General features: G+C 38.7%; 56 protein-coding genes (1 of these 56 running past the window's edge). 14 read left to right on the top strand and 42 right to left on the bottom strand.

Annotated features, from left to right (window positions below):
- Positions 1–356 carry the end of a prohibitin family protein gene (locus tag FN756_RS06990; RefSeq protein WP_142602729.1) on the top strand. It extends 550 nt beyond the left edge of the window, so only the last 356 of its 906 coding nucleotides appear in the window; its start codon lies off the left edge, out of view; the stop codon is at positions 354–356.
- A 119-nt stretch (positions 357–475) separates the two neighbouring features.
- Positions 476–892, top strand: coding sequence for an META domain-containing protein (locus tag FN756_RS06985; RefSeq protein WP_142602727.1), 417 nt, complete (start codon positions 476–478; stop codon positions 890–892).
- A gap of 93 nt (positions 893–985) precedes the next feature.
- Here FN756_RS06985 and FN756_RS06980 read toward each other — a convergent pair whose 3' ends face one another.
- The gene (locus FN756_RS06980) at positions 986–1,285 is read right to left on the bottom strand and encodes a hypothetical protein (protein ID WP_142602725.1); all 300 of its coding nucleotides are present in this window, start codon (positions 1,283–1,285) and stop codon (positions 986–988) included.
- A gap of 164 nt (positions 1,286–1,449) precedes the next feature.
- Here FN756_RS06980 and FN756_RS06975 point away from each other — a divergent pair, with 164 nt between their 5' ends.
- Both FN756_RS06975 and kdsB read left to right on the top strand, forming a co-directional pair.
- Entirely contained in the window at positions 1,450–2,412 is a 963-nt protein-coding gene (locus tag FN756_RS06975; RefSeq protein WP_142602723.1) for a GDP-mannose 4,6-dehydratase, read from the top strand.
- A 106-nt stretch (positions 2,413–2,518) separates the two neighbouring features.
- Complete coding sequence (gene kdsB / locus FN756_RS06970) at positions 2,519–3,262, top strand: 3-deoxy-manno-octulosonate cytidylyltransferase (protein ID WP_142602721.1); 744 nt, start codon at positions 2,519–2,521, stop codon at positions 3,260–3,262.
- A 107-nt stretch (positions 3,263–3,369) separates the two neighbouring features.
- On the opposite strand, the gene FN756_RS06965 is transcribed toward kdsB, so the two are convergent.
- From FN756_RS06965 to FN756_RS06950, 4 genes are read right to left on the bottom strand one after another with little or no spacing between them, the layout of a single operon-like run.
- Positions 3,370–3,813 carry a DinB family protein gene (locus FN756_RS06965; RefSeq protein ID WP_142602719.1) on the bottom strand — a complete coding sequence of 148 codons (444 nt, stop codon included), beginning with the start codon at positions 3,811–3,813 and terminating at the stop codon, positions 3,370–3,372.
- Positions 3,814–3,818: 5 nt separating this feature from the next.
- Positions 3,819–4,325: a DinB family protein gene (locus tag FN756_RS06960; protein ID WP_142602717.1), complete on the bottom strand. Its 507-nt coding sequence runs from the start codon at positions 4,323–4,325 to the stop codon at positions 3,819–3,821.
- Positions 4,300–4,662, bottom strand: coding sequence for an endonuclease domain-containing protein (locus FN756_RS06955; RefSeq protein WP_142602715.1), 363 nt, complete (start codon positions 4,660–4,662; stop codon positions 4,300–4,302). The genes FN756_RS06960 and FN756_RS06955 overlap by 26 nt, the downstream gene beginning before the upstream one ends.
- Positions 4,663–4,700: 38 nt before the next feature.
- Positions 4,701–5,711, bottom strand: a complete 1,011-nt coding sequence (locus FN756_RS06950) for a dipeptide epimerase (protein WP_142602713.1) — start codon at positions 5,709–5,711, stop codon at positions 4,701–4,703.
- 140 nt (positions 5,712–5,851) lie between these two features.
- Between FN756_RS06950 and FN756_RS06945 the strand changes: the two genes are divergently transcribed.
- The 3 genes from FN756_RS06945 to FN756_RS06935 all read left to right on the top strand — a co-directional run bounded on the left by FN756_RS06945 (position 5,852) and on the right by FN756_RS06935 (position 8,673).
- Entirely contained in the window at positions 5,852–6,982 is a 1,131-nt protein-coding gene (locus FN756_RS06945; RefSeq protein WP_142602711.1) for a hypothetical protein, read from the top strand.
- A 126-nt stretch (positions 6,983–7,108) separates the two neighbouring features.
- Positions 7,109–7,561: a cold-shock protein gene (locus FN756_RS06940; RefSeq protein WP_142602709.1), complete on the top strand. Its 453-nt coding sequence runs from the start codon at positions 7,109–7,111 to the stop codon at positions 7,559–7,561.
- Positions 7,562–7,692: 131 nt separating this feature from the next.
- Entirely contained in the window at positions 7,693–8,673 is a 981-nt protein-coding gene (locus tag FN756_RS06935; protein WP_142602707.1) for a hypothetical protein, read from the top strand.
- A gap of 132 nt (positions 8,674–8,805) precedes the next feature.
- Here FN756_RS06935 and FN756_RS06930 read toward each other — a convergent pair whose 3' ends face one another.
- The 4 genes from FN756_RS06930 to FN756_RS06915 all read right to left on the bottom strand — a co-directional run bounded on the left by FN756_RS06930 (position 8,806) and on the right by FN756_RS06915 (position 13,540).
- Positions 8,806–9,204 (bottom strand): hypothetical protein, encoded by a 399-nt coding sequence (locus tag FN756_RS06930; RefSeq protein WP_142602705.1) that lies wholly within the window; start codon positions 9,202–9,204, stop codon positions 8,806–8,808.
- A 127-nt stretch (positions 9,205–9,331) separates the two neighbouring features.
- Positions 9,332–9,955, bottom strand: a complete 624-nt coding sequence (locus FN756_RS06925; RefSeq protein ID WP_142602703.1) for a rhomboid family intramembrane serine protease — start codon at positions 9,953–9,955, stop codon at positions 9,332–9,334.
- A gap of 200 nt (positions 9,956–10,155) precedes the next feature.
- The gene (gene carB / locus FN756_RS06920; RefSeq protein ID WP_142602701.1) at positions 10,156–12,969 is read right to left on the bottom strand and encodes a carbamoyl-phosphate synthase large subunit; all 2,814 of its coding nucleotides are present in this window, start codon (positions 12,967–12,969) and stop codon (positions 10,156–10,158) included.
- 259 nt (positions 12,970–13,228) lie between these two features.
- On the bottom strand, positions 13,229–13,540 hold the full coding sequence (locus tag FN756_RS06915; protein ID WP_142602699.1) for a hypothetical protein: 312 nt from the start codon (positions 13,538–13,540) through the stop codon (positions 13,229–13,231).
- 306 nt (positions 13,541–13,846) lie between these two features.
- On the opposite strand from FN756_RS06915, the gene FN756_RS06910 reads away from it, so the two are divergent.
- The 4 genes from FN756_RS06910 to FN756_RS06895 all read left to right on the top strand — a co-directional run bounded on the left by FN756_RS06910 (position 13,847) and on the right by FN756_RS06895 (position 17,634).
- Positions 13,847–15,895, top strand: a complete 2,049-nt coding sequence (locus FN756_RS06910; protein ID WP_142602697.1) for a M13 family metallopeptidase — start codon at positions 13,847–13,849, stop codon at positions 15,893–15,895.
- 296 nt (positions 15,896–16,191) lie between these two features.
- Positions 16,192–16,794 (top strand): nicotinamide riboside transporter PnuC, encoded by a 603-nt coding sequence (gene pnuC, locus FN756_RS06905; protein WP_142602695.1) that lies wholly within the window; start codon positions 16,192–16,194, stop codon positions 16,792–16,794.
- A 14-nt stretch (positions 16,795–16,808) separates the two neighbouring features.
- On the top strand, positions 16,809–17,015 hold the full coding sequence (locus FN756_RS06900; protein ID WP_142602693.1) for a GIY-YIG nuclease family protein: 207 nt from the start codon (positions 16,809–16,811) through the stop codon (positions 17,013–17,015).
- Between the two features lie 76 nt (positions 17,016–17,091).
- Complete coding sequence (locus tag FN756_RS06895) at positions 17,092–17,634, top strand: AAA family ATPase (protein ID WP_142602691.1); 543 nt, start codon at positions 17,092–17,094, stop codon at positions 17,632–17,634.
- An 84-nt stretch (positions 17,635–17,718) separates the two neighbouring features.
- Here FN756_RS06895 and FN756_RS06890 read toward each other — a convergent pair whose 3' ends face one another.
- The 5 genes from FN756_RS06890 to FN756_RS06870 all read right to left on the bottom strand — a co-directional run bounded on the left by FN756_RS06890 (position 17,719) and on the right by FN756_RS06870 (position 28,134).
- The gene (locus FN756_RS06890) at positions 17,719–18,237 is read right to left on the bottom strand and encodes a lipid-binding protein (RefSeq protein WP_185955209.1); all 519 of its coding nucleotides are present in this window, start codon (positions 18,235–18,237) and stop codon (positions 17,719–17,721) included.
- 44 nt (positions 18,238–18,281) lie between these two features.
- A complete protein-coding gene (locus FN756_RS06885) occupies positions 18,282–19,784 on the bottom strand; it encodes a SusD/RagB family nutrient-binding outer membrane lipoprotein (protein ID WP_142602686.1) in 1,503 nt (500 codons plus the stop codon).
- Positions 19,785–19,796: 12 nt separating this feature from the next.
- Positions 19,797–23,000: a SusC/RagA family TonB-linked outer membrane protein gene (locus FN756_RS06880; protein WP_142602683.1), complete on the bottom strand. Its 3,204-nt coding sequence runs from the start codon at positions 22,998–23,000 to the stop codon at positions 19,797–19,799.
- Positions 23,001–23,497: 497 nt separating this feature from the next.
- On the bottom strand, positions 23,498–25,033 hold the full coding sequence (locus tag FN756_RS06875; protein ID WP_142602680.1) for a SusD/RagB family nutrient-binding outer membrane lipoprotein: 1,536 nt from the start codon (positions 25,031–25,033) through the stop codon (positions 23,498–23,500).
- Between the two features lie 35 nt (positions 25,034–25,068).
- Positions 25,069–28,134, bottom strand: a complete 3,066-nt coding sequence (locus tag FN756_RS06870) for a SusC/RagA family TonB-linked outer membrane protein (RefSeq protein WP_142602679.1) — start codon at positions 28,132–28,134, stop codon at positions 25,069–25,071.
- Positions 28,135–28,438: 304 nt separating this feature from the next.
- Here FN756_RS06870 and FN756_RS06865 point away from each other — a divergent pair, with 304 nt between their 5' ends.
- From FN756_RS06865 to FN756_RS06855, 3 genes are all read left to right on the top strand, one after another.
- Positions 28,439–28,804 (top strand): PadR family transcriptional regulator, encoded by a 366-nt coding sequence (locus tag FN756_RS06865; protein WP_142602677.1) that lies wholly within the window; start codon positions 28,439–28,441, stop codon positions 28,802–28,804.
- A gap of 17 nt (positions 28,805–28,821) precedes the next feature.
- Positions 28,822–30,642: a PspC domain-containing protein gene (locus FN756_RS06860; RefSeq protein WP_142602675.1), complete on the top strand. Its 1,821-nt coding sequence runs from the start codon at positions 28,822–28,824 to the stop codon at positions 30,640–30,642.
- Between the two features lie 74 nt (positions 30,643–30,716).
- Positions 30,717–31,070 (top strand): hypothetical protein, encoded by a 354-nt coding sequence (locus FN756_RS06855; RefSeq protein ID WP_142602673.1) that lies wholly within the window; start codon positions 30,717–30,719, stop codon positions 31,068–31,070.
- A 3-nt stretch (positions 31,071–31,073) separates the two neighbouring features.
- Here the strand turns inward: FN756_RS06855 and FN756_RS06850 are convergent, their stop codons facing one another.
- The 28 genes from FN756_RS06850 to FN756_RS06715 form a co-directional block, all read right to left on the bottom strand.
- Entirely contained in the window at positions 31,074–33,584 is a 2,511-nt protein-coding gene (locus FN756_RS06850; RefSeq protein ID WP_142602671.1) for a M14 family metallopeptidase, read from the bottom strand.
- Between the two features lie 41 nt (positions 33,585–33,625).
- Positions 33,626–34,126 (bottom strand): acetyl-CoA carboxylase biotin carboxyl carrier protein subunit, encoded by a 501-nt coding sequence (locus FN756_RS06845; protein WP_142602669.1) that lies wholly within the window; start codon positions 34,124–34,126, stop codon positions 33,626–33,628.
- A gap of 54 nt (positions 34,127–34,180) precedes the next feature.
- A complete protein-coding gene (locus FN756_RS06840) occupies positions 34,181–34,864 on the bottom strand; it encodes a DUF4159 domain-containing protein (RefSeq protein ID WP_142602667.1) in 684 nt (227 codons plus the stop codon).
- Positions 34,865–34,885: 21 nt separating this feature from the next.
- Entirely contained in the window at positions 34,886–35,587 is a 702-nt protein-coding gene (locus FN756_RS06835; protein ID WP_142602665.1) for a 16S rRNA (uracil(1498)-N(3))-methyltransferase, read from the bottom strand.
- Between the two features lie 82 nt (positions 35,588–35,669).
- A complete protein-coding gene (locus tag FN756_RS06830; RefSeq protein WP_142602663.1) occupies positions 35,670–37,001 on the bottom strand; it encodes a hemolysin family protein in 1,332 nt (443 codons plus the stop codon).
- 5 nt (positions 37,002–37,006) lie between these two features.
- The gene (locus tag FN756_RS06825; RefSeq protein ID WP_142602661.1) at positions 37,007–37,549 is read right to left on the bottom strand and encodes an inorganic diphosphatase; all 543 of its coding nucleotides are present in this window, start codon (positions 37,547–37,549) and stop codon (positions 37,007–37,009) included.
- A 27-nt stretch (positions 37,550–37,576) separates the two neighbouring features.
- Entirely contained in the window at positions 37,577–38,257 is a 681-nt protein-coding gene (locus FN756_RS06820; protein ID WP_246085441.1) for a DedA family protein, read from the bottom strand.
- Positions 38,258–38,290: 33 nt separating this feature from the next.
- Positions 38,291–39,658, bottom strand: coding sequence for an NADH-quinone oxidoreductase subunit N (locus FN756_RS06815; RefSeq protein ID WP_142602659.1), 1,368 nt, complete (start codon positions 39,656–39,658; stop codon positions 38,291–38,293).
- Between the two features lie 81 nt (positions 39,659–39,739).
- The gene (locus tag FN756_RS06810) at positions 39,740–41,212 is read right to left on the bottom strand and encodes a complex I subunit 4 family protein (protein WP_142602657.1); all 1,473 of its coding nucleotides are present in this window, start codon (positions 41,210–41,212) and stop codon (positions 39,740–39,742) included.
- Between the two features lie 6 nt (positions 41,213–41,218).
- Positions 41,219–43,132, bottom strand: a complete 1,914-nt coding sequence (gene nuoL / locus FN756_RS06805) for an NADH-quinone oxidoreductase subunit L (RefSeq protein WP_142602655.1) — start codon at positions 43,130–43,132, stop codon at positions 41,219–41,221.
- A 64-nt stretch (positions 43,133–43,196) separates the two neighbouring features.
- Positions 43,197–43,526 carry an NADH-quinone oxidoreductase subunit NuoK gene (gene nuoK / locus FN756_RS06800; protein WP_142602653.1) on the bottom strand — a complete coding sequence of 110 codons (330 nt, stop codon included), beginning with the start codon at positions 43,524–43,526 and terminating at the stop codon, positions 43,197–43,199.
- 1 nt (position 43,527) lies between these two features.
- Positions 43,528–44,031: an NADH-quinone oxidoreductase subunit J family protein gene (locus tag FN756_RS06795; protein WP_185955208.1), complete on the bottom strand. Its 504-nt coding sequence runs from the start codon at positions 44,029–44,031 to the stop codon at positions 43,528–43,530.
- Positions 44,032–44,049: 18 nt separating this feature from the next.
- Positions 44,050–44,559 (bottom strand): NuoI/complex I 23 kDa subunit family protein, encoded by a 510-nt coding sequence (locus FN756_RS06790; RefSeq protein ID WP_142602651.1) that lies wholly within the window; start codon positions 44,557–44,559, stop codon positions 44,050–44,052.
- A gap of 22 nt (positions 44,560–44,581) precedes the next feature.
- Positions 44,582–45,643: an NADH-quinone oxidoreductase subunit NuoH gene (gene nuoH, locus FN756_RS06785; RefSeq protein ID WP_142602649.1), complete on the bottom strand. Its 1,062-nt coding sequence runs from the start codon at positions 45,641–45,643 to the stop codon at positions 44,582–44,584.
- Positions 45,644–45,662: 19 nt separating this feature from the next.
- Positions 45,663–46,622, bottom strand: coding sequence for a 2Fe-2S iron-sulfur cluster-binding protein (locus FN756_RS06780; RefSeq protein WP_142602647.1), 960 nt, complete (start codon positions 46,620–46,622; stop codon positions 45,663–45,665).
- 80 nt (positions 46,623–46,702) lie between these two features.
- On the bottom strand, positions 46,703–48,076 hold the full coding sequence (gene nuoF / locus FN756_RS06775) for an NADH-quinone oxidoreductase subunit NuoF (RefSeq protein ID WP_142602645.1): 1,374 nt from the start codon (positions 48,074–48,076) through the stop codon (positions 46,703–46,705).
- Between the two features lie 117 nt (positions 48,077–48,193).
- On the bottom strand, positions 48,194–48,703 hold the full coding sequence (locus FN756_RS06770) for an NADH-quinone oxidoreductase subunit NuoE family protein (protein WP_142602643.1): 510 nt from the start codon (positions 48,701–48,703) through the stop codon (positions 48,194–48,196).
- A gap of 87 nt (positions 48,704–48,790) precedes the next feature.
- Positions 48,791–49,999: an NADH-quinone oxidoreductase subunit D gene (locus FN756_RS06765; RefSeq protein WP_142602641.1), complete on the bottom strand. Its 1,209-nt coding sequence runs from the start codon at positions 49,997–49,999 to the stop codon at positions 48,791–48,793.
- 60 nt (positions 50,000–50,059) lie between these two features.
- Positions 50,060–50,572 carry an NADH-quinone oxidoreductase subunit C gene (locus FN756_RS06760; RefSeq protein ID WP_142602640.1) on the bottom strand — a complete coding sequence of 171 codons (513 nt, stop codon included), beginning with the start codon at positions 50,570–50,572 and terminating at the stop codon, positions 50,060–50,062.
- Position 50,573: 1 nt separating this feature from the next.
- Entirely contained in the window at positions 50,574–51,116 is a 543-nt protein-coding gene (locus tag FN756_RS06755; protein ID WP_142602638.1) for an NADH-quinone oxidoreductase subunit B, read from the bottom strand.
- Between the two features lie 118 nt (positions 51,117–51,234).
- Positions 51,235–51,609 carry an NADH-quinone oxidoreductase subunit A gene (locus FN756_RS06750; RefSeq protein ID WP_142602636.1) on the bottom strand — a complete coding sequence of 125 codons (375 nt, stop codon included), beginning with the start codon at positions 51,607–51,609 and terminating at the stop codon, positions 51,235–51,237.
- 90 nt (positions 51,610–51,699) lie between these two features.
- Entirely contained in the window at positions 51,700–53,325 is a 1,626-nt protein-coding gene (locus FN756_RS06745; protein WP_142602634.1) for a tetratricopeptide repeat protein, read from the bottom strand.
- A gap of 13 nt (positions 53,326–53,338) precedes the next feature.
- Positions 53,339–54,328: a PstS family phosphate ABC transporter substrate-binding protein gene (locus FN756_RS06740; RefSeq protein WP_185955207.1), complete on the bottom strand. Its 990-nt coding sequence runs from the start codon at positions 54,326–54,328 to the stop codon at positions 53,339–53,341.
- Positions 54,315–54,560, bottom strand: a complete 246-nt coding sequence (locus FN756_RS06735; protein ID WP_142602630.1) for a hypothetical protein — start codon at positions 54,558–54,560, stop codon at positions 54,315–54,317. Before FN756_RS06735 ends, FN756_RS06740 begins: the two co-directional genes overlap by 14 nt.
- Positions 54,561–54,574: 14 nt before the next feature.
- Positions 54,575–55,393: an energy transducer TonB gene (locus FN756_RS06730; protein ID WP_142602628.1), complete on the bottom strand. Its 819-nt coding sequence runs from the start codon at positions 55,391–55,393 to the stop codon at positions 54,575–54,577.
- A 17-nt stretch (positions 55,394–55,410) separates the two neighbouring features.
- On the bottom strand, positions 55,411–56,052 hold the full coding sequence (locus FN756_RS06725) for an ExbD/TolR family protein (protein ID WP_142602627.1): 642 nt from the start codon (positions 56,050–56,052) through the stop codon (positions 55,411–55,413).
- A 27-nt stretch (positions 56,053–56,079) separates the two neighbouring features.
- Positions 56,080–56,682, bottom strand: coding sequence for an ExbD/TolR family protein (locus tag FN756_RS06720; RefSeq protein WP_142602625.1), 603 nt, complete (start codon positions 56,680–56,682; stop codon positions 56,080–56,082).
- A 69-nt stretch (positions 56,683–56,751) separates the two neighbouring features.
- A complete protein-coding gene (locus FN756_RS06715; protein WP_142602623.1) occupies positions 56,752–57,594 on the bottom strand; it encodes a MotA/TolQ/ExbB proton channel family protein in 843 nt (280 codons plus the stop codon).
- Between the last annotated feature and the right edge of the window lie 77 nt (positions 57,595–57,671).

Here is a 57,671-nt window from a genome sequence, read left to right as displayed (position 1 = left end):
TTAACTCAATTTCGAAAGATTTTAAAAGTCGAGGTTTAATACTGGAACAACTGCTTATTCGCAACATTCAACTACCGACATCTGTAAAAGCAAGTATTGAATCTAAAATTTCTGCAGAACAAGAAGCACAAAAAATGCAATTTGTATTACAGAAAGAACGTCAGGAAGCAGAGCGGAAACGTGTAGAGGCTCAAGGTATTTCGGACTATCAACACATCATTAGCCAGAGCCTTTCCGACAAACAATTACAGTATGAAATGATTAAGGCTCAAAAAGAAATTGCAACTTCTCCCAATTCAAAAATCATTATTATGGGGAATGCGAAAGGTGCTCCCATTATTTTAGGAGATAAGTAAAAATCTGTTTGCAAGCAGGAGTAGCAGAGTTTTTGAATGCGGCACGCAACAATCTAATAATTAAATATTTAGTTGTTAAAAATACTTGAAAATATTACATTAGATAAAACAATCTTGTTATGAAAAACATATTTCAGCGCTTAATATATGCCCTAATATTTTGCCTGTTATTTTCAGCATGTAGCACCGTTAAAGGACCTCCAACTCTTGCCAACAATCATTGGGAACTTCAGGATGTTAAAGGGGTCGACATCTATCTTGCTTTCAATATTAAACATGGTATTTTCATAGAATTTAATGACTCCACAAAGAAATTTAACGGATACACCGGTTGCAATAATTTTTTTGGTGAATATACCGTTGACGGGAATAAACTTCATTTCTCCGACATGAGTACAACCCGAATGGCTTGTCCGCAAATGAAATCGGAAAATCTATACTTACAGGCTATTAGCCAAGTTGATAACTATAGAATTGATGGAAAAAAGCTCTTACTTTACAAAGGAGAAGAAGTCTTAGCTACCTATAAACGTTAAAAGCATTTTGGTCATAAAAAGAGGCTGATGAATTCAGTCTGTTTTTATGATCAAAATGCTTCAATTAGGAATTGCACAGAACACTATATCAGGCTACGCTTTAATCTTCCGGTATTTCTTTATGATCATTCTGATATGCTGAGCTACACAAGCCATTTCGTTATTTTCACCGGTTTCAATGTATCTGTTAACGGGAGTATTACATTTGGCACACCTTCCTTTTAAGATAACATCATCTAACCTATTTAAGTAAAGCTTATAGTTTACAATAGATGTTCTCCTATCTGTGCAATGTGCACAAAAACAACTATCAATAATTTCATTGATTTGATCGTATTTCTTCCCCATGATCATGGCCAAATCATCGGCGTTGATTTCTAGTTCTTCTTTCATGCTGAAAATATAATGAGTAAAAAGCTATACAATTATAATACCACGGCGTTTATTTAACCATAAAATGATTAAACAAGTATTTCTTTAGTACTTCAGTACTACAAGTGTCTATTTTACTATTTTTATCCGAATATTATTTACAGCATTAAACGCATTACGGGAGCATGAAGCACATTTTAGTAACCGGCGGAGCAGGTTTCATAGGCAGTTCGCTTATTAAAAGTTTGATTAATGACCATGAAGTTTCAATAACCTGTGTTGACAACTTCGACTCCTTCTATCCAAAAGCAATAAAACTACTTAATATTTCAACATTTATCCATCATCCGCAGGTTAAATTTTTAGACTTTGATTTAGCTGATGCCGATGAATTAAAAAAACAACTTACCGAAAAATTTGATGTAATTATTCATTTGGCAGGTAAAGCCGGAGTGCGCCCAAGTATAGAACAGCCCTTGGCTTATCAACGCGCCAATGTTAATGCAACTCAAAACTTGTTGGAATTTGCGATGCGACAAGGCATTAAACAATTTGTTTTTGCCTCTTCCAGTAGCGTGTACGGCGTAAATCCTAATACACCCTGGAAAGAAAACGAACCTCTAATGCCAATAAGCCCTTATGCTTCTACCAAACTTTCATGTGAGCAGTTAGGCCATGTGTATAGCCATTTATACGAAATTAGATTTTTAGCCCTCCGTTTTTTTACTGTGTATGGCCCGGCACAACGGCCTGACCTAGCCATACACAAGTTTTTTAAATCAATAATCAACGAACAGCCCATTCCGGTTTTTGGAGATGGAAGTACCAGTAGAGATTACACCTATATCGATGATATCATTTTAGGAATAAAAGCCTGCATTAACTATGATAAATCAATGTATGAAATCATTAACCTCGGCAACCATAACACAATTACACTATCGAATTTAATTGCATCAATTGAAGCCACTTGCGGAAAAAAGGCGATTATTGATCGACAACCAGAGCAGCCCGGCGATGTTCCTCAAACCTATGCAGATATAAGTAAAGCCCATCGCCTGCTTGATTATTCGCCTAAAACAGACTTAAATACCGGATTGGAGCAATTCTATAAGTGGTATGTAACTAATGAAGCGACTTTAAAATAGTTAAATTTCGTTGTTGGGTTCTAAATTTCATTGGTGAATAATTAGTTTTGCTGAATATTTTCCTCATTCGTTCAATAAAGAATTACACAATATATCATTGAATTTCATGAAAAAAGCCGCTCTCATTCCTGCTCGTTATAAAGCTACTCGCTTTCCCGGCAAACTTATGGCCGATTTAGAAGGCAAAACAGTAATTCTTCGTACATACGAAGCAGCTGTTGCAACCCAATTATTTGACATTGTAGCCGTTGTTACCGATAGCCAACTTATTTTTGATGAAATTGTAACGAATGGCGGCAAAGCGATTATGAGCAAGAAAGAACATGAGTGTGGTTCTGACCGAATCGCTGAAGCAGTTTTGGATATGGATGTTGATATTGTAGTGAATGTACAAGGTGATGAACCATTTACCGAGCGCGAACCCTTAGAGAAGCTGCTGGCTGCATTTAACGGTGAAGATGGTAAAAAAACACAAGTGGCTTCACTCATGCATGAAATAACCGATTGGGATTCTATTCAAAACTCTAACAATGTTAAGGTAGCCGTTGATCTTAATTCCTATGCTCTTCTCTTTTCTCGCTCACCTATTCCCTATCCTCGTAATAAAGAGGCAAAAACTCGTTTTTATAAACACATCGGTATTTATGCCTTTCGCAAAGATGCCCTGCTTCGCATTACCAAACTACCGGTGAGTCCACTTGAAAATGCAGAAAGCATTGAATGTTTGCGTTACCTGGAAAATGGCATCCCTATGAAAATGATCGTTACTGATTTTGCCACCGTAGGCATTGACACACCTGAAGATTTAACTAAAGCAAAAGAAGTAATTAACAAGTCTATTAAACTCTAGTTAATGTTTTTAAAGAGGTATCAACTGCAGTTAGTCTTGTAAAAACGCATGATTTCAGCTCAGCGTGACAATTCGTCCATTGTAACTAGCAGAAAAGGCTTTAGCTTTTAATCCAGTAGTCTACGGTGGTAGTTAATTTGCCCCAAGTGGTAAGTTAAGTGAGTGGACAGATGAAATAGAAAATGAGCATTTTTCCAATGCTGATTCATTACTTCATACGGAAAATCCTTCTCCAGATCAGCATCGGTAAGGTTATTCAAGGTGGCGGCAACTACAACCTGCGTATCGTGAACCATTTTTAGCAACTCTTCTCTGCTAACGTTTTTAATCGAGAACTCTGCATCGCGATCGCGAACATATCCGCTATTCCCTAGAGCAGTTCCAATAAAATGGTTCAAATTACCCACTAAATGCAAACAAAGGTTGCCTGCTGAGTTATGAATGGAGCCGTTTACCTTCCAGATGTTTTCTTCGTTTTGATAGGCCGTAATTTCCTTTTTTAAGAGTTCAAGGTCCCTCTCCAGAAACCCTTTTAAAATATGTGTATACATTTTAATTACATTAAATGGTTAGAAATTTCAGTTATTCGGGCCAAATGATGATCGTCGTGTTCGGCTGTAAAATAGGCAATATCAATAATACGCATTGGTTGTTGAAGCCGTGGATGAAGAGCAAAATTCTCTAACTTATCTTTAGGGACTGACTTCAATAGTTCCACGAACTGCTGTCGGATCTTTCTAAAATCAAGCAAGAGCCTGGAAAGTTTAACTGCATTATGGTTAGCCTCATCCGTTTTCCTATTCCGTAAATCAGTTGGCATTAACTGCTCCTCTCCTTCCAGAATCTGCTCCACTCTGGTAATCCACAGTGGCTCTAAATCGATCAAGTGACCAATGTTTTCTTTAATCGACCAGGCATTATCAAACCGGTTAGAATGAATAATCTTTGGGATTGACGATAACTTCTCCTCCAAACGGGCAGGAGTTCCTGAAAGTCGTTCCAAAATGCTCGGAAGATAATCTGCCGAAAAAGTAAACTCAAATTTCCGATCGAACCATTTCATTTTTACTGTTGTTAAACGCAGCAGCTATTGTATTTAACACTTCTTCTATGTTTTCAAATACGTTCTTGCATTCAATCATGATGCACTTCATTTCTTGATCCTTTAAGAATAGTTCTTTATCCTTATCTTGATCAGAAACCAGGCCTACGGCGAGATGTTCTTCCGGACAATAGAAATCAAACACAAATTCACCTACGCGATGTTTGCGCTTAAAAAGTCGTTTTTTTAGTCGCCTGTTTTTAAGAAATTTCCACAATTCAAGTTCTGCAACAAGCTGATTATTGTGAAGATCAGTGCGTATTTTTTTGAGGTAAGAAAGATCAGGATGAGGCTTCATGGATTATGAATTGCATGTATTCAATTTACTAAAACCATTCAATTAAATGTTAATCCGAGACCTGGCTTTTTACTTAAAATAATTTTGCCATCTACCAATTCCGGATCGGCAAAAGGTTTATTTATGGTCATCCACGGACCATCTAAATCAGCGTAATCACAAAGCGGAGCCAGAGCAGCAGCGGCTAAAATTGCGCATGATGTTTCGCTCATGCAACCTATCATAATTTTAAGGTTAAGGTTACGTGCTTTTTTAATCATTTTGGAGGCTTCATGCATGCCGGTGCATTTCATCAGTTTTATATTTATTCCTGAATACACCCCCTTGGCGCGTTCAACATCATTAAACCGCTGTACAGCTTCATCTCCAAATGTTGGAATCGGGCTATGCTCTGTCAGCCAGGCATTTTCATCCACCATTTGTTTGGGCATTCCTTGTTCCACGAAAATCACTCCTCGATCAGCCAGCCAGTGCGTCATTTCCAAGGCTTGGTTTTTATCTATCCAACCTTGATTTGCATCTACGTACAAAGGCTTATCCGTAACCGAGCGAATTGTTTCAATCATTTCTTTATCGTTGCCTTTGCCCAGTTTCACTTTTAGAAATTTAAAACCGGATGTACCCTTCACTTTTTCTCTGATTACATCAGGAGTATCAATGCCAATGGTAATACTTGTAGCGGGCATAAGAATGGGTTGGGATCCGAAAAATTCATAACAAGGTTTGTTTTGGAGCTTCCCCAATAAATCATGCAAAGCGATATCAATAGCCGCCTTAACCGATGGATTTCCGGGAACAAGTTCATCCACATATTTTAATATTTCTTCAGTATTTTCCGGCTTAAATGATGTTAAGTTAATTTTAGAAAGAAAGCTAATAGCCGTTTGGTGTGACTCCCCCAAGTAAGGCGGCATAGAAGCTTCACCATAACCAATTATCCCCTCGTGTTCAATTTGCGTAAGTATAACAGGGGTTGATGTTCGCGAAAAGTTAGCTATGGTAAACGGATACTTTAGCTGTAAATCAATCGCTTTGAAATTGAGTTTCATAATTGTTAAATTATGTAAATATGACATTAGTTTAATGAAAATAAAACTAGGCTCGCTTATCCGAGAAATGATTTTTAAAGGAATTAATATTAAATTATAAGCTGTACTATTGTTAGTAAAATAACCAAGACCAACATACTATGTCAAAACTTTTACCCTTAGCTCTTATAGTCTGTTTTATAATATCGTGTTCTTCTCCCAAAAGCACTTTTGATAAAGGCAATTATGATAAGGCTTTTCAACAATCAATAAGTCGCTTGCAAAAAGATCCGAAGGATAAAAAAGCTTCGGCCGTTGTTCGCGAAGCTTATCATTTTGCACAGGAAGACCATCTCTTAACCATTAAACAAGCCAAACTCTCGAACGATATCTATCGCTGGGAAACGGTTGTCCGCGAGTATCAATCATTAAACAATATGGTTCAGCTTTTGCGCCATTGCCCTGCAGCATTGAAACTAATCACCAATTTTAACGATTACACCAATGAAGAAAACGAAGCAAGAATCAGTGGCGCCCAAGTTCGTTACGAATTAGGTAATCGTGCCTTGGCAGCAGGAGATCGACAAGCAGCCAAAGATGCCTACTATCACTTTTTAGCTGCCAATGATTTGTCGGGCGGTGATTTTAAGGATGCGCTCAAACTTGCCGAAGATGCACGTTGGGCAGCTACATTGAAAGTGGTAGTTGAAGACATTCCGGTACGCAGTCAGAAATTTAGTTTGAGCGATGCCTATTTCAGAGAGCAAGTTGGTAAATACTTAGGCAATTTATCGAATCAACGAAACGCCTTTGTAGCCTTTTATCCACCGGAAGAATTTAATAAAACGGGCTTAAAACAGCCTGATCAGATTTTACAATTCGCTTTTGACGAGTATATCGTTGGTAATACCTTCGTTAAAGAGAATAATTTTGAAGCAAAAAGCGATACGGTTGTAGTTGGGAAATTAGAAGGCAAAGAAATTAAAGGAATTGTAAAGGCCAAAGTATCTATTTTCCGCAAAGAAGTCTCTACCTCAGGAATGCTGAATATTCGCATGATCGATCCCCATAACAACCAGGTAATTAATCAAGACCAGATACCCGGAACTTTTGTTTGGGCCTATGAATGGGGCTCATATCGTGGCGATGAGCGTGCATTAACCAAGAATCAACGCGAAATCTGCAAGCGACGGGAGCTGCTGCCTCCGCCTCCTCAGGATTTATTTTTAGAGTTTACCAAACCTATTTACGATCAGTTAACAAACAAGTTGAAGCGGTATTATGTGAATTAATCCGAAGAGAACATTGTCCTAATACATTGAACCTTAGCTTTTCAAGTATCTTCAGAATAATATAAGTATCTCATTTTAAAATTATTACCTTTGCAACTCACAACATAACAAAAGTAAAAGTAAACTATGGGTAGATCAACCGAATCATTTGGTAAAAAGGAAAACGAAAAGAACAGATTAAAAAAACAGAAGGAAAAAGAGCAAAAGAAGGAAGAACGCAAAGCCAATGCAGGAAAAGCCAAAAGCTTTGAGGATATGCTTGCGTATGTTGATGAAAATGGAAATATTTCCTCTACCCCACCAGATCCATCAAAAAAGAAAACCGTTAATGCAGAAGACATCCAGATTGGCATTTCCAGACAAGAGGCTGTTGAACAACCTGAAGGTCCAAGAAACGGAACAGTAACTTTCTTTAACGACTCAAAAGGTTACGGTTTTATTAAAGATACAACTACTCAAGAGAGCATTTTTGTTCATATTAATGGCCTTGTTGATGCTATCAAAGAAAATGACAAAGTAACTTTTGAAACCGAAATGGGCCTAAAAGGACCAAATGCAATAAAGGTTAAAAAGGTTTAAATAAATACATATTTCATAAACAGGCGCCGGATTATTTATGAATCTGGCCTCTGTAGTGAATTTCTTCATATACACTACCAACCGAAAACATTCTAATCCATTAGCTGTTTTTTCAGATCAACAACATACACGTGCAGTACTCTCCTTTCGAAACTTTTAACTTCGGCAATAAAACCTGTTTCCTTAGTGGCGAAGCATTACCATCAGCTGACCAAAAAATCGAAGTGTTCCCGTTATGGCTACAAAACCGTTTTAAACTAACCGATCAGCCTTTCAAACTCCTGAACGAGCAATTTAGCACTTATGGTAAGCTTAAATTACCTTGCAGCACTGAGGTAAAAGAAAGCATTATTGATCCGCTGGAAAAAAAGATTGAAACAGCTTTTACAGCGGGTTATGCTGCCGTGAAACAGCTTCCGGAAGAAGATATTTTCCATTGGTTTGGAAAGATTATGTATGGAATTATTTTCAATGAGATACAGGTGGCTCTATTGGAAAAACCTGCGCATGAACCATTGAACATGAATGCCGGCCTAATTGATAAATTCACAAACCATCATTTACTTTTGCAATCGATGCGGCTGCCGATGGTATTTGAAGATTTTACTCCTTGGAGCGTTTTTGTATTTGAAGTGGAGCAAGGAGCCGACCTCTTCGATTACCGTGATGAGATGAATACGTTGATTTTCTCCCTGCAGATGAATGGTTTCGGTATACTCATTTGCATGCAAGATAACGGAGAAAATAAACGCTACCACCGTGAATTAATGGAGAAAATAAAAGGCAAAAAACTTCATCCAGCTCAGTTTCAGGAATTCTGTGCAAAGCTTTATTATTCGGCATACCTGTTCAACCGCGTTCCAAGATACATTACCTTGCCTCCTACCCAACCCAATGAACCTTATACCATTAGTTCCATGCCTTTACATGGCAGTCAAACTAAAGCGCTTTTTGATCCATGGCAAAACAAAGTTTATGCACAAGTATTAGAGGCATTTTGGAAACGCTGGGGCTTTGTAAAATTTGAGATCATTAAAAACCCGGAACAACCCATGAGTTTATTACTCAATGAAAACGGTGAGTTTAATGAGGTGGTAGAATTACCGGTTTAATCCAGTCGACCGTTCGAAAAATCCAAAATCAGCAGTCTATTTATACGCGTTTCAAACGCTTTACAGTATTTTGCACGCATTACAAACGTGCGCGCGTTACATCTGATTATTTCCCACTAAAATATTTGTCCTTCACCCATTGTAAACTATCTGGATAAGGAATATTGTATTCTGCAAATCTGATGGAGCCAAGAGCAATCCATTATTCTCAGGTTTATTTTTCTCATAAATCACAGGAAAAGATCGACCTCTAAAATCAGAAGAATTGATAGATATCACACTATAAACTCCTCCTCCTTTATATAATCGATCTTGTAACCTGAACTCATAATCTAGCGTTAACTCCCCCCTATTAGTAGAACCTATTTTAACTATTACAGCATTACTAATTTCCGTTCTTCTTTTAAATCTTTCTTCATTAATAAGAACCATAATTATAAAAGCACCTACTATAACTGCTATTCCTATCAATTGTAATACAATAGAATTTTTCTCTCTGAATGATTCTATCTTTTTGCTAATGTCTTTCATTCCAATGGGCTCTAATGTATTGTATGGCACCATTCTGAGTAGAAGGCACCCTTGTCCTTGCTCGCGCGCGTTTGCAACGCGTGCGAAAGACTGCATGAAGTCTGTGACTTCGTACAAATCGTAAGACCTAATTTAAGGCTGTCATTATTGTTCCCATGAAATACCCAATTATGGATGGAAACAACAAAATGGTGAGAACAATGCCCGTTACTGCGCCGTAAAAATGGGCATCGTGATTAATATTATCGCGGCCATGACGTGACGCATAAACGCAATAAGCAAGATAGATGGGTCCAAAAATAACAGCCGGTATACCAATCGGGATGAACATGATGTATAATTTGGTAAGCGGATCAAACAGAATATAACTGAACAAAACCGCAGAAATTGCTCCCGATGCGCCCAAACTGTAATAATGAATACTGTTCTTGTACTTAGCAATCGTTGACACATCACTTAATATTAAGCCAGCCGTATACAAAAGTGCGAACTGCCAATGACCAATGGTTGCTTCGAGCCTAAATGCAAAAAAGTAAAAGGTCATCATATTAAACAACAAGTGACCAATATCAGCGTGAACCAAACCACTAGTTAAAATGGTATAATAACGACTTCCACGGTTAATGCTATACGGATGTAAACTCAACTGATACGTTACATCATGGTTAACAAATAATGCGTAAAGACTCGTAAAAACGGTAAAAGCAAAAATGGCCGAAGCTACCGGCGCAACCTGAATATACTCTTGCATGGGATTTAAATTCTAACGGCTAAAATATTAATATAAATTGGCTATTATGAAGCTAATAATGAATGATTACTAGTTTTTGGAGCAAGTGAAGCAAACATAGGGTTATGATAGGCGGAGTTGAGTCCTAAACAAAGAGGTCTTCCGTTATCCGGAAAACCTCTTTTGTTTTATTCAGAAACCATTGTCTTGCGTCTTGTATCTTACTTACTCAAGTACATTGATTTCTCTTTGTACAAATGACGGAAGAAAGGATCTTCTAAATCTTTGATGAAACGAATAGCTTCACCTGTTGATTTCATTTCAGGACCTAATTCTTTATTTACTTCAGGGAATTTATCAAATGAGAAAACAGGCTCTTTGATTGCATAACCATTCAGTTTCTCAACGATAGTGAAATCCTTCAGTTTGTTTTCACCCAACATTACTTTAGTAGCGATATTGATAAATGGAACGTCGTATGCTTTTGCAATAAAAGGTACCGTACGTGACGCGCGAGGATTAGCTTCGATCACATATACCTTCTCATTTTTGATAGCAAACTGGATATTTAATAACCCGAGAACATTCATTGCCTTCGCAATTTTCTTAGTATACTCCCTCATCTGGCTAGTTACCGATTCAGAAAGACTGAAAGGAGGCAAGACTGCACTTGAATCTCCAGAGTGAATACCTGCAGGTTCAATATGTTCCATCAAACCAACGATGTGAACATCATCGCCATCACAAATGGCATCAGATTCAGCTTCTTCGGCACGATCAAGGAAGTGGTCGATCAAAATTTTATTGTCAGGCATATGACGCAGCAGTTTCACTACTGCATGCTCCAACTCTTCGTCATTGATCACAATTTCCATCCCTTGTCCGCCTAAAACGTAACTAGGACGAACCAGTACAGGATAGCCTACTTCATTAGCAACTTTAATGGCTTCATCAGCAGAATGCGCAACACCGTAATTTGGATAAGGAATACCAAGTTCTTTCAATAAATCAGAGAAACGACCACGATCTTCGGCCAAGTCCATGTTTTCGAAAGAAGTACCGATGATACGGATTCCTTTTTCGGTTAACTTTTCAGCCATTTTCAAGGCCGTTTGACCACCTAGCTGAACAATAACACCTACTGGTTTTTCCAGTTCAATGATTTCACGAACGTGCTCCCAGAATACAGGCTCAAAGTAAAGCTTATCAGCCATGTTAAAGTCGGTTGATACGGTTTCAGGATTACAGTTAACCATGATCGCCTCGTAACCCGCCTCTTTTGACGCGATTAAACCGTGAACACAGGAGTAATCAAACTCAATACCCTGACCGATACGGTTTGGACCTGAGCCTAATACAATGATCTTTTTCTTACCAGAAGATTTTGATTCATTTTCGCCTTCGAAAGTTGAATAATAATATGGCGTTTGTGCCGCGAATTCAGCCGCACAAGTATCCACCATTTTGTAGGTACGGTGAACTCCTAATTGCTTACGTTTATCGTAAACCTCATCTTCCTCAACACCTAGCAAATAAGCTAATTGAAGATCAGAGTATCCGTTTTGCTTTGCGCGAATCAGTAAACCTTTAGGCAGGTTGTTAAGCGCATAACGCTTAATTTCCAACTCCATATGAACAAGATCCTGAATTTGCATCAGGAACCACCGATCAATTTTGGTTGCTTTTTGAATAGAAGTAATTGGAACTCCCATTGCTAAAGCATCTTTTACATGGAATAAACGATCCCAACTTGGATGCTCCAGGTTGTACATGATCTCATCCAGATTTTTCTCATGCTTACTATCAGCTCCTAACCCGTTACGGCTAATTTCAAGTGACTGACAGGCTTTTTGCAAAGCTTCGTTAAAGCTGCGCCCAATTGCCATCACCTCACCTACTGATTTCATCTGTAGGCCCAATTCTTTATTTGCACCTTTGAATTTTTGGAAGTTAAAACGAGGGATTTTAACGATCACGTAATCAAGTGCAGGCTCAAAGTAGGCAGAAGTGGTTTTTGTAATCTGATTCTCGATTTCATCCAAGTTGTATCCGATAGCCAGTTTCGCAGCAATTTTAGCGATAGGATAACCGGTTGCTTTAGAGGCAAGCGCTGATGAACGAGATACACGCGGATTAATTTCAATTGCGATAATGGCCTCATCCTCTGGGTTTACCGAAAACTGCACATTACATCCACCGGCAAACGTACCGATAGCACGCATCATTTTAATAGCCTGATTACGCATTTCCTGATAACAACGATCAGAAAGGGTCATTGCAGGAGCTACCGTGATTGAGTCACCTGTATGGATTCCCATCGGGTCAAAGTTCTCGATAGAACAGATAATAATCACATTATCATTGCTGTCGCGCAGCAATTCCAATTCGTATTCTTTCCAACCTAAAACGGCTTTCTCAACCAAAACCTCATGTGTAGGCGATGCTTGTAAACCACGGTTCAAGGCTGCGTCAAAATCTTCTTTTTTATGAACAAAACCGCCACCAGAGCCTCCAAGCGTGTATGAAGGTCGAATAACCAATGGGAAACCGATTCCCTGAGCAGCTTCTTTTCCTTCCAGAAAAGAGTTGGCAATTTTTGAAGGGGCAACGCCTACTCCAATATCCACCATTAACTGACGGAATGCTTCACGATTTTCTGTTTTCTCGATTGCTGCAGTATCAACTCCAATAACCTTTACGCCATACTTAGCCCAAAGGCCGCGTTCCTCACCTTCAATAGCAAGGTTTAAGGCCGTTTGTCCGCCCATAGTTGGCAATACAGCGTCAATTTTACGTTCTTGCAAAATTTGCTCTATACTTTCGCAAGTTAAAGGGAGCAGATATACATGATCACCTATCACTTTGTCGGTCATGATGGTAGCAGGGTTCGAGTTAATAATCGAAACCTCTATACCTTCTTCTTTTAATGATAGTGCTGCTTGAGAACCTGAATAATCGAATTCGCATGCCTGGCCAATAATAATGGGACCAGAACCGATAATGAGGACAGATTTGATACTTTCGTTTCTTGGCATTTCTTGAAGGGAGTCTAAAAATTGTGCAAAACTAGCATTTTCAATTGATAGTTAAGGAGATTATTTTACTTTTTTTCAGAACTCCAATAACTAATTGGATTTCAAAAAAACACAGAAACAAAATACATTTTTTTAAAGGCAATTGTTCTTATAATATGAATGAAGTATTAAAAAACTCAAAACCATATGAATTTTCCATAAAAAAAAGAGGCAATCGCGCAATTGCGACCAACCTCTTTAATCTAGTTTAACAGGTTTTTTATTGTATATTAATGCTACCGACATCAATTATCTTATTCTCTTGCACGGCCACATCAAATTGCACATCTTTTAATGGTTCAACCGCATCAATAATAATTTTATATCCACCAGCTTTTAAATCTTTGAATTCAAAAACTCCTGCAGTTATAGCAACCTTAATGGTATCTGTTCCAGCTACGGCCATTGCTTGTGTTGCTGCTTCCGCCGGAACTACCGTTCCCTTCACTCCGCCGCTACCATCAATTTTATAAGCAACTAGACTTACTGCAACTGCAGCCACTGCCATTAGACTTAAGCTCGACTTTTTCATAATAACACTATTAAATGAGAACTTTTATTTAATTGAGTAAAGTTTATTCATTTCACGAGAGGGATCCTGTACTAATATTTTTACAATCACCATGCCTGATCGGCTACCTTTATCTAAACCAATACAGAGTTAACAAAAAGCTCATTTTATGCAGTTTAATCTCTATTGAGAGCATTGAACCGTAGAAATAAAGCGCAGCAATTGAGTTAAATATTCCCCGAAATTCAGTAAAAACCTCATATAACATTTTGGCAAACAGTTATCTTAGTACACTAGAAAAATCTACACAAAAGAACAGACCTAAACATGAACCTAAAAACGACACATAATTGGCTTGGCCTTGCCCTATTGGCATGCTCCTTATTTACAGCGTGTAAATCAGGAAACACGGCATCAAAAGATCTTGTGAAAGAAAATATCGATACTACCATAAACCCTGCTACTGACTTTTTCTCTTATGCCAATGGCTCCTGGATAAAAAAGAATCCGATTCCGGCTGCCTATAGCCGTTGGGGCATTGGAAACTTGGTAAACGATGAAGTATATAACAGATTAAGAAAAATCAATGAAGATGCCTTGAAAGAGAATGCTACCAAGGGCAGCAACTCTCAAAAAATCGGCGACTTTTGGCACAGTGGAATGGACACTGTTGACATTGAAAAGCAGGGTATCCAACCTATCTACACTGATCTTAATCGAATAAACTCTATCAAGGATATTACGGGTGTGCTTAATGAAATTGCCTATCAGCATACACTTGGAAACGGTCCGTTATTCAGCATGTTTGTGGCACAGGATTTAAAGAACAGTGACGTAATGGCCCTATACCTTAATCAAGGCGGAATCGGTTTACCAGACAGGGATTATTATTTCAATACTGACAATCACACTGCAAAAGTTCGGAGTGACTATCGCAGCAATCATTTAGTGAACATGTTCAAACTTTCGGGGATGAATGAAGGCACTTCAAAGACTGCAGCAGAAGGCACTTACAAACTGGAAGAAGGCTTGGCAAAATCTTCAAGAAAACTTGAGGACCTACGTGATCCGTACAAAAACTATAACAAAATGACGATCGCTGAGTTGAACAAACTCACACCGTCAATCAACTGGAATGACCTTTTTGCCAAGATGAGGGTAAAAAACATCAACACGGTTATTGTTGGCCAACCCGAATTCTTAAAACAAATGGAAACAAGTTTGAAAAGCATTTCAATAAACGACTGGAAAAACTACCTGCGCTGGAATTACATAAACGCCTCGGCTCCATATCTTAATAAAGCCATCGATAACGAAAACTTTCGTTTTTACGGAACCGTATTAACCGGCAAAAAAGAGCAACGTCCGAGATGGAAACGTGTTCTTACCGCTGAAGAAAATGCTATGGGAGAAGTACTGGGTCAATTATTCGTGAAAGAGTATTTTCCTGAGAAAACCAAAAAACGTTATGAAGAGTTAGTAGAAGCCATTCGCGATGCTTACAAAGAACGTATCAAAAAACTCGACTGGATGAGCGCTCCTACAAAGGAAAAGGCATTAGCCAAACTTGCAAAAATCACCAAAAAGGTAGGCTATCCTGATAAATGGAAAGATTTTTCAACCTTACAGATTGATCGCGGCCCTTATGTATTAAACATGAAACGTGCCGGCGAATTTCTATACAACTTTAACATTAACAAACTGGGCAAACCGGTTGACCGTACCGAGTGGGACATGACTCCACAAACCTATAATGCCTACTATAATCCTTCTAACAATGAGATCGTTTTGCCGGCCGGCATATTTGTTATACCCGGCTGGAAGGATGAAGACATTGACGATGCTGTGGTTTATGGGTATGCTGCAGCTTCTACTATTGGTCACGAAATTACGCATGGCTTTGACGATCAGGGAAGTCAATTTGATGAGAACGGTAACTTAAAAACCTGGTGGACTAAAGAAGACTCCATTAAATTCAGACAACGCTGCAAAATGATTGTCCGTCAGTTTAACGAGTTTAAAATACTGGATAGTTTGCATGTTAATGGAGAGGCTTCACAAGGAGAAAACATTGCCGATTTAGGTGGCGTCTTATTAGGATGGGACGCATTTGTAAAAACCAAACAGTATAAGGAAGGTAAAAAAATAGATGGCTTAACTCCTGCTCAACGTTATTATTTGGGCTATGCCTTAGGATGGCTTGGTCATCAACGCGATGAAAGCCTTGCCAATCAAATCATGACGGATGTGCATGCTCCCGGCAACTTGCGCGTAAACGGCCCGTTTGCGAATATTCCCTCATTTTACCAAGCATTTGGCGTTAAAAAAGGTGATCCGATGTGGAGAGAAGACAGTTTAAGAGTGAAAATTTGGTAGCCTGATGATATGCGTATTGCGAATCGAAATTACAATGCAATTCTCATTCGTAATACGCATATTTCAAAACTCCGCTTATCTTTGCTCCCAGGGGTGCCTGTAAAAAGTTGTAAGTGATAAGTAGTAGGCTCAAAACTTATAACTCTAAAATAACGGGCTGAGATCATACCCATAATCCTAAGGGATTGAAACCTGATCCGGATAATGCCGGCGTAGGGAATTATTGTATCATCTCATTTAGTCGTCGGCATTCGCCGAAGCAAAAGCCCATACCGTTTTATTAATTTAATAGCCGAATGGATTATCTTGAATTATTTGGAGCCATCACAGGTGTCCTTTGCGTATGGTTTGCTACTCGCCAAAATGTTTGGTACTGGATAGTAGGAATTATTAGTGTTCTAGTATATACGGTTGTCTTTTTCAAGTCAAAACTCTACGGAGACATGGGGCTGCAAGTTGTGTATTTGGCATTGAGCGTATACGGCTGGTACAATTGGGTTTATGGCGGAAAAGAGCACCATGGAATAGCTGTATCAAGGCTAAGCAAAACGCATTGGATTGGCTACTCACTTCTTACTGTTGTTGGAACCTTAGCCTTAGGTTATTTCCTTCACTCCCAAACAGACGCTTCCCTGCCCTTTTTGGATAGTTTTTGCACGGTAGTAAGTTTAGTAGCCACCTATCTTCAAACACGAAAAAAGATCGAAAACTGGCATCTATGGATATTTATTAATTCGGTTTACATTGGGATGTACTATTTCAAGGTTCATTACATAACCGCTGTTCTTTCAGTTATCATGGTGGCCTTAGCCGTTGTTGGATTATTTGAGTGGAAGAAAGGCCTAAGTGCCATTGCGAGCGATAGCGAAACAATCCCTAGTCCAAAAGTGATAAATTAATGACTCTTACCTTTATGAGATTTCATCAATACTTCGTTTACATGCTTGAGAGAAGAATTTACGAGCACAAAAGCAAGATTTTTAAAGGATTCACTTCTAAATATAATTGTGACGAATTGGTTTATTTTGAAAATTTTGATTTGATTGATGATGCCATTTCTAGAGAGAAACAACTTAAAGCTGGTTCACGGCAGAAAAAAATCGATCTTATCAATGGTTAGAATCCTGAATGGAACGATCTTGCTGCTGATTGGAACTGAAACATTTTTGTAACAGATTGCTTCATTATCGTTCGCAATGACACATAAACACAGCACAAAATCCCCAATATTAAAAATTGCCATTATTGGTCCTGAGTCCACAGGCAAATCAACGATGGCCAAACACCTCGCCAACCATTATAACACGATTTGGGTACCAGAATACGCCCGAGAATATTGTGAAGGGCTTGACCGTGAATGCACATTGCAAGATGAGCTCAATATGTTTTACGGTCAATTAGCATTGGAAGAAAAACTGATTCCCAAGGCCAATCAATTATTGATTTGTGATGTAACCATCTTAAACGTGAAAGTTTGGTGCGATGAAGTATTTGGAGGAACACCTGATTTTGTAACCGAGGAGATAAAAAATCGACATTATGATTTTTATCTGCTCATGAATATTGATACAGAGTGGGAACCGGACCCGCAACGCAACTTCCCGGATAAGCGTCAGTATTTCTTTGACCTTTACGAAAGGGAATTAAACGCTTTAAACGCCAACTATGAAATCATTTCTGGATTAGGAGAAACCCGTTTTAGAAATGCGGAGAAGGTAATAGATGCTTTCTTAAAGTAAAAACAAGAATTTAAACGTATGATATCCAACCGAAAAATAAAGGCTGCCCAAAAAACGGGGCAGCCTTTATAGTAAGTAAAAAATCTATTTAACAGCCGGTTGGTCGGCAGGAAATCCACTGCGCTGATGACCTGAAATAATATATGTTTTACCAGCCTTAGTAGAATATTCTACTTCCATATAAATACTATCAACTGTAGCACCGGTAAGCGACTTACCTGCACCTTTGAAAACTTTACCCGATAAAACATTAACGGTTGGAGCCAAACCTGCAGTAGTCAAAATGTTTGCACCATTTTTAGCTGAAAAAGTTAACGCATTTGCATCTGCAGTTGTTCTTACTTTTACCCCATACGATGACAAACCGGTCAATCCTGTTGTAGCACCACTTGCTTGAATCCAAAGCTCGTTACCTGAATTAGCTGAGTTAAAGGTTGATATCTGCCTGTAATTAACCACAATTACAGCTGGTGCAGCCTTATCTTTTACAGTCACAAACCACTCTCCAGCCAACTTTCCGGCTGGGGCTATGTACTCAATATCTCCACTTCCTGCCTTTTCGCAAGAAGTAATGGCTGTCGCTGCGACTAGCACCAATGCCATAGTTATTATTGATTTAAAATTCTTCAACATGTTTTTTCTCCTATTTATTTAACATCCCACCAAACTTTGGTAGTAACTGGAACCATTGCAGGTACGTTTGGATTACGTTGACGATCACGATCTGAGAAGATCAAACGTTTTGCGAATAAGCCTTGAGTAATACCCTCTTTCGGATATACAATTTGTCCAGGTACATACGATGGACTATCTGAATAAACTGCGCTTGTTTTAGGGAAACCGGTACGATTTTTCTCAAAGAATGCCTCCAACGCATGTGACCCAACCATTGAAGCCCATTTTTGAGTAATAATAGCTTCTAATTTTTGGTCAAATGTACCTGTTGCCGGATAGGCATACTTTGCACCTGTAGCTATAAAGCTTGACCCATCAAGTGAATATTGTGCAAAAGCTGCTTTAACGCCATTATCATACGCAGTTTTAGCCGCTGGCGCATTAGGTGTTAAACGCTCAATTGCTTCAGCTTGCAAAAAGTAAGACTCAGCTGTTGAAATAAAATGAACAGGAGCTAAAGGCGTAATATTTGCAATCGAAACTGCATTTCTAATTGCAGTAGTGGCCGTGTTATTAAAATCGCCCTGGTTTAATGACGAATAAGAAGTTGTTGCCGTTCCAAACTTGTAAACAGAAGCAATACGAGGGTCATTATTTGCTACTAACCATGACATAAAAGTAGTACTTGCACGTAAATTGGTAGTAGTATTTAAACGACGGTTGTTATACTCGTACAATGGATTTGACTTATCCGGTGCATCCTGAAAAACAGCAGCACCCATTGCGGCATCTGATGTAAGGAAAAGAGCGCCATCTGAATATAATTTAGAAATACCCGCTAATGCCTCAGTTGGCTTTGCATAAATCATACGCATATACATTTTAAGTTTCAATGTATTGGCAAAGCGTTTCCATTTATCAACACTACCGCCAAACACAATATCGCGGGCACCCGGAGTTGAGTTTGTTGTAGCGGCGAAATCTTTTGATAAAGCCTTATCCAACTCTGCAATTAAACCTGCATACACTTTATCTCCATCATCATATTTAGGCGTCAGGTTATTTAAACCCTGAAAAGCCTCAGAGTAAGGAACTTTATTGTAAAGGTCAACCATTACTTGTAAAGTATACGCCTTCATAACTGTACCGGCAAGGAAGTAGAACCAATCGCCGGTAGCTTCTGATTTATTAATCACAAATTGGTAATCATTCAATGCTCCTGAATACACCTCATCAAAGGTATTATTCATGCTCGATGCCGTAAGGTTATAAGAATCAATATCTTTAAACTGATTCGCTGATGCACTCTGGGTCCAGAACTGGCTCCAAATACCACCTACAATTGCATATTGAGCACCTACAGTACCTGCTGTTGAAGCAACTGCGGCAGGAAATATTGAGACAGGTTGTCCCTGAACAACCTCCGGATTGCTAGGATCCTTGTTCACATCCAGAAAATCCTGGCATGCTGTTGTTGAAAGCAAAATTGCCGCTGACAACAATAGGGTTGATTTATATAAAAATCTCTTCTTCATGTTTATCTAAAATTAAAAACCAACTTTTAATGATACACCAAACGAGCGTACGCTTGGACCACCACCAAATTCACCAAATTCACCTGCTAAGTCATTGCTAAACGTTGAAACCTCTGGGTCAATAAACGAGTTCCCTTTAGGTACCCAAACAAAAAGGTTACGACCGTAAACTGAAAGGGAAGCATTTTGAGCTTTCACTGCCGTTGCCAATGATTTAGGGAACTGATAGCTCAACGTAATGTCACGCATTTTGATAAACGACTTATCAATTACGTTGTTTCTTGACATACTGTTGTTGCTTGTTTGGTTAAAATAGTTAGCAATGTTTGATGTGCCCACCGCAGTGGAGTTTTCAACATACGTAACTGTACCATCGGTAGCAACTACTTCATTTACTGAATTTGGAACCAGGAACGGACGACGATCATTCAGGAGTGTATTAACAGCATTACCTACAAAATAGTTAAGACGTGAAGTGTATGAGTACATTAAACCACCTTTGCGGAAGTCGAACGAGAATCCTAACGCCCAGTTATCATAAGTAAATTTGTTCGACAAGCCCATAGAGAACTTACGGTTGATATCGCCATAAGCAACTTTATCCTGAGCCACTAATGGAATACCAGTCGTTGCGTTAACGATTACTTTTCCATCAGGAGAAGTTTTAGCAGTATGTCCTTTGATCACACCAAGTGGCTGACCAACGATAGCAACCATATCAACACCATAAGCAGTATTTAAAACCACCTCTTTAAGGCTGTTAGGTAATTCCAATACTGTGTTTTGGTTTTTTGCGTAGGTATATGTTGCCTCCCAAGTAAAATGCTCTCCTTTAATTGGAGTAAGGTTCAATGCAACTTCAATACCTTTGTTTTCAATTTTACCAAAGTTGGTAATTCTTGAGGTGTAACCGCTTCCTGCAGAAACCGGAACGGCAAGAATTTGATCTTTAGTAGTTTTGTTATAGAACGCAAAGTCAATACCAACACGATTCTTAAGGAAACGTAAATCAGCACCTAACTCATACTCAGTAGTTAACTCAGGACGCAAAGTAGGGTTACCGATAATGTTGCTAACTTCAAATGCGCCAACTCCGTTTAATGGGAAATTTAACTGACCAAAACCTAAAGCAGCACTACCTGCAGTTAAGTAGTTAGCAATAGAATAAGGGCCTGCATCGTTACCTGTTTTACCAATACTTGCACGAATCTTAGCGAAAGACAGTGCAGTTCCCTGAAGGTTCTTGAAGGCATCAGTCACCACAAAACCTACGTTAGCTCCAGGATAAAAGAAAGAGTTTTTATCTTTTGGCAATGTTGACGACCAGTCGTTACGTGCATTTAAAGTTAAATACAAGTAATCTTTAAATGACAAGTTAGCTTGAGCATAAGTGCCGACTAAACGACGTTTTGAGTAAAACGAGGTTGCAGCCGGAGCGTTAGCGGAGTTAGAAAGATCATAAAACCCTTCAAGGATCAGTCCTTCAACTCTTGTATTAACGATACGAGCATCACGCTCATTCACGTTAACACCTACTAAACCATTGAGTGAAAAGTCTGAACTTAGTTTTTGATCAAAGTTTAACATCAAGTCTGTGTTCAACTCTTTGCGATAGTCGTTGTTCTCTTGCACACCACCAACAAAAGGTTTTTTACTTGCGTTATTTGATCCTGCTTTAGGAGCAGCAACCGCTTGCCAATCTCTCAATTTTGAATCAGTTACGTCAAAACCTACTTTCCAGGCTGCAGACAACCAGTTCGCGAACTTATAATCTAAACCGGTGTTTCCGTAGAAACGTTCAGATGAGAAATTATTGCCATTTTCATTAATGGTAAAAAATGGATTCTGAGCATACGGGGTATAGAAATTATCAACGTTATTATAAACGTTATGATAATCTTTAATTGAGTTGATGTTGATATCAACCGGAACCTGAATCAGTTCCTGGAACAATGTTGCTCCGGTTGCAGTTCCCTGACCAGTACTTACCGCTTTTGCATCACGATTTACGTAGTTTAATGAGGCAGAAACTTTCAAGTCTCCCAGTACTGAAGTTCCTCTCAAGGCCAAGGTATTACGCTTGTATGAGTCGATATTGGTAGGAATGATACCATCGCTATTGATATTACCATACGACAAGTAGAAAGAGTTTTTATCAGTTCCACCGCTGATAGCAAGTGAGTTATTTAACTCGTTACCTGTAGTATAAAAATCTTTAAAACGATTGGTGTTTGCCACAAACGGCTTTGTCAATCTGGTACCGTCGATTGTATTACCCCAAGGACGAATCGCTCCATCCAGTTTCGGGCCCCAGCTACCATTTTCTTGTGAATCATACGTACCTGACCAACCTTGTCCATAAACGCTTTGTAAAGTAGGGGTAAATAAAACCTCAGAAAACGTTGATGATGAGTTAAAGTCGATTTTAGCTTTTCCTGCTTTACCACTTTTAGTAGTGATAATAATTACACCGGAAGAAGCGCGTGAACCGTACAGTGAAGTAGCAGCTGCACCTTTCAAAATTGACATTGACTCAATGTCATTAGGATTAATGTCATTTGCACCATTACCAAAGTCGGTTGTACGTGAAACCGAATTGTTAGTAGCAGCACCAGCGGCAACACCTAAAGCACTCACAGATGCAGTGTTATTAATTGGCACACCATCCACTACATAAAGTGGTTGATTGTTACCAGTTAACGATGCATAACCACGCAAAATAACTTTTGACGATGCACCGGGAGCTCCTGATTGTGATGAAATTTCTGCACCTGCAACTTTACCTTGTAAACCATCCATCATGCTTACAGGCGACGTTCTGTTCAGATCTTCACCTTTTACGGCAGTTGCAGAGTAACCAAGAGCTTTCTTTTCTTTAGAAATACCCAAGGCTGTTACAACAACCTCTCCTAACTGTTTACTGTCATCTTCAAGTGTCACATTAATAACACTCGCTGTACCGAGGGTGATCTCACGAGCGGCAAATCCGATGGATTTAAACACCAATGTAGCACCCGAAGGAACAGACAAACTAAACTTACCATCCAAATCGGTCTGGGTACCGATTGTAGTGTTTTTGATAACTACGCTTACCGCGGGGATGGGACCGCCATCAGATTTTGCCTTCACCGTACCTGTAACTGTACGGTTCTGGGCGATTGCCGAACTTGCAATAAAAAAGAGCAAAGCAATCACATAAAGTAACCTTTTCTTCATATAACTTCATTTGTTTAAGATGCTCCGAAACTATTGGGATGAAGAGGGAGAACAAAACTAATTGTAACATACTTGTTACAATTAAAAATGGGAAATGAAACAGGAAATTTTATCACTTAAAGATCTTTGCAGCTTTCGCAGAATCAATTAACTGATTATCAGTTTTTTTAAATTACACTAGCAAACAACTAGACTTAATATAGAACAACTATTTACAACATTTGTAACATCCATGTTACAAAATTATATCATTTGTCACTTTTATGTTACATAAAGGTCATTGATTTGTTACAAAAAAAGGCCTAAAAAGACCTCTTTTGTAACAACATCTTTGCTGTTTATGAAGATTTTTTACGGTTTTTTTTCCTAATAAAGAGAACAGCTGAGATAAACTATCGCAAAAACCTAAAAATGCCAAACAATAGACTGCCATCTGCACACTATACTTACATAATATTTTATTCCTTATTCAAAATAATTTTTTCTTAAAGGAATACTTACTTATCCCACCAAACACGACTTGTCAAGACATCGCCTCCCGGAAGGGCTGCAACAGCGGCATTATAATTAGCTAAATTAACCGATTGTTCAGCTATTGGATAAGTAAAACGACGAGGAATAACAGCCCCTATTACCGAAGTAGGGTAGACTGTTGGTATTAAAGCAGGAAAGCCTGTACGGCGCCAATTGGCATACGATTCGTAAAAATTATAGGTGCCTCCACATGTCGCCCATATTTGTTCATTAATATCCTGCAACTCCGCTCCGGGAGTAAGATTCAATGTGGCAGTATAGGTATCTGCTGCAGCCTGTGTACCAGCGATTCCATAATAAGCAAATGAGCGTATTGCCAGGTTTACTCCTTTCTTAAAATAAGCATTTGCATCACCGCCAACGAAGCCTCTTTGCACAGCATCCGCTGCTAGTAATTGCGCTTCTGCTGCGGTCATAAAAAAGGTTGGACTATTAAACTGAATCGTCTTTGTGGCATTTTGCACATAGCCGTCTAAAGTGCCGGGATATCCGGGTGCTGTTTCAATACTTTTCACGCCACCCAAGTCATATCCATTAGGCATTCCGATTGAGGAGGCATTCGCGGGCGCACCTGTTGAGGTTTCTGCATATAAAGCTAAACGTGGATCATTTTTACTCTTGAACCAATTCACAAATGTTTGAGAAATGCGGTCGGCCGATCGCTCGTATCCCTGAAGAATAACCTGCGCGTTTCTATTTTTGGTTAAACGGTCGCCGGCTTCATCGCCAAACACCTTTGCATCCTGTGTTTCACTATCAAAAATGCCTCTCCCAATGGCTTTTGCAGCATACGTTTGGGCCGTAGCAGGATCCGCTTTTACTAAACGCATGGCCAGGCGCAATTCTAAAGAATTGGCAAACTTTTGCCAATTTACAATATTCCCATTGTAGATAATGTCATTTTTAACTACATCGCCGCCAGTAAGAACAAGGGCTTGCGAGGCCTCATCTAACTCTTTAAGCATATCCATATAAATGGCCTGTTGAGCATCATATTTTGGAGTTAAAATTTGATTATAATACCCTAAACCAGCCTCTGAATAAGGAACATCGCCGTATAAATCGGTAATCCGATGAAAAACCATAGCTTTCATGATTCTTGCCACTTGATGCAAGTTATTATGCTCCGGTTTATCGGCTGTTAAAGTCACCAAATCCACAACAGGCTTTACCTGCTCAGAATAAGATTTTTCCCAATAAGCCGAAAGGTAAGCATCGTTTCGCCGCGACTTATCTCCTACCCAATATCCATTCACCGATGATAATTGCTGCATCATTACTGAGCAATAAATCAAATTTGCCCTCCAGGTTTCATAAGAAAAATCAGTTGAGCCCGTATAAGTCAATTCAACGTTTGAAAGCAATAAACTAGGATCTACTTCATCAGCAGGTACAGTAGTCGGGTCAGTATTTACAGATTGAAAATCCTTAGTACAGCTGGTAATCACACCCATGATTATGGCTGTTATTGTGAATATTTTGACATATAATTTTTTCATCGCTAGATCATTTAAATTAAATCAAACAAAATTGACTAGAATTTAACGCTTAGATTAAAGCCATAACTTCTTACCGGAGGTACGCCGGCCAACTCAAGGCCTTGGGCCGCTGTATTATTATAGTTTGATTCCGGATCAATATTGGTAGTATGTTTCATTAGGATTGCCAGATTTCGGGCAACGAAACTTACTTTCAACCCTTGAATTTTATTGTCGAACATTTTTGTTGGAAAGTTATAGCCCAGAATTACCTGTCTGAGTTTGATAAAACTTGCATCTTCAACAAACTGACCGGATACATTTTGTGCAAAATTTCCGTAATAAGATTGAGCATCAAAACCGGCTTTATCCCGATCGACTAAAGTATTTTTACCTAAACCATTAACAGTAGCATAGTAGTTGGTTGCTGAGAATATTTTAGCCCCCCATTTGCCGTCAATCAAAAAAGACAGGTTAATGTTCTTGTAGAAGAATTCGTTATTTAAGCCTGAATTATATTTATAGAGTCCTGAACCATACGCTTTCAAATCCCCTTGCACCGGAACCCCATTAGCATCCTTCACAATATTTCCACTTGCATCACGTTCATAATCAAACGCCATAACTTGTGATGCCGGTTTTCCAACTACCTGTTGAATAAATGCATTACCTGTTCGAGAAATACCTACTTGAATACTTGTTAAACCACTTGCTAAACTAACTACCTCACTATTATTGTAGGAACCATTAAAAGATACGTTCCAGGTGAATCCACTTGAAGATTTTACAGGCGTTCCGGTAAGTAATAACTCTACCCCATTGTTTTTCAGCTTACCTATATTCAACACTGCCGACGTATATCCTGTTGAAATAGAGGTAGTAACCGGAACAATGTCATTATTTATTTTCTTGTCATAATAGGTAAAGTCAACACCAAATCGATTTTGGAAAAATTTCAATTCGGTGCCTATCTCAAACTCTTTAATAGCCCTTGGTTTTATTTGTGAATTCGGAATAGATCCATTCACGATCTGACCAATTGGCGTTCCGCTAATTGTTCCTTGCACATTATAGCCTAAGCTAGTTTGGTAGGGAACGTCTCCTCCACCACCAACTTCAGCATATCCAACTCTAAACTTACCATAAGTTAAGGCATCTGGCTTCCATAATTCACTGAAAATAAAAGAAGTACTTGCAGCAGGATATAGATAAGAAGTTTTCGTTGAGGTAGGTGAAGATAGTGTCGAATACCAATCATTACGCAAAGACAGATTTAAATACAAAAAGCCTTTGTATCCCAAGTCGGCAGTTCCATAAACAGAATTAATACGTGTTTTATAATTAAAGTAGCTATTCCTTTGCCCTGTTGCATTTGGAATAATGTACAAAAATGGGATGGCGAATGACGAACCAAAAATATTGGTAATCTCAGCATTTCTTCTCATAAAATTAGTACCGGCTGTAGCATCGAGGCTTATATCAGGTGTGATTTTATAAGTTAAACCTGCTAAAATATCGGAGTTCAATTCAGAAAAACGAGTACTGTTATCATCCATGCTGCCCTCAGCAAGGTAGGCGGTTCCTGTTGGGGTTACGCGGGTATAACGATCATTATAGGCGTCTTGAACCACACGACCTTGTATATACAACCAATCCAAAATATTATACTTTACACTCGCATTTGCTATGATACGATTACGATGTGTATCCTGAATAAATTTATTAGCTGCGAAATAAGGGTTAGTTATGAATTGATTAACATCAAATTGAATTTCATTGCCATTAGCATCATAACCAGGCGAAAGCGTTTGGCTTGCGCTAAGACTGGTAGGTAGAAATGTAATGCCGAAGTTCGCGTTGCCAGGAGAATCGGATAGATTTGGCCGATTTTTAGCACTTTCGACTGTGTAGTTAACAATTACATCCGCTGAAACTTTTTTACCCAATTTGGCATTTGACCCTAAATTAAAACTCCAGCGATCTAAGCCTGAATTAGGTATAACGGCCTGATTAGTCAAATTATTAGCCGAAAAACGAAATGCAGCATTCTCTGTTCCGCCATTTAAAGCAACTGTATTGATATAAGTACCACCGGTACGATAAAAATCATCAATATTGTTCTTATTGGCAACATATGGACGGGACACTCCGTCGAATTGCACAACACTCGATCCGTCGAGTTTAGCTCCCCAACTTTGAGCTCCGGCTGCAAAAGCCTGGGCAGCAGTAGTTGGCTTAAGACCTTGATTGCCTGAACCATATACATATTGAAAATCGGTAAGGTTATTTATTTTATCAAATTGATACGTGGTATTATACTCAACACCAATGCCTTTCTGAGCTTTACCCGATTTCGTTGTGATCATAATCACACCCGAGCCAGCCCTTGAGCCGTATAAAGCGGCTGCGGCGGCACCCTTTAAAACACTAATTGATTCAATATCATCAGGATTGATGTTTGAGATTCCGTCACCCAAATCAGCACCTCCATACTGACCGGCCGAACCGTTACTATTTCCCGAGCCAGGAACATTGGTCGGGCTTGCTGAATTTCCATTATCCATTGGAACACCATTAAGCACGTAAAGTGGCTGTGTTGAACCTGTAAGGGAAGACGAACCCCGAATAATCACATTGGCCGCTCCACCCGGTCCAGATGCAGGAGCCGTAACGCTAACACCGGCAACTTTACCTGCCAATGAGTTGGCCACGTTTACTTCTCGAGCCTGGTTAAGTTCATCACCTTTTACAGCACCAGTTGCATAACCTAAACTTTTACTTGCCTTTTGAATTCCTAAGGCGGTTACAACTACCTCTCCCAACTGTTTGCTATCGTTTGAAAGGGAAACGTTAATAACGTTTGACGAACCAACAACAACCTCCTTTGAGAGATAGCCAATAAATGAAAAACTTAGGGTACTTCCAACGGCTGCGGATATGGAGTATTTACCATTTACATCGGTTTGTGTACCCGCATTGGTCCCCTTTACCATAACACTCACTGAAGGCAATGCTTGTTTATCATCAGCAGAAGTAACTGTTCCTGAAATAGTTTTAGTTTGGGCTATTGATGCAAATCCGATTAACAGCAAGCCCATTAATAATAGTAGACTTTTTTTCATAGAGCGATATCTTTAGAATAAAGTATTAATTTACAAAAAAATAATTACTTAACTAATTGATTATTAATTATTTAACTATTTATAATAACTCTGCAGAAACAACCTGGCTGCGTGACTACAGGAGCTTGTTATGAATTTTACTCCATTTTAGAAATCACATCCCTCAACAATCGCCTCTTTTATCCTATAAATCCAGTATTTTTTATTTTTTCAAATCCTCCCCAATAAACAATTATCGTAACAAGTTTATTACATATAGTACTTTGTATTGCATAGTATATTGAAAAGCATATATCTTTGTATCATGATAGTAGAGAACACCCAAACCCAAATGAGGAAAGGAATACTGGAATATTGTATTCTGTCGATCATTTCCCGGGGGGAGATATATGCCTCAGATATAATAGCAGAACTACGCAATGCAAAATTATTAGTTGTTGAAGGAACACTATACCCATTGCTAACTCGTCTGAAAAACAACGAACTGTTGGTGTATAATTGGGTGGAGTCAGCTTCTGGTCCGCCCCGCAAATATTATCAGCTCTCTGAAACCGGACAAAAAGTACTGGCACAACTTGATTTAACGTGGAAAGAGCTAGCCTATGCTGTAAATACAACCACACACAGGAATGCACAACCTGCAACTGATGCTGAAACCAACAACCTTTAATAGCAAAAACTACTTCGATGAATAAGACGATAATTATAAATATAAGCGGCATTATTTTTCACATTGAAGAAGATGCATACGAAATCCTTAAAGGATATATAAGCCAGGTAAAACTACATTTCTCAACCTCAGCAGACAGTTTTGAAATTATTACCGATATCGAAAACCGCATCGCGGAACTTTTCACCGAAAAACTAGCGGTTGAAAACAAACAGGTAGTTGTTTTAGCTGATGTGCAAGAAGTAATGGCAAAAATGGGTACCATTAGTGATTTTGAGCTGAATGAATCAGAACAGAAAGAAAGTACATCAACCTATGCTCCAAGCGCTGAAACGGAAAAAGTAAAACGTCGCTTGTTTAGAGATGCGGATAATAAAATTATTGGCGGTGTAGCCGCTGGGCTTGCTAATTACCTGGCAGTTGACCCTACTTGGGTCCGTTTAATTTGGGCATTATTTGCTTGTACATGGGGTATCGGGATATTGGCTTACTTAATCTTATGGATAGTGCTTCCTACGGCCAAAACAATCGCCGACAAAATGGCTGTAAAAGGAGAAGCGGCAAATCTTGCTAACATTAAAAAAGCCGTTAATGATAAGGCTGCCGAAATTAAAAACAACTCTCAAATCAAAACTTTTTTCAACGATTTTTTCGAAATCTTAGGATCCCTAATTAAAGCTTTGGCAAAAGCAATTGTGATTCTGTTGGGCATAGTTTTGATAATTACTGCAGTCGTTGCTTTATTCGGAATAACAACTGGGTCAGGTATTTTTCTTGGATTAATGTCTGACACGCATAATTTGCAGTTGGTGGATCCTGCATATCGTACGGGTACTTATCTATGTTTATTCTTGCTGCTATTCATTCCTGCTTTTATGATTCTATTGCTTGGCACTAGGATCATCTTCAATAAAATGCTTTTAAATAGAGTGGCGAGCCTTTCATTACTTGCCATTTGGCTTTGTGCATTTGCTATTGGCGGTTTTTTTGTTGCTAAAACCGCCAGAGGTTTTAAAGAGGAAGCCTCTTTACGTAAGGTTATTGACATTTCCCCCTCAGCAAACAATGTGTTTTACCTCAATGCCGATGATCGAAAAATATTAAATCATTCTGACAGTTTACATTTCAACATTACTATAAAAAACGGTTTCAAGGTCTATAGATATAACGGATTTGAAGTTGTAGATGTTGATTTGCGTATCGAAAAAAGCCCCGACACCAAAGCTCATCTAATTAAGATTTACAAAGCAAGGGGAACTAATTTTGACACTGCTATCCGTAACGCACAAGGTATTATTTACAATTTCTCTCAGAAAGACAGTGTAATTACATTTAATCGCAATGCCGAACTGCAGACAGGCAGTTTATGGAGAAAACAAGAAGTAGAGTTGATTTTACAATTACCTGTAAATTCAAAAGTGGTGATTGATCAGGCTGTTGAACAGATTCTTCGTGATCCCTATTATTATGAATGCGATAACTCAACGGATAAAACTAGAACATGGATCATGGGAGCGGAAGGTTTAAAATGCGAAGAAGGAAAGAGCCCTGTTCATTATCAACATGATGAAAGCGACACATTTGATAACATGCTGAAAGATATTGCCCGAGAAGCTATTATAAAACAGCTTAGTACAGGTAACACATTGATTACTATCAACTCAGATGATCAAACCGTAAATTTCATGGTCGACAACTGGTATAACATAAGAACCCAAATAACAAAAAACAAAGAAGAAATTACTGAAGTATATGTAACTATTGCTAGGAAACCGGGAAAAGCAAGTTCAGAACGTGATAGTTGGGAAGTAAAAAGTATTTCAGAGCCGCGTAATTAAAGAAGCAGTACTTTAAAAAATAAATAATCGAAAGTGCAACATTCTATTGGTCAACAACGTCATATAGACTGAATATGAAAGCCTATCTCTTTTATCGGTTATGTTACGTGATCGTTGCTCTGTTGCTAACAGGAGAAGCGACACACTTTTTTGGATCTCATGATGCCAAAAGTTGTACCGATAAAGATGCTGTAAAATTATCAGCAAGGAATTACGCAACGGAAAAGCTTAAGAATTACACAACCATGCTCGACATTTCAGCAAATGAAATGATTGTAACTGATTTGGGGAACGACCACTACCGGGTTCTTGCACCTGTAAAATTGGCTTACAACACTGAATCCAACAAGGTATGGTATGAGGTAAAACTCCATTTCAATAACAGCAATTTAAAGGAACGAGTTATCGATGGCTTTAAGCGTATGTAGTTATTATTGTCCTACCATAAACACGGCATTAGCAAACAATAGCTTACCATTCTCCCAGAAACTACGAAACAAGGGATTATCAGCCATGTAAGTAACGTGTCCTTTCCCTATATCATCAACTCCGAAAACCATTGCATCAGCAAATTTTACTTTTACACCTGCACCAACAAACCCGCTTACGTAGCCATCCTTTTTCAAGAATCCCACATTCCAACCGCCTTTGGATAAAAACTGATATAAATTGGCATCTAACTTAAGCGTATAGTAATAATCAGGGTAACCAAAACCCAGGGGATGACTGTTATCAATATGTAACTTAAAAATGCTGCCTTGAATAGTTTGGGTTAAAGCGCTACGCCCCATTTCTTCATATTTATTCAATTCAGCGTATGGCGTTTTGGGCGCATCAACATTATCGACTTTCGTTTTTAAACGCAGTGCAGGCTTTCCGGCAGCCTGCATTACAGCGCCTTGCATTAGGATCAACTGACCGCCATTTTTCACCCATTCTGTTACTTCATTAAACTGTTTATCGCCAAAGAAATCGGAATAATTCCCATCAGGTACAATGATCACCTTATACTCAGCTAAATTAACATCATTTAAATAACGGGTTTCCAATACATCAATCGGGTAATGCAACTGTTGATCGAAAAAATGCCACACTTCACCAAAAGCATTTTCAGAAACATCATCACCAGCTAAAACAGCTACTTTAGGCGCTGAAATTTCATGCACAGAACTTGATCCAAAGTCGATTCCTTTATCGGCAAAACCAGAATTAACCACTTCCAGATTAATATTATTTTCTTCTGCTGCTTGTTTCACAATTTTATCAAACTGATCACCGAGACGTATGTTGCCGGTTCTTGCGATGATTAATGAACCTGGCTGATAGTGCTTACCTGCTATATCAAAACCTACCTCTGCATAACGAACTCTCACTTTGGCAGCAAGTAGTTTTGTTAAGACCTTTGCACTAGAGAGACTGTTCCAGTTTAGTAAATAAGCAAGTGGTTTTTCAGCTTTAATAGTTGAAGCAGCAACAACAGGAGGAGTTTTTGATGACGCATTTAATCGCTCCGTCAGAGCGTAACTTTTTAAGCCCCATGCATACGGCAGTGACCATGCCGTAAGATCATACGTAATTGAATCCTTTAGCTTCGTCTGTGGCTCAAATAAAACTCTTATAAATGTTGATTTTGATTGATAAGCGCTAATTATTAAATCGTTTGGCTCAACAGAAAACGATTCTTTTGTTCCGCTAAAGTAATTGTAACCCGAAGCCGTTTTAGTGGCAGAGCCATATCCATATTCTATATTATTTTGGGCAAGAAAGTTTGCGAATGTTTTGAGCTTTTGAGGGTTTTCCCCTTTAACTAAATAGGTTTTATATATACCTGAAGGATTCGTTTTATTGGTATTAAAATATTGCTCAAACTGAGCGACGACCTTTCGAGCATTCAATGAAGATGCTTCAATGGTTGAAAGCCCAGTTGTGGTATGATGTGCGATACGATCAACCAACGTGAGTGTATCTCCCTTGCTTGTAATAACCGATACGCCACCCCTCCCTAAACCACCTTGCTCATAGGTCATACCGATGGCGCCATTAAATAACGGGAAGGTATCTCCATAACTAGGATACAATAAATCGAATACCTCCTTAGTGAAATACAGCCAACTTTTTTTATCGAAGTAATGAGCATGATTACGGCCAATCGTTGTTTGAAACTCTCGCTGCCAGGGTGTGATTGTTTCATGGAAGGGTTCGGCTGCCGGAGCAAAATAATAGGTTTCATCGATTCCCATTTCATGGAAATCAGCATGGACCTGAGGCATCCATTGATTGTAAACGGCTAAACGTTGCTGCGTTTCTTGTTGTGTTTGCCAAGCCCAGTCACGATTCAGGTCAAACAAATAATGATTAGCTCGCCCGCCCGGCCATGGTTCTTTGTGCTCGCGACTATTCACATTAGGGTTTGATTTCAGGCCCATTCTTTCGGTAAAAAAATTCACATACCGCTCGCGTCCGTCAGGATTTAAACATGGATCGATAATTACTACTGTGTTCTTCAACCATTCTTTGGTAGCTGCATTCGATGGGCTAACCAACTCGTATAAGGTTTGCATTGCCGCCTCTGTCGACACAGGTTCATTACCATGTACATTATAACTCAACCACACAATTACCGGCTGCTTTGCATTCACTGGGCCATCAATAACCCGCGCTAGCCTTAAGTTATTCGTTCTTATCTCTTCCAGGTGAGAAAAGTTTTCTGCAGAAGTAATGATAGCCAGCATTAATGGCCTGTCTTCGTAACTTGTTCCGTATTGTTGCAGTTTTACATTATTTACTGATTTTGACACATAATCAAAATAAGCCAGCACTTTATAATGTGGAGTGTAACGGCTACCTAGTTGATAGCCTAAGAACTCGTCCGGAGATTTCACCTGTGCCCTAACGATACAACCAACACAGCATAGAAGGAGTATTAGGAATAACTTGCGCATATGCAATGTGCTTTTAGACGTAATTAAAATCCAACTGAATATTAAACAAATGTAATTAACACTTGATTTTTCTCCGCCTTATCTTGAGCTTTCACTTTAATTGATTTGACAACCCCGTCAGCCGGGGCTTTGATTAAGTTTTCCATTTTCATGGCTTCCAAAATCAAAAGTCCATCGTCTTTTTTAACTTCTTGACCTTCGGCAATTAACACCTTCAAAACCAAGCCAGGCATTGGGGCCTTTAAATCGTTCATCTTATGAGCATTCAAATTATCCATTCCTAAGCTGTGCAACAACTCGTCGAATTTGTCTTTAATTTGAACTGTGTATTTATTATTGTTAACAAGGATAATGGCTGTTTTTTCTTCTCTGTTGACTTCTATAATTTGAGCATTATGAGAACGATCATTACTGATCACGTTAAACATACCGGAAGTGTGCTCCGAAAAATCAGCTTCAAAAGTTGCACCATCTATTACAATGGTATCGTTTGAAATATTAACTTCAAGGGTGTTTTTTTTATTGATTGTAGCTTTTAACATGCTTAAAAATTGTGTACAGCGAAAGTAGAAAAAACGATGCACAAAACAGAAAAGCTAATTACTTAAAGCATATTGAACAAGATTTGCTCCCATTTGCAACGCTTTTAGGTGGATCATTTTTGAATCACCAGGATAAACACCCTGATCTTCCCAACCGTTCCCTAAATCACATTCATAATCATAGAAACACACTAAACGCCCCTGGTAAATCAGACCAAATCCTTGTGCCCGTTTACCATCATGTTCATGAACTTTGAAAAGGCCATTAGGAAATTTATATTTCTGAGAAAAAACAGGATGACTAGGAGGCAGTTCAACAAATTCTAATTCAGGAAACACTTTTTTCATTTCTGCACGGATGAACTTATCAAATCCGTAGTTATCACACAAGTGCAAAAAACCGCCTCCAATAAGGTATTTGCGCATATTTTCAGCTTCTTGTTGAGAAAAAATGATATTGCCATGTCCGGTGGCAAACACGTAAGGATAATTGAACAACTCCTGGCTGCCGGGCTCAACAATGGCCTCGTCCGAATAGAAATTTGTATTTATAGCTTCATTGCAGAACGCGGCGAGATTGGTTAAGGCAGTACGACTTCCATACCAATCACCCCCTCCATTATACTTAAGTCGTGCTAGTTTATAGGATGGAGGAGCAAAAGCAGTAAGACCGAAAACGCCAATTGACAGCGCAATGGTTAATACGATTGAAGCAAAAATTGATTTGTTTTTACCCATCCTCATAGAAATAGAGCTTTATTATTCGTTCATGAAATTCAATTGAGCACAAGCCACAACTCCGGCCGTTTCAGTACGGAGGCGACTGTTTCCTAAAGTTACGGCTTTGAAATCACTCTTCAATGCTGCTTCTATTTCTTCGGGAGAAAAATCACCTTCGGGTCCAATCAATATAAGAACATTTTCTCCCCTTCTATATTCTTGCGAAAGAGACTTTCGATCAGTCTCCAAACAATGGGCGATAAGCTTCTGTGATTCCGATGCAGAATTAATTAATTTCCTGAACTCAAGCGGCTCATTTAAGACAGGCTGATACGCCTTTAAACTCTGCTTCATCGCTGCTACAATAATCTTTTGCAGCCGATCAATTTTAAGCTCGCGACGTTCAGAGCGTTGACAAATTAATGGGGTAATTTCATCAACACCAATTTCTGTGATTTTCTCAAGAAACCATTCCAACCGATCCATATTTTTTGTAGGAGCAATTGCAACATGCAGCTTAAATGGCCTCTTGCCATATTCGCTTCGCTTTTCGAGGACTTTTAAAATACAACGCTTAGGATGATCATCAATAATCTCGGTTTTATAGAGCCCTCCCTTTCCATCAATCAAAAATACTATATCGCTCTTTACAAGCCGCAATACACGTACGCAGTGCTTACTTTCTTCTTCACTGAGTTGATAAAAATCAGCGGAAATATCGGGTGTAAAGAATAAGTGCATCTTTTAATTTCAGATTTAAAATTGAGGGTTACGGGTTAAAAAAATAAAATTCAAAACCCGAAATCCAAAACTCAAAATAGTTTTACTCAGGACCTTCACCTGGTTCACTACTGAATTTAGTTATTCTTACAGATTCAACCATGCGGTTTGACTTTTTAAGAATTGTGAAATTGTATCCGTATGCATCGATACTTTCTCCAACCTCTGGAATCTTCTCAAAAAGCACATTCATGAATCCCGCCACTGAATCATAATCATCATCCTCAGGCAATTCAGTAGGTAGAAATTTATTTACATCGTCTATCGGAGCTAATGCGTTTACAATAAATTCTCCGTCAGATACTACTTCAACAATTGGTTTTTCTTCATCATACTCATCCTGAATCTCACCAACCAATTCCTCAACAATGTCTTCGAGTGTTACCATCCCAGCCGTTCCTCCAAATTCATCAATAACAATGGCCATAATAGGCTTGTTTTCAGTGCGTAGCTCGGTAAGCAAATCACTTATTTTCTTTGATTCAGGCGTAAACAAAGGCATTCGAAGCATGTCTTTCAACACAATAGGCTTTTTGGTGGCCACCCGTGCTAACACATCTTTTGAATGAAGAATACCTATAATATTATCGATTGTTTTATCATAAACAGGCAAACGGGTATAACCCTCATTAACTACTGTTTTAACGACATCATCAGGAGAGGTTTTTATATCGATAGCCGCTATTTTGGTTCGTGGAATCATGATATTCTTCACAATGCGTTCTTGAAAATCAAACACATTTTGAATTAACTCATGCTCGGCATGCTCGAGTGCCCCACTTTCCTTTCCCTGATCTAAAATAAGTTGCAACTCTTCAGAAGTATGGATATCATGCCCTCCAGCCGGATCTATACCAATAAGCTTTAATACCACATTAGCTAAGCCATTCAGTATCCAAATAAATGGTCGAAACACTAAATAAAAGAAGTGAAGTGGGTAGGCAACGTTCAAAGAAGTCCCAATAGGTCGCTGGATAGCTAATGATTTAGGCGCCAATTCTCCGAATACAATGTGCAATATGGTAATAAATGCAAAGGCAATTGGAGCTGCAACAGCATGGCTTCCTGTTTCGGAAATAGGAATATTTATAAAATGAAAAAAGTTTAGGATTAGTTTCGACATAGTCGCTTCACCAAGCCAACCCAGGCCAAGACTGGCGAGGGTAATACCCAGCTGGGTTGCAGCCAGGTATCCGTCCAGATGTCTGACAATATGTTTAGCCATTTTTGCATTGGCACTGCCATCTTTTGCCTTTAGATCAATTTGGGATCCGCGAACTTTTACAATAGCAAACTCCGCTGCTACAAAAAATCCGTTTAGAAAAACTAATAGCAGAATGACTAATATGTCAAGAAAGGAGACATCCGATGCCATAGACATTAATTGTTAGTCCTGAATGTTTTGTTATAAAGCTCAATAGCTTCGTTGATCACTTTGTAAGCATATCGCTTACCTAAGAAATGTTCAACTACAACATTTTTATGTTCCAAAGCTTTATAATCCTGGAAGAAACGAACAATTTCTTTCATGGTATGAGGAGGAAGTTCGGCAATATCATTGATGTAATTAACCGACATGTCATTATTAGCCACGGCGATAATCTTATCATCACGTTCATCTCCATCAATCATGTGCATTACGCCCACAACTTTAGCTTCGATAATTGACAATGGAATAACATCTACTGAGCAAAGCACTAGTATATCGAGAGGGTCATTATCATCGCAGAAGGTTTGAGGAATAAAGCCATAGTTAGCAGGATACATTACTGAAGAAAAAAGTATTCTGTCAAGTTTCAATAATCCTGTCTTCTTATCAACCTCGTATTTAGCTTTTGAGCCTTTAGGAATTTCAATAATAGCATTTACCACTTCCGGACAATTGTCGCCCGGCTCAACCGAGTGCCACGGGTCTGTTCCCATATTCGTATTCAATTTTTATATTAGTAATTAATTCTTTCCACTTAAATCCTTTTCAAGCTCTCCTGATTTTACTCTGTTTTTAAAGTATGTAATAATCACGGGAACAATACTAACTAGAATTATACCTATAACTATTAAGTCAAGGTGTTGTGCCAACGTAGGAAATGCACGCCCTAAAAAATAGCCTGATAGTATCATTGAGAAAACCCATGCTACACAGCCAACCAGATTATAAAAGGCAAACTTGCGATAATCCATCGTCACGATACCTGCAACAATAGGTGCAAATGTACGGATAAATGGAAGGAAGCGGGCAAAAACAATAGCCATACCTCCGTGCTTATCATAAAACTTCTTAGCAGCGTGTAAATACCGCTGCTTAAAGAAAAAAGTATCTTTCTTATTAAAGAGCAATGGGCCTGATTTTTTGCCAAACCAATAACCGGCATAATTACCGGCAACACCACAGGCACTAACCAGAATAAGTATAGGCATTACCCCCAATCCTGATATTTCATGAGTGCGAGAAAGCACCATCCCGGTTACGAACAATAAGGAATCTCCCGGCAGGAAGAAGCCTACAAAAAGACCGGTCTCAGCAAATACAATAAGTAAAAGCAGCCATAACCCTCCATGTGTCAATATCCATTCAGGGTTGATGATATTGCGGATAAACTCGAAAAATTCATTCATACGTAAGGCTGCCAAAGGTGTTATAAAAGTAAGTGTTATCAATACTTACTACAAGAGATTTGTAATAAGGCCAGGAAGTACACCGAGCAAGATAGTAACTAATGCGCAAAAAGCCAGCACAAATTGGTAATGAGTTGACACCTGAATAATGTTACCTTCCTCCCCTTTGCGAAGGTACATTGCAATAATCACTTTAAAATAGTAGTAAATGCCAACTGCAGCCATTAATACAGCAATAGCTACTAACCAAGTATAATGAGCACTAATCGCAGTACCAAAGATAAAGAACTTACCAAAGAAACCTGCAGTAAGTGGGATTCCGGCTAATGAACACATAGCTATGGTCATGATAAGAGCAAGGGCCGGATTGTTTTTAGCTAAACCGTTGAAAGCTGTAATGTCATCAGATCCACGTTGTTGTTTAACCAAAATCATAACACCAAATGCTGCAACAGATGCAATAGAATAAGCAATTGAATAAATCAGGATAGAATTAGCTGATGCTCCGCCCAAAGCCAAAATTGCAATAAGCATGTATCCGGCATGTGAAATACTCGAATAAGCTAAAAGTCGCTTTTGATTGCTTTGAAATGCTGCTGTAACATTACCAATAAATAAGGTTAATACAACCATAACGGAAACGGTGACCATCCATACGTGTGAACTAGCACCAAATGCAACGGTGAACAAACGAAGGAAAGCCGCAAAGCCAGCTGTTTTCACAACAGTAGACATAAATGTAGTTACCAATGTTGGCGTGCCTTGATAAACGTCTGGAGTCCAAAAATGCAATGGAGCTACACCTACTTTAAAGGCCATTGCTATTAACATCAGTGTTAGTCCGACGTTAAACAACAACGGGTTTTCTGATGCATGTGCTGCTATTTGATCAATATTAAAAGAGCCTGTTGCTCCATAAACCAATGCAATTCCAAATAATAAGAAACCGGTAGAAAATGCTCCTAATAAGAAGTACTTCAAGGCAGCCTCATTGGAAGCAATATTTCTTCTTTTAATACCCGCCATAATGTACATGCTCACCGAAAGAATTTCGATGCCGATGAATAACATGGATAAATTCTGGAAAGATACCATAACAACTCCTCCTGCTAATGCAAAAAGAAGAATCGCATAATACTCTGCTACATTTGAACTGATATGTTCAAAATAATCACGTGATAGCAAGAAGATCAGAATGGTTGTTACAACCAAGAGTATAGTAAATGCAATAGCGTAGTTGTTAAACACGATCATATCATTGAAATATGATAGCTCGGATCCCCATGCCATAAATGCAGTAGCTCCTGAAGCTAATAAACCCAATATTGAAACAGGCAACAATGCTTTTTGAGCCTTATATAATCCTAAATAGAGAACTACAATTGCGGTTATTGTTATGATGATTATCGAAGTCATTATTGTTAAAATTCTAATATCTAAACCTGATTTTCTAAAACCTTATTACCAAATTCTAGATATTTGGATTTAGAGTTTCAATTATTGCATTCTTAATTTTATCACTTCAAGCAGGTTATTAACTGCTACTTCCGAAACACTCAGAATTGGTTTAGGATAAACTCCTATTACAATTACTAAAGCACAGATGATAAAAAGCACAGCCTTTTCGGATGCGAATAGATCTGTAAAGCCTGCAGTAACATTATTTACTTCGCCAAGCATTACTTTTTGATACATACGCAACATGTAAACAGCGCCAAATATGATAGTTAGACCGGCAATTGCTGAAAGCAAAATGTTGTAATTAAAAACACCGTTAAGCAGCATAAACTCGCCAATGAATCCATTCGTTAATGGCAATGCCACGGCTCCCAACATAATGATCATGAAACAAGTCGCCAATACAGGCGCTTCATTTGCTATTCCACCAAGATTAAAGGTTTCACGCGTTTTAGTACGTTGATAAATGATCTCTATTACAAAGAATAAACCGACAACGTTAATACCGTGACTCACCATTTGAATCATGGCACCTTGCATACCTTGCACATTCAACGCAAAAACACCGGCCGAAATTAGGCCTACGTGAGCAATCGATGAATACGCGATTAGTCGTTTAGTATCTTTCTGCGTAAAGGCAATGATTGAGGCATAAACAATCCCAATTACCGAAAGTATCATGGCTGTATTTCCCCATTCTAAAACACCCATTGGCAATACTGGCAATAACCAACGCATAACTCCATAAATACCCATCTTTAACATGATACCTGATAGCAACATTGTACCAGCTGTTGGAGCTGTAGTATACGTATCAGGTTGCCATGTATGGAAAGGGAATATTGGCATCTTAATAGCAAAAGCTAAAAAGAAACACCAGAATAACCATGACTGAGCGGTTGGACTCAAGCTTACCTGATAGAATGACAATAAGCTAAATGAGTGATCAGGAGTCATGAAGTAGAGGTAGATAATACCTAACAACATGAACAAACTACCAAAGATGGTGTATACAAAAAACTTGAATGTTATTCTTATTCTATCCTCGCCGCCCCAAATCGCACAGATGAAGTAAATCGGAATTAGTGCGGCCTCCCATGATACATAAAATAAAAACGCATCTAAGGAAGTAAATACTCCAATTAAACCTGCTTGCATGAATAAGATCAGGGCATATAATGCATTAGGCTTTTTGAATTCATTTTTGAAAGAAGAAAGAATAATCAAAGGAACCAATACAACGGTGAGTAGTACCAATAACATACTGATTCCATCCATTCCTACCGCGAAATGAATTCCGAGAGAAGCCACCCAGTTAGTATCGTATAAAAACTGAGCACGCGCATCGGCAGCATCAAATTTTGACCATGCAAATAATCCAATAGCTAATTCAGCTAATGAAAAAACAAGAGCCAGCTTCTTTACTTGTTCACCTTTGACAAGTGATAAAGTTAGAGAAGCAACAAGTGGTAATAATATAAGAAAAACTGTTAGTAAACCTGGTTGTGTCATCTATCTTTAAAATATCAAAAGGTTTAAAACCAAGATTAAAATAATACCGGCTACCATCATAAACAGGTAGCTACCTACATTTCCGTTTTGTAACAAGCGAACTTGACCAGCGCTCCAACGAGTTAGCTGCCCGAATCCTTCAACAATTCCATCAATAAAAGCATTGTCGACAACTTTATAGCATACCTGTGATAAAGCATCTAATGGACGCTTGAATACTGCATCATAAATTTCATCTACATAAAACTTATTATAAGATGCTTTTGACATTCCTTCACGCATTACTGAATCAGGTGCGGGAACAACTTTCTTACTCACATAAGTATAGTAAGCAAAGCCAATAGATATGGTAACACCAATTACGGATGAAAGCATTAAGATGTATTCTACCATTTCCGGTGTATGATGATGAGGCACCAAGGAAGCGGAAGCTGCAAATACAGGGGCAAGGAATTCTCCAAGCTCATGTGATCCGCCTAAAACTTCAGGAACACCCACGAAACCTCCTACTACCGAAAGGATAGCAAGAATGATTAATGGCAAAGTGATGGTAATAGGTGATTCATGCAAATGGTGCAATTGTTTTTCAGTTCCGCGGAATTCACCATGGAAAGTAAGGTAAAACATTCTGAACATGTAGAAGGCTGTCATCAACGCTCCGGCAACTCCAATAGCCCAAATGGTGGGACTAATGGCAAAAGCATGTCCAAGGATTTCATCTTTGGAGAAAAAGCCTGAAAACGGAGGAATACCCGAAATTGCAATGGTACCCATCAGCATTGTCCAGTAAGTAATTGGGAGATGCTTTTTCAAACCGCCCATCTTACGAATATCTTGTTCGCCGCTCATTGCATGAATAACGCTACCGGCGCCAAGGAACAATAAAGCTTTGAAGAAAGCGTGAGTCAATACATGGAAAAATGCGCCGGTGAAAGCACCTACTCCTAAACCAAGGAACATATAACCCAATTGACTCACCGTTGAGTAAGCCAACACTTTTTTAATATCATTTTGTGTAAGCGCGATTGAAGCTGCGAAGATGGCTGTTGCCAAACCTATACCAGCTACTACTGCCAACGAAACAGGCGACAATGCATACAGAATATTAGAACGAGCGATCATATAGATACCCGCAGTTACCATGGTAGCAGCGTGGATCAGGGCCGATACAGGCGTTGGACCGGCCATGGCATCCGGCAACCAAGTGTACAACGGAAGTTGAGCACTTTTACCCATCGCTCCAACAAATAACAATAAGGTGATTGTTAATAGGGTTCCATTTCCGACAGAAAATGTTGAGGCCTGAGAGAATACCTCTGTATAATTAAGCGTACCAAATGTGCTAAAGATCATGAACATGGCAATTAGGAAGCCTAAATCACCAATACGGTTCATGATGAATGCTTTTTTTGCAGCACTTGCATACTCGGTGTTTTTGAACCAAAATCCAATCAATAGGTATGAACATAAACCTACGCCTTCCCAACCGATGAACATAATTAAATAGTTGGCGCCCAATACAAGCAGCAACATAAAGAATACGAACAAATTCAAGTAAGCGAAGTAACGTGCATAATCTTCATCATCATGCATATAGCCGATCGAGTAAAGGTGGATTAAGAACCCAATACCCGTAATGATCAATAGCATGATTGAAGAAAGTGCATCAATTTGAAATGAAAAAGCAATTTTCATTGTTCCAACCGAAAACCAGTCGAAAAGAGTTACAATGAAAGGACCGTGTGATGGATCGGCTTTTACCTGAAAGAAAATCATCAAGCTAATAATGAAAGCGCCTAATACCGTAGCGCTGCCAAGAATGCCGACCAAGCTTTTTGGAATATTTTTATTGCCCAAACCGTTGATCAGAAATCCGATTAAGGGAAGTACTGGTATCAGCCAGGCGAATGATTCTACCATTATTTTTAAGTAATAAGTTTTAAGTAATGAGTTTTAAATTTGTTAGGAGCTAAAACCTGTACTCTTAATTTTTCAGTTTGTTTAAAAAGTTAATATCAATCGAATTCGTATTACGATAGGTCATAACAATAATGGCAAGGCCTACTGCAACCTCTGCAGCTGCAACAGCCATGATAAAGAATACGAATATTTGCCCTGACGCGTCTCCTCTGTAAGCGGAAAAAGCTGCAAGTAACAAATTCACCGCATTCAACATCAATTCTATCGACATAAAAACAATAATTGCATTTCTACGTGTTAGAACTCCTATGATGCCAATAATGAAAATGATTGTGCTAAATAAGATATAGTGGTTAATAGGAACCAGTGTAATAGCCTGAGTAATGTTTTCCATATTAGTTATTCTCCTTTCTTGCTAATAATACTGCTCCAACCATAGCCGATAGGAAGAGGATAGAAACAACTTCAAATGGTAAAAGAAACTCATTAAACAATACTTTTCCCAGGTTTTTAACAAGCCCAATATCTGCATTGTTAAGCTTAACAGGATTTGACTGTTGAAGGGTTTGTAATGAAGCTACCAATACAACCAATACCAATCCGCCGGTAATGGCTCCTGCGAATTTGACCAGGTTCGGTTTATGGGTTTCGGTTCCTTCATTGAAATTAAGCAACATGATCACAAACAGGAACAGAACCATGATGGCCCCGGCGTACACAATTATATTTACAATGCCCACAAACTGTGCATTGAGTAATATATAGTGCCCCGTAAATGCAAAGAAAGTAATGATTAAATACAGTACACTGTGTACAGGATTCTTAGCCAACACCACTAATAGTGAGCAGAAAATGGCCACAAATGCCAGAAAATAGAATAAAGACTGTGTTATTGTCATGATTTAAACGCCGCGAATTTAAGAATTTTGTACTTTGTTGTGAATAGGTTCAAGCAATCTGTCTTTACCGTAAATAAAAGTGTCGCGCTCAAAATTCGCAGGAGCAATATCTCCATCAAGGTAAATTGCTTCTTTCGGACAAGCTTCTTCACAGAAACCACAGAAAATACAACGCAGCATATTGATTTCGTAAACCGCCGCATATTTCTCTTCGCGATATAAGCCTTCTTCTCCCGGCTTGCGTTCAGCAGCGGTCATCGTTATCGCTTCAGCAGGGCATGATAATGCGCACAAGCCGCAAGCTGTACAGCGTTCACGTCCATCTTCATCACGTTTCAACGAGTGAATTCCACGGAAGTTTTGTGAGAATTCACGTTTCTGTTCAGGATATTGAATAGTAGGCTTCTTTCTAAAAAAGTGCTTAATTGTAATCGATAACCCTTGAAATATGGCAGGCAAATACATGCGTTCCATAAAAGTCATCGGCTTTTGCTCAAGTACTTTCTTTCTATTACTTAATGATTCCATTTTATCAAACTAATCTGTAAAACTACACTTTACCAGCCATAAACATCACAATACCTGTAATAACGATATTGGCAATTGAAAGTGGTATTAATATATTCCATCCTAACTTCATCAATTGATCGTAACGGAAACGAGGGATTGTCCAACGTATCCAGATGAAGAAGAATAAAAAGAACGAGATTTTTAAGAATAATGCAGCAACACCAATAAGGGTATACAAAAACGGTGAAACTGATCCAACAATAGCATCCTGACCAGGGAAGTTGTATCCGCCAAAATAAAGCGTTGCAACAACTGCTGAAGCGATGAACATATTGATGTATTCAGCAAACAAGTAAAAACCGAGTTTCATACTTGAGTGTTCAGTGTGGTAACCTGCAACCAACTCCGACTCACACTCAGGTAAGTCAAATGGTGTACGGTTAGCTTCAGCAAACATACAGATAAGGTAAATCAAAAAACCTAAAGGCTGATAAAACACGTTCCAAGCCATACCTGAAGGGCCCCATCCATATAAATTACCTGCTTGACCTACTGCAATTCCGCGCATGCTTAAGGTTCCTGTAACCATCAACAAAGCGATGATTGAAAGTCCCATTGCAATTTCATAACTGATGTTTTGAGATGCAGCACGTATAGCCCCCAATAAAGAATACTTATTGTTAGATGCCCAACCGCCAATCATTACACCATAAACACCTAAAGAAACTACTCCAAATATATACAGCACGCCTACGTTGATATCAGCAACTTGAAGGGGGATGGTTCTGCCTCCAATCACTAAATCATGCCCCCAAGGAATTACTGCTGATCCAATACAAGCAGTAAACATAGCGAGAGAAGGGCCGAGAATAAACAGCATTTTATTCGCGTTAGCCGGAATAATTTCTTCCTTAGTAAAAAGCTTAACACCATCTGCTAATGGTTGTAAAATACCAAACGGGCCGGTACGGTTAGGGCCTAAACGGTCTTGTAAAAAACCTGCAAACTTACGCTCTGCCAAGGTCATATACATGGCTATAACTAAGCTTAGTAGCAGAATTACAGTGATCAGGATAATTTTTTCTATAACGATTGCTTCCATTTCTAATTTAGATCACGAATTACATTATTTTTTTATCGATAACAGGAAGCATGTGCTCCATTTCGTAATGATTGGCTGAAATCACCGAACGAGGATCAATTTCTGTTGGTTTTTCTATCGTCCAATCACTGGTTTTCTTCTTATCAAAGCGACAGGTATTGCAGATGAAATCCTGCACCTCTCCGTATTGATCTTTACGTCCTGTAACACGAATCACATCCTCACCTTTGTACCAAAGCGTAACTTTACCTGAACATTTATCGCATTCGCAATGAGCATCCACAGGTTTAGTAAACCAAACACGGTTTTTAAAACGGAAGGTTTTATCAGTTAAAGCTCCAACAGGGCAAACATCGATCATGTTTCCGGAGAAATCATTGTCAACTGCCTTTGTAATATAAGTGCTGATTTCTGAAGCATCGCCACGGTTCAAGACACCATGAACACGTTCATTAGTGATCTGATCTGCGGTAAACACACACCGGTAGCATAGAATACAGCGATTCATATGCAGCTGTATTTTATCACCTATATCGATACGTTCAAATGTGCGGCGTTTAAACTCATAACGAGTTTGTTCAGCACCATGCTCAAATGAAAGATCTTGCAAATGACACTCGCCGGCCTGATCACAAACCGGGCAATCAAGAGGATGATTGATCAATAAAATCTCAACAACACCTTTACGCGCTTCAATTACTTCCGGGGACGTAATATTTTGAACTACCATACCATCCATAACAGTAGTACGGCAGGAAGCCACCAGTTTAGGCATTGGACGCGGGTCTTTTTCAGAACCTTGACTTACTTTTACTAAACAGGTACGGCATTTACCGCCGCTTCCTTGTAACTTAGTATAGTAACACATTGCCGGAGGAACGATGTCGCCACCGATCATACGTGCAGCGTTCAGGATTGTTGTTCCTGGGTCAACCTCTATTACAATGTTATCAATCGTTACTTTGAACTTTTCTGACATTTTCTTTTTATAGAACTGAGCTATGAGATATGAGAATTGGATGTGATAATATCTACAAATCAATACTCACATCGCATATCTTATTTAACTAATTCACTTGGAGCTGCAGGAACTGGCAACGGATCAGCATAATGCGCTAAACCATAATTACCTTCCATTGCTGCTTTAGGCTCATTTACATGCCATTCAAACTCATCACGGAAATGACGAATAGCACTTGCAACCGGCCATGCAGCCGCATCTCCTAAAGGACAAATTGTATTTCCTTCGATCTTTCTTTGAACATCCCAAAGCAAATCAATATCACTCATTTTGCCATGGCCATATTCTATGCGGTGAAGAATTTTCTCCATCCAGCCTGTACCTTCACGGCAAGGGGAGCATTGTCCGCATGACTCATGGTGATAAAAACGAGAGAAATTCCAGGTATTGCGAACAATACAAGCATCTTCATCCATCACAATAAATCCACCTGAACCTAACATGGTTCCACTTGCAAAACCGCCGTCGGCCAATGATTCGTAGCTCATTAATCGAGGTTCACCATTCACGGTTCTCAAGATTAAGTTTGCGGGTAAAATTGGTACTGAAGATCCACCGGCAACTACTGCCTTAAGGCGTTTGCCATTTGCAATACCACCACAATATTCATCAGAATAAATAAATTCTTCTACCGGAAGCCCTAACTCAATTTCATACACACCAGGTTTATTAATATTTCCTGAAGCAGAAATCAATTTGGTACCTGTACTACGGCCAATACCAATTTTTGCGTATTCGTCACCTCCGTTTAATACAATCCAGCTGGTGGCCGCAATTGATTCAACGTTGTTTACTACCGTTGGACAACCATATAAACCTGCGATTGCAGGGAATGGAGGCTTAATACGTGGATTTCCGCGTTTTCCTTCCAGCGATTCTAACAAAGCGGTTTCTTCACCACAAATGTAGGCACCACCACCTGGTTGTACGTAAATTTCAAGATCATACCCTGATCCTAATATATTTTCACCCAAGAATCCGGCAGCCTTCGCTTCAGCAATTGCTTTTTCGAGAATGCGGATCTGCGGCATCATTTCACCGCGTACATAGATGTAAGATGTGTTTGCTCCCAACGCGTAGCTGGCCACGATCATTCCTTCAATCAAAACATGAGGAAGTTTAGTCATCAGGTAACGATCTTTGAATGTACCCGGCTCACTTTCGTCAGCGTTACATACTAAATAACGCGGCACTCCTTCAGGTTTTGCCAGGAAACTCCACTTCATACCAGTAGGGAAACCCGCGCCACCACGACCGCGTAATCCTGATTTTTTAACTTCTTCCACAACATCTTCCGGCGACATGGTTTTCAACACTTTTTCAACCGCCGAATAACCACCTTGCTTACGAAACACATCAAAGGTTTCGATGCCGGGAACGTCAATATCTTTAAGTAATATTTTTTGAGCCATACTTTTTGAAGTATTTGAGTAGTGAGTAGTAAGTATTGAGAACCTTCTACCTTACTCTACTTATTACTTTTTTAGTTCTTATGAATTTTATTGAACACTATTCTTTTTTGCTTGGGCTTACTGCTTTCTACCTTTCAAGTCTTCCAATAACTGATCAACAGAATCAGTGGTCAGGTGTTCATAAAAGGTGTACTCAGGGCCAATTTGTAAAACAGGACCGGTACCACAAGCTGCTAAACACTCAACACCTTTAACCGTAAATAAACCGTCGGCAGAAGTTTCACCCTCTTTGATCTCCAGTTTATCTTCCAGATACTTTATGATCTTTTCGGCACCAACCAAACAACACGGTCCGGTACGGCAAACCTCCAATACATATTTTCCAACCGGCTTAACATGAAACATGGTATAAAAAGTTGCCACTTCATACACCTCAATGGGTTTAATGTTCAATACGGAAGCAACTTGATCCATCACTTCTGTACTACACCAGCCAAATTCAGCCTGAGCCAAATGCAAAACCGGTAGTAAAGCCGATTTCTCTTTGCCTTCAGGATAACGCTTAATGATCTCATCGACCTGCTTAAGCATCTCTTCCGAAAATTTTATTTCTTTAACTGCTAACATTTATTTCAGATTTGAGAATTGAGTATTGAATATGGAGCTAGTACAGTACTTTTCTTATTCAATCCCTCGCTCATTCAATAATTAAAATTATGCGTCTAACTCCCCGGCAATCACGTTCAAGCTACTTAAACTCAAAATTGCATCGGAGATTAAGCAACCTACTGCCAAATCAGAATACGCCTGATAGTTGATAAAGCTAGGGCGACGGAAGTGCAAACGATAAGGAGCGCGGCCTCCATCTGTAGCCAGGTAAAAACCTACTTCACCGTTTCCACCTTCAACAGAATGATATACTTCACTATTAGGAATCGGAATTTCACCCATCACAATTTTAAAGTGATAAATGAGCGCTTCCATGCTATTGTAAACATCTTCTTTTGGAGGTAAACAGTAATCAGGAACTTGAGCGTTAAATATACCTTTAGGCTCCTTCTCCATTTTTACCAACGCTTGTTCTACCAAACGTAAGCTTTGCCAGATTTCCTCATTACGAACAATAAACCGATCGTAAATATCACCATTTGTTCCCACGGGAATATCAAAATCAAATTCATCGTAAGAACAGTAAGGGCTCATTACACGCACGTCGTAATCTACACCGGCTGCACGTAAAATCGGTCCTGACCAGCTATATCCCAATGCCTTTTCTGCAGATATTGGCGTTACCCCAACACAACGATCAATGAAAATTCTGTTACGATTGAACAGGTTTTCAAATTCTCTCATTACAGGAGGAAACTCAACCAAAAACCTTTTGATTTTTGCAATTGCAGTAGCGTTGAAATCACGTTCAAAGCCTCCAATACGCCCCATGTTAGTTGTTAAACGTGAACCGCAGATTTCCTCAAAAATCTCGTAAATATCTTCACGTTTTTGGAATACATAAAGGAAACCTGTGTAAGCTCCGGAATCAACCCCTATTACGCTATTACAAATCAAATGATCGGCAATACGGCTCAACTCCATTACGATGATACGCATGTAATCAACGCGCTTTGGAGTTTGAATATTTAAAAGTTTCTCCACCGTCATGTGCCAACCCATGTTATTAATTGGGGAAGAACAATAATTTAAACGGTCAGTAAGTGGTGTTATTTGATAAAACGGACGATGTTCAGCGATCTTTTCAAAAGCGCGGTGAATATATCCGATAGTAGAATCTGCACTAACAATGCGCTCACCGTCAAGTTCCAGTACGTTTTGGAATACACCATGCGTAGCAGGATGCGTAGGCCCAAGATTAAGCGTATTGGTTTCCTTTTCTATAGATTGTTCTCCAAGTTTTACGTGAGACATGTTGCTTATATATTATTAATTATTTGTTATTGGTGAATAGTTATTAGTGAATTGCAATAACTATCTGCCAAAATATTCATCATTTTTATCGGTACGGTTCGGGTCTTCCAATGGAAACTCTTTACGCATCGGAAAAGCGACCATATCGTCAACATTCAAAATACGACGCAAATCAGGATGACCCTCGAAAATAATTCCGAAAAAATCATATGTTTCTCTTTCCATCCAATTTGCTCCGGGAAAAACGGTGGTCATTGTTGGAATTCGCGGAGAAGTAAGAGGTAAAAACACCTTAATTCGCACTCGAATATTTTTAGTTAAACTATGCAGATGGTAAATAACACCTAATTGCAGTTCCTGATCAGGATAATGAATCCCACATAAATCAGTAAGGTAGGTGAATTTTAGCTCCTGATCCTCATAAAGGAACTTAATAACGTCAACAATTGATTCTTTAGTAGTACTAAATGTCAATAAGTTATAAGGTTCTGAGCTATCAAAAATTTCCTCACCAAATTTTGCTTTAAGTTTATCGAGGATGGACTGAGCGTTAATAGTGGTTACTTCTGACATTTTATTGGATACCGTATTTTGCAAGTAATTGTTTATACTCAGGAGAATCACGACGACGCAATGATTCGTTCTGAACTAGCTCTTGGATGCGCATGAATCCATCAATAATAGCTTCAGGACGAGGAGGGCAACCTGGCACGTATACATCAACCGGAATTACCTCATCAATACCTTGCAAAACGCTATAAGTATCAAAAATGCCTCCGCTAGAAGCACAAGCTCCAACAGCCATTACCCAGCGAGGCTCTGCCATTTGTAAATAAACCTGACGAAGAACAGGAGCCATTTTCTTAGCAACGGTTCCCATTACCATTAAAAGATCCGCCTGACGAGGTGAAAAACTTACACGCTCTGCTCCAAAACGGGCCAAATCATAATGTGATGCCATTGTTGCCATAAACTCAATACCGCAACATGAAGTTGCAAATGGTAATGGCCATAATGAATATGATCGTGCTAAACCCACGGCTTTGTCGAGGCTGGTAGCAAAGAATCCTGCTCCCTCTACGCCTGGAGGCGCATCAACAATATTTATTTCGCTCATAATAACGTACGAAGTATGTGTAATCCTTCCTAAGAAAAGAAGGTCAAAATTATAACAAAAAACAGATTTATATTGTTCTTAGACGATGAAAGGCTTTAGTTTAGAACCATTCTAAAAACTACTCCCAATTAAGAGCGCCTTTTTTAATAATATATATAAATCCAAGTAACAATAAGCCCATGAAAGTAAACATCTCCCACATGCCCTGAGCACCCAATTCACGAAAATTAACCGCCCATGGATACATAAAGATTACCTCTACATCAAACAATACAAAAAGAATTGCTACCAAAAAGTACTTTACAGAGAACGGGTGACGTGCATTCCCTTGCGCTTCAACCCCTGATTCAAATGCAATTAATTTATCAGCAGTTTTACGCTTTGGACCAATTAGGTGAGTTGCAATCATTGTAACCACAACAAATCCAATTGCAACGAAAAATTGCAGTACAATAGGAAGATAATTTACCGGTAACTGGTCTAATAATAACATAATCGTAGGAAGTAATTTTTTACAAAAATAGAAAAGAGACGGTAAGTTTAAAACAAACCGTCTCTTTTCATTAACTTATTAACAATATTACTATTTATTCTTCTTTTTTGTGCCTGCTTCAATAGCTTTTAAAGCATCATTTGCTTGTTGGTCATTGGGATCAAGCTCTAATACTTTTTTAAAATAGTCTTTGGTAGCATTCACATCATTTTGAACGCTGTAAGAATAATCGGCCATGTATTTATAGGCTTCAATCAGATATCTTGCATTTTTTTCCTTATCAACCTCTCCTAATTCAATTGCCTTTTCAAAATAAGGTTTAGCTAATCCTTGTTTATTATCCTTGTCAAGGTTTACACTTACTTCTCCCCTATAAATGTATCCGGGAATATACGTCGGGCTTAATTGGTTAACAACAGAAAATGCACTATCAGCTTTCACAAATTGACCTATACGCATTAAAGCTAAACCATAATACAAATAGTTTACAGGATCTTTCTTAACCCCAGGTACTTCAAAGTATTTTTCATAGGATTGAGCAGATGCTGCATAATTCTTATTTGTGAAATTCATTTTACCTATCAATGGATAAAGCTCTGTCTTAGATGGATCTTTTGTAACGGCTTTATTAAGGTAACCAATTGCGGCAGAATCTTGTTTATTAGCAGATAAAATCTTTGCCATATATTCGTAATCAGAAGTGATTACATTTTGAGGATTTTGTTTAGCAAAAAAAGTATTCATTGCATCTAATGCTTGTTTAAAATCGCCAATTTCAAAGGCTGAATAACCTAACAAACGATACATAACCGGCTTAACCGGGCAGGTTTTAAGCAAAGAACTGATCTCTTGATTTGCAGCTTTATAATCCTTCCCTGTAAACAAAAATGTTGCATAACGTGTTTGAGAGTTGCAAGAAACATCAGTTAAGGCCAGGTATTTGTTTTTATAGGTATCTATTGCTTTTGCAGACTGACCTGATGAATAATAAAGTTCAGCCAATAAACCATAAGCTGGTGCGTAGTTTGGATCAATAGCAATCGCTTTTTCAAGCGGAGCTAAGGCGGCCTGATAATTTTGAGCGCCTTTATAAATTTGTGCTTGCCCTATATAAGCTCTTAGATAATCCTTATCTACTTCTAATGCTTTATTATAATTCAAAACTGCATTATTGGCATCCTTTTTCATTAGGTAAACATCGCCAAGCGTTGCATACACTTCCGGACTTTTTGAATTCGCTTTTTTAGCCTGTTCTAGAGTAGCAATCGCCAATTGTACTGATTGCTCGTTCGTTTTGTCTCCATCAAGCGTAAGTCCTTTCGCCACTTCAACATATGGTCTGTAATCCTTTTTTTCAGCTAATGAAATTGCCTTATCAAAATCAGCTTTTGAAGCAGCAGCTTGATTATTTAAATATTCGAGCTTACCCAAACCTGCATAGTTCAATGCAAACTTTGGATTTGCTTGCACGCCTAAATCGAAATTAGCTTTTGCTGAATCAAGTTCATTGGTTTTTAAATATACATCACCTAAATAGTAATAACTTTCAGCACTAATCGTTGGATTGCTGGTAAGTCCTTTTAATATAGACTTTGCTTTTTCAAACTGTTCAACTTCTATAGCCCTTCTTGCATCGTTTATTGATTGGCCAAAAACAAATGACCCTATCAATGTAAATGCCAGTGTGAAACATAAAGCCCCTTTAATCATTTTCATAATTGTTTAAATGTTAGTTGTCAAATACATTCTTATTTTTAATATCAACCACACGAATTGGCATTGTAGCTGGTATAAGGCCAGATTTTAAGACTATCCTTTGACCAGCGTCACCACAAATAAACCGTGCAAAACCTGTACCCAGGCCTCTGCGCCCCCCTCTAATTATTACATAGACATTACGAACAAGCGGATAGTAACCTTGTGCAATATACGCCTGATACGGTTTTCGATATTCGCCGGCACCAGGTGCATTAACTTCAGGCGACAAAGCTGCCACTCTTACCTTGTGTAGAAAATTAGTAACAGTGGAGTCGTCGCTGTCGCTGACCCAATTAACGCCTATTATACCTAACGCATTTTTATGCTTGCCCACATATTCGATAACATCCGGATTATTCTCTTGAGCAAAAAATCGACTTCCATCAAAAGGTTTCCCTCCCGCAATTTCCTTTATATATCTTACAGTACTTGAATTTGCATTATCAAATACAACATGAATATCGTCACTTATGCCCGACTTATCCAATTGGCTCCATTTTGATACTGTTCCACTAAAAATGTCACGTATTTGATTCATGGAAAAAGTAGAGTCTAAATTAGCAGGATTGGTAATCAAAGCAATTGCATCAACGGCAAACTTAGTCTTTTGCACGCTTAAATTAATAGCCTGGAATACTTTCATTTCTTGAGCACTTAATTCACGAGGTATAATAATTAGCTGAGCAGAATCTTTTAACAAATCATTAACCGACTCAAATTCAGTTTTAAAGTGTGTATTAAGATGTGCATTAGGATAGGTTGCATGAAACACGTCGAGTTCAGCCTGAACTAAAGGTTTAAAAGTTTCATCAACCGAGATGGTGATACTTCCGGATGTGGGAGTATCTGTAGGTCCTTCAGAATTTTTAGAATTGTTATTGCAAGCTGCTAGTCCTGCAATGAGAATTACCAAAATGAATATCGTCCGGCAATTCAAGTTACGATGCTTATTCTTCTTCATATTCCTCAGCATTTTTCTTTATTAGCCTGTAACTACGAAATGCCCCATATAGAATCATCGCTGATCCTAAAATAATTTTATTGGTTTTCGATAATTGCACAAACAGATTGGGCTTGAAAATAATCATGAGCCCCAAAACAAAATAGGCACAAATAAAGGCTACCCCTAAAATAAGCAAAAATCGCCGAATAGGCGATTTTTGCTTAGCATCATTATTATTATTTTGCTCCATTAAGCTTACTATTTTTAGTCTAACCTAAACATAATAGGCAAACTAAAGTGAACACGCACCGGTTTACCATTTTGCTTACCTGGTTTCCATTTCGGCATGGCTTTAATAACTCTAACGGCCTCTTCATCACAGCCAGATCCTATACCTCTTAATACAGTAACATCGGTAATTGAACCGTCTTTTTCAACAACAAAAGTAACGGTTACACGACCTTGTACTCCGGTTTCACGGGCCATTGGTGGGTATCGTAGTGTTTTTCCAATGAATTTACCAATTTGATCAATTCCTCCCGGATATTCAGGATTCTCTTCCACATGGTAAAACACTTCATTTGATTCCTCAACAACTGCGTTACCGTTTCCTGAAATCGTTGGTTCTTCTACTGGAGGAGGACCTGTATCTTTACCTTTTACCGTTTCAGTACCAACTTGTGCCTTAATTTCCTCTTGTACTGGAGGTGGTTCATCATGCACTTCTTCATCCTTCTTGACTACCGGCGGTGTAAACTTAATAGTAGTACGCACCGGTGGTGGAGGTGGCTCCGAAGGTGGAGGTGGTGGAGGCGGCTGCGCTTTATCAAGTGGCGGTGGCGCCATTAATTCATTAGCCTGAACAACCTTAATATCATTATCTTCAGGTTCCATTCCTGAAATAATTTTAGCAATTAGTGGAGCCGCAATTGCGAGTGAAAAAAAGATAACCGCTAAAATTGTGCTTTTTCGTAACGTACTTGAGTATCTTTTTCTCAAGTCGTAAGCACCGTAACTTTTATTTTTTCCTTCAAATACTTGCTCGCACCAGACGCTATCTTCTAAATCTATCTTTCCTGCCATTTTTACAAATATTTATCTTACTTTTTAAGGTAAGGATTGGTCTCAATCATTTTTAAATCGCTAGGAGCAATATCAACAATAGCATAACGGCCATTGTTTGTAATCAGCATTTCGTCAAGAATATCAACAAAGTTTTTATAGCGTGCTTTATCGTCAGCCTTAATCAAAATAATAAGACCGTTTTTATATCCTTGAATACGAAGCCTGTTCGCTTTATATAGTTCTTCGGAAATCTTTCCGGACTTGAACTGATTTTCATAAACAGCAATCGAATCAAACGAAGGATTACGTTTACGAGCTTCGTCTAATAAAATCTTGCGAATACCACCTGCACTATAGTCGGTAATTTGCGGCTCTTGTACTTCCTCGCCAACGCCGAAATAATACACAATTTGATCTTTACCTGTTAAAAGAATGGTCATTGCCTGAGAAGCTTTAATCTTCGTTTCCTGATTTTCAGGAATCTTAGTGTTATCAGGCACGTTGATTTCCATTGCTTGAGGCTTACTCATGCTAGTAGTTAACATGAAGAAAGTAATCAAAAGGAAACCCAAGTCTACCATTGGCGTCATATCAACGCGGGTAGAAAGCTTTTTACCTCTTTTCTTTTTCCCTTTCTTTGGGCTACTACCACCACCGGAGCTATCTATATCTGCCATAATTCAATGTCTCTTTTAAAATTATTACTACTTTCTCTCCAATCCGGTAATGAGGTTAAATCGGTTGGCTTTTTGATCCTGCAAAGTCTTGATGATCTGTTTAAAAACAGGATAGTTCGCATCAACATCACCCTTAATAGCAATGATGGCTGTATTGCCTGTTACTTTACGAGATTCGACCAACCAATCAGCTAACTCATTATTTGTAGAATCAGAAGGGATACCCTTGGTTTGTACGTTATACTGTTTGCGCTGATCCGGATTAAGCTCAAGAAATGACTTCATTTCATTCATTGGTGCTCCAAATGCTGAAAGCAATGAAAATCGATCCATTTCTTCCGGAGACAGGGCTACTTGTCTCTTTGCTGCCATCTTCTCAATCAATGCTCTTCTGAAGTCCTTCCCTTTCAAATCAAAGAATACTCTTCCTGTCTTATCAACAGTAACAATAATCACTTTGGTATCCGGAAGCTTAAACTCCGCAATTGACGAAGGAGTATCAACCGTAACCGGTTCTTCAGGCCTTGCAGTTGTTGCCAGCATAAAAAAAGTCAAAAGCAAGAAAGCAACATCCGTCATCGCCGTCATGTCGACCCAAGTGCTTTTGCGTGGAACTTTAACTTTTGACATTTATATCTAATTTAACGAATATTTATGAATTAAGTATCTAACTATCAGCTGTATAAAACAACGCGAGGATTATTTGTTCTTAGCCGCGAATGTTTGCACAATACTATAACCAGCTTCGTCAATAGCGTAGGTAATTTTATCGATTTGAGAAGTGAAAGTAGAGTAAAGAACGATCGCGATAGCTGAGTTCATAATACCTAAAGCGGTATTGATCAAGGCTTCAGAAATACCCGCAGCCAATTGAGCAGAGTCAGGAGCACCACCGGTACCAAGAGCCGAGAAAGCTCTAATCATACCCAATACAGTACCTAAAAGAGCAACAAGTGTTGAAACCGATGCTAAAGTAGCAGTAATTACTAAATTTTTCTCTAGCATAGGAAGTTCCAACGTAGTTGCTTCTTCAACTTCTTTTTGGATTGCTAAAACCTTCTGATCAACGTCCATACCAGTTTCAATTTCCATTTCTTTATATTTAATCAAGGCTGATTTCACTACGTTAGCAACTGAACCTTGTTGAACGTCACATTCTTTAATCGCTGCATCAACATTACCAGCCGACAATAACGAACGAATTTTTGCTACAAAAGTTTGAGCAGATCCTTTTCCAGCAGCTTTACGAATAGTAATAAAGCGCTCAATTGCAATTGAAAGATTTAATAAAATTAAACCCATCAAAATAGGTACGATAAAACCACCTTTGTAGATAATACCTAACCAGTGGCCTGCGCCCTCTTTAACTGGTTCTGCGGTTTCGTTTACGATCCCGCCCTCAAAATTTGAAGGATTACCCATCACAAATTTGTAAATGAGTACCCCTACGATAATACAAATAGGAATAACCCAAGAGGCGAAATTTGAATTAAACTTAGCGTTCTCTGTCTTCTTAACTGTTGTTTGTGCTGCGTTTGCCATTGTTAAAAAAATTAAATTATTGTTTTAAATCCTTAATATAAGCTTTTCTATACGCTTTTATAAATAGAGCGTTTGCA

The sequence above is a fragment of the Solitalea koreensis genome, from assembly GCF_900182575.1.
Taxonomy (GTDB): domain Bacteria; phylum Bacteroidota; class Bacteroidia; order Sphingobacteriales; family Sphingobacteriaceae; genus Solitalea; species Solitalea koreensis.
Note: the sequence above shows the minus strand (reverse complement) of the source record. Positions and strands in the feature narration are given on the sequence as shown.

Bases quoted from the DNA above. Each gene is read 5' to 3' on its own strand.
- FN756_RS06880 (WP_142602683.1), bottom strand. From the start codon at position 23,000: ATGAAGAAAAGGTTACTTTATGTGATTGCTTTGCTCTTTTTTATTGCA.
- FN756_RS06870 (WP_142602679.1), bottom strand. From the start codon at position 28,134: ATGAAAAAAAGTCTACTATTATTAATGGGCTTGCTGTTAATCGGATTT.
- FN756_RS06925 (WP_142602703.1), bottom strand. From the start codon at position 9,955: ATGCAAGAGTATATTCAGGTTGCGCCGGTAGCTTCGGCCATTTTTGCT.
- FN756_RS06955 (WP_142602715.1), bottom strand. From the start codon at position 4,662: ATGAAGCCTCATCCTGATCTTTCTTACCTCAAAAAAATACGCACTGAT.
- nuoL (WP_142602655.1), bottom strand. From the start codon at position 43,132: ATGGTAGAATCATTCGCCTGGCTGATACCAGTACTTCCCTTAATCGGA.
- FN756_RS06980 (WP_142602725.1), bottom strand. From the start codon at position 1,285: ATGAAAGAAGAACTAGAAATCAACGCCGATGATTTGGCCATGATCATG.
- pnuC (WP_142602695.1), top strand. From the start codon at position 16,192: ATGGATTATCTTGAATTATTTGGAGCCATCACAGGTGTCCTTTGCGTA.
- FN756_RS06910 (WP_142602697.1), top strand. From the start codon at position 13,847: ATGAACCTAAAAACGACACATAATTGGCTTGGCCTTGCCCTATTGGCA.
- FN756_RS06900 (WP_142602693.1), top strand. From the start codon at position 16,809: ATGAGATTTCATCAATACTTCGTTTACATGCTTGAGAGAAGAATTTAC.
- FN756_RS06810 (WP_142602657.1), bottom strand. From the start codon at position 41,212: ATGACACAACCAGGTTTACTAACAGTTTTTCTTATATTATTACCACTT.
- FN756_RS06950 (WP_142602713.1), bottom strand. From the start codon at position 5,711: ATGAAACTCAATTTCAAAGCGATTGATTTACAGCTAAAGTATCCGTTT.
- FN756_RS06815 (WP_142602659.1), bottom strand. From the start codon at position 39,658: ATGACTTCGATAATCATCATAACAATAACCGCAATTGTAGTTCTCTAT.
- kdsB (WP_142602721.1), top strand. From the start codon at position 2,519: ATGAAAAAAGCCGCTCTCATTCCTGCTCGTTATAAAGCTACTCGCTTT.
- FN756_RS06860 (WP_142602675.1), top strand. From the start codon at position 28,822: ATGAATAAGACGATAATTATAAATATAAGCGGCATTATTTTTCACATT.
- carB (WP_142602701.1), bottom strand. From the start codon at position 12,969: ATGCCAAGAAACGAAAGTATCAAATCTGTCCTCATTATCGGTTCTGGT.
- FN756_RS06830 (WP_142602663.1), bottom strand. From the start codon at position 37,001: ATGGCATCGGATGTCTCCTTTCTTGACATATTAGTCATTCTGCTATTA.
- nuoF (WP_142602645.1), bottom strand. From the start codon at position 48,076: ATGGCTCAAAAAATATTACTTAAAGATATTGACGTTCCCGGCATCGAA.
- nuoH (WP_142602649.1), bottom strand. From the start codon at position 45,643: ATGGAAGCAATCGTTATAGAAAAAATTATCCTGATCACTGTAATTCTG.
- FN756_RS06795 (WP_185955208.1), bottom strand. From the start codon at position 44,031: ATGACAATAACACAGTCTTTATTCTATTTTCTGGCATTTGTGGCCATT.
- FN756_RS06755 (WP_142602638.1), bottom strand. From the start codon at position 51,116: ATGAGCGAAATAAATATTGTTGATGCGCCTCCAGGCGTAGAGGGAGCA.
- FN756_RS06875 (WP_142602680.1), bottom strand. From the start codon at position 25,033: ATGAAAAAATTATATGTCAAAATATTCACAATAACAGCCATAATCATG.
- FN756_RS06720 (WP_142602625.1), bottom strand. From the start codon at position 56,682: ATGTCAAAAGTTAAAGTTCCACGCAAAAGCACTTGGGTCGACATGACG.
- FN756_RS06770 (WP_142602643.1), bottom strand. From the start codon at position 48,703: ATGTTAGCAGTTAAAGAAATAAAATTTTCGGAAGAGATGCTTAAGCAG.
- FN756_RS06915 (WP_142602699.1), bottom strand. From the start codon at position 13,540: ATGAAAAAGTCGAGCTTAAGTCTAATGGCAGTGGCTGCAGTTGCAGTA.
- FN756_RS06975 (WP_142602723.1), top strand. From the start codon at position 1,450: ATGAAGCACATTTTAGTAACCGGCGGAGCAGGTTTCATAGGCAGTTCG.
- FN756_RS06850 (WP_142602671.1), bottom strand. From the start codon at position 33,584: ATGCGCAAGTTATTCCTAATACTCCTTCTATGCTGTGTTGGTTGTATC.
- FN756_RS06885 (WP_142602686.1), bottom strand. From the start codon at position 19,784: ATGAAGAAGAGATTTTTATATAAATCAACCCTATTGTTGTCAGCGGCA.
- FN756_RS06960 (WP_142602717.1), bottom strand. From the start codon at position 4,325: ATGAAATGGTTCGATCGGAAATTTGAGTTTACTTTTTCGGCAGATTAT.
- FN756_RS06840 (WP_142602667.1), bottom strand. From the start codon at position 34,864: ATGGGTAAAAACAAATCAATTTTTGCTTCAATCGTATTAACCATTGCG.
- FN756_RS06930 (WP_142602705.1), bottom strand. From the start codon at position 9,204: ATGAAAGACATTAGCAAAAAGATAGAATCATTCAGAGAGAAAAATTCT.
- nuoK (WP_142602653.1), bottom strand. From the start codon at position 43,526: ATGGAAAACATTACTCAGGCTATTACACTGGTTCCTATTAACCACTAT.
- FN756_RS06895 (WP_142602691.1), top strand. From the start codon at position 17,092: ATGACACATAAACACAGCACAAAATCCCCAATATTAAAAATTGCCATT.
- FN756_RS06725 (WP_142602627.1), bottom strand. From the start codon at position 56,052: ATGGCAGATATAGATAGCTCCGGTGGTGGTAGTAGCCCAAAGAAAGGG.
- FN756_RS06940 (WP_142602709.1), top strand. From the start codon at position 7,109: ATGGGTAGATCAACCGAATCATTTGGTAAAAAGGAAAACGAAAAGAAC.
- FN756_RS06825 (WP_142602661.1), bottom strand. From the start codon at position 37,549: ATGGGAACAGACCCGTGGCACTCGGTTGAGCCGGGCGACAATTGTCCG.
- FN756_RS06835 (WP_142602665.1), bottom strand. From the start codon at position 35,587: ATGCACTTATTCTTTACACCCGATATTTCCGCTGATTTTTATCAACTC.
- FN756_RS06745 (WP_142602634.1), bottom strand. From the start codon at position 53,325: ATGAAAATGATTAAAGGGGCTTTATGTTTCACACTGGCATTTACATTG.
- FN756_RS06730 (WP_142602628.1), bottom strand. From the start codon at position 55,393: ATGGCAGGAAAGATAGATTTAGAAGATAGCGTCTGGTGCGAGCAAGTA.
- FN756_RS06985 (WP_142602727.1), top strand. From the start codon at position 476: ATGAAAAACATATTTCAGCGCTTAATATATGCCCTAATATTTTGCCTG.
- FN756_RS06865 (WP_142602677.1), top strand. From the start codon at position 28,439: ATGATAGTAGAGAACACCCAAACCCAAATGAGGAAAGGAATACTGGAA.
- FN756_RS06790 (WP_142602651.1), bottom strand. From the start codon at position 44,559: ATGGAATCATTAAGTAATAGAAAGAAAGTACTTGAGCAAAAGCCGATG.
- FN756_RS06845 (WP_142602669.1), bottom strand. From the start codon at position 34,126: ATGTTAAAAGCTACAATCAATAAAAAAAACACCCTTGAAGTTAATATT.
- FN756_RS06735 (WP_142602630.1), bottom strand. From the start codon at position 54,560: ATGGAGCAAAATAATAATAATGATGCTAAGCAAAAATCGCCTATTCGG.
- FN756_RS06715 (WP_142602623.1), bottom strand. From the start codon at position 57,594: ATGGCAAACGCAGCACAAACAACAGTTAAGAAGACAGAGAACGCTAAG.
- FN756_RS06780 (WP_142602647.1), bottom strand. From the start codon at position 46,622: ATGTCAGAAAAGTTCAAAGTAACGATTGATAACATTGTAATAGAGGTT.
- FN756_RS06965 (WP_142602719.1), bottom strand. From the start codon at position 3,813: ATGTATACACATATTTTAAAAGGGTTTCTGGAGAGGGACCTTGAACTC.
- FN756_RS06890 (WP_185955209.1), bottom strand. From the start codon at position 18,237: ATGGCATTGGTGCTAGTCGCAGCGACAGCCATTACTTCTTGCGAAAAG.
- FN756_RS06750 (WP_142602636.1), bottom strand. From the start codon at position 51,609: ATGTTATTATTAGACCAGTTACCGGTAAATTATCTTCCTATTGTACTG.
- FN756_RS06760 (WP_142602640.1), bottom strand. From the start codon at position 50,572: ATGTCAGAAGTAACCACTATTAACGCTCAGTCCATCCTCGATAAACTT.
- FN756_RS06740 (WP_185955207.1), bottom strand. From the start codon at position 54,328: ATGAAGAAGAATAAGCATCGTAACTTGAATTGCCGGACGATATTCATT.
- FN756_RS06945 (WP_142602711.1), top strand. From the start codon at position 5,852: ATGTCAAAACTTTTACCCTTAGCTCTTATAGTCTGTTTTATAATATCG.
- FN756_RS06765 (WP_142602641.1), bottom strand. From the start codon at position 49,999: ATGTCTCACGTAAAACTTGGAGAACAATCTATAGAAAAGGAAACCAAT.
- FN756_RS06855 (WP_142602673.1), top strand. From the start codon at position 30,717: ATGAAAGCCTATCTCTTTTATCGGTTATGTTACGTGATCGTTGCTCTG.